Annotated in this window: 46 protein-coding genes (1 of these 46 only partly in view); 17 read left to right on the top strand and 29 right to left on the bottom strand. The window is 64.5% G+C overall.

Annotated elements, in window-relative coordinates:
- The 12 genes from flgL to flgB form a co-directional block, all read right to left on the bottom strand.
- Positions 1-830: the 5' portion of a flagellar hook-associated protein FlgL gene (gene flgL, locus AWB67_RS13785; protein ID WP_087656805.1), read on the bottom strand. Its footprint begins 403 nt before the window's first position; the window shows 830 of its 1,233 coding nt (coding positions 1-830); it begins with the start codon at positions 828-830; its stop codon lies off the left edge, out of view.
- Between the two features lie 11 nt (positions 831-841).
- Positions 842-2,779 carry a flagellar hook-associated protein FlgK gene (gene flgK / locus AWB67_RS13790; protein ID WP_087656806.1) on the bottom strand — a complete coding sequence of 646 codons (1,938 nt, stop codon included), beginning with the start codon at positions 2,777-2,779 and terminating at the stop codon, positions 842-844.
- A gap of 317 nt (positions 2,780-3,096) precedes the next feature.
- Positions 3,097-3,852, bottom strand: coding sequence for a flagellar brake protein (locus AWB67_RS13795; protein WP_087656807.1), 756 nt, complete (start codon positions 3,850-3,852; stop codon positions 3,097-3,099).
- A gap of 287 nt (positions 3,853-4,139) precedes the next feature.
- Complete coding sequence (gene flgJ / locus AWB67_RS13800) at positions 4,140-5,174, bottom strand: flagellar assembly peptidoglycan hydrolase FlgJ (protein ID WP_087656808.1); 1,035 nt, start codon at positions 5,172-5,174, stop codon at positions 4,140-4,142.
- A 12-nt stretch (positions 5,175-5,186) separates the two neighbouring features.
- Positions 5,187-6,314: a flagellar basal body P-ring protein FlgI gene (locus AWB67_RS13805; protein ID WP_087656809.1), complete on the bottom strand. Its 1,128-nt coding sequence runs from the start codon at positions 6,312-6,314 to the stop codon at positions 5,187-5,189.
- Positions 6,315-6,316: 2 nt separating this feature from the next.
- On the bottom strand, positions 6,317-7,024 hold the full coding sequence (locus AWB67_RS13810; protein ID WP_125477595.1) for a flagellar basal body L-ring protein FlgH: 708 nt from the start codon (positions 7,022-7,024) through the stop codon (positions 6,317-6,319).
- A 42-nt stretch (positions 7,025-7,066) separates the two neighbouring features.
- Positions 7,067-7,855: a flagellar basal-body rod protein FlgG gene (gene flgG / locus AWB67_RS13815; RefSeq protein ID WP_087656810.1), complete on the bottom strand. Its 789-nt coding sequence runs from the start codon at positions 7,853-7,855 to the stop codon at positions 7,067-7,069.
- Positions 7,856-7,886: 31 nt separating this feature from the next.
- A complete protein-coding gene (gene flgF / locus AWB67_RS13820; RefSeq protein ID WP_087656811.1) occupies positions 7,887-8,639 on the bottom strand; it encodes a flagellar basal-body rod protein FlgF in 753 nt (250 codons plus the stop codon).
- Positions 8,640-8,669: 30 nt separating this feature from the next.
- Complete coding sequence (gene flgE, locus AWB67_RS13825; RefSeq protein ID WP_087656812.1) at positions 8,670-9,911, bottom strand: flagellar hook protein FlgE; 1,242 nt, start codon at positions 9,909-9,911, stop codon at positions 8,670-8,672.
- Positions 9,912-9,941: 30 nt separating this feature from the next.
- The gene (locus AWB67_RS13830) at positions 9,942-10,664 is read right to left on the bottom strand and encodes a flagellar hook assembly protein FlgD (protein ID WP_087656813.1); all 723 of its coding nucleotides are present in this window, start codon (positions 10,662-10,664) and stop codon (positions 9,942-9,944) included.
- Between the two features lie 23 nt (positions 10,665-10,687).
- Positions 10,688-11,113, bottom strand: coding sequence for a flagellar basal body rod protein FlgC (gene flgC / locus AWB67_RS13835; protein WP_087656814.1), 426 nt, complete (start codon positions 11,111-11,113; stop codon positions 10,688-10,690).
- 14 nt (positions 11,114-11,127) lie between these two features.
- Entirely contained in the window at positions 11,128-11,634 is a 507-nt protein-coding gene (flgB, locus tag AWB67_RS13840) for a flagellar basal body rod protein FlgB (protein ID WP_087656815.1), read from the bottom strand.
- 269 nt (positions 11,635-11,903) lie between these two features.
- On the opposite strand from flgB, the gene flgA reads away from it, so the two are divergent.
- From flgA to AWB67_RS13855, 3 genes are all read left to right on the top strand, one after another.
- Positions 11,904-13,184 carry a flagellar basal body P-ring formation chaperone FlgA gene (gene flgA, locus AWB67_RS13845; RefSeq protein ID WP_087656816.1) on the top strand — a complete coding sequence of 427 codons (1,281 nt, stop codon included), beginning with the start codon at positions 11,904-11,906 and terminating at the stop codon, positions 13,182-13,184.
- A gap of 209 nt (positions 13,185-13,393) precedes the next feature.
- On the top strand, positions 13,394-13,729 hold the full coding sequence (gene flgM / locus AWB67_RS13850; protein ID WP_235025147.1) for a flagellar biosynthesis anti-sigma factor FlgM: 336 nt from the start codon (positions 13,394-13,396) through the stop codon (positions 13,727-13,729).
- Between the two features lie 151 nt (positions 13,730-13,880).
- A complete protein-coding gene (locus AWB67_RS13855; RefSeq protein WP_087656817.1) occupies positions 13,881-14,324 on the top strand; it encodes a flagellar protein FlgN in 444 nt (147 codons plus the stop codon).
- A gap of 59 nt (positions 14,325-14,383) precedes the next feature.
- On the opposite strand, the gene AWB67_RS13860 is transcribed toward AWB67_RS13855, so the two are convergent.
- The 12 genes from AWB67_RS13860 to gspD form a co-directional block, all read right to left on the bottom strand.
- Positions 14,384-15,163 (bottom strand): type II secretion system protein N, encoded by a 780-nt coding sequence (locus AWB67_RS13860; protein ID WP_087656818.1) that lies wholly within the window; start codon positions 15,161-15,163, stop codon positions 14,384-14,386.
- Position 15,164: 1 nt separating this feature from the next.
- Positions 15,165-15,668, bottom strand: a complete 504-nt coding sequence (locus AWB67_RS13865) for a type II secretion system protein M (RefSeq protein ID WP_087656819.1) — start codon at positions 15,666-15,668, stop codon at positions 15,165-15,167.
- A complete protein-coding gene (gspL, locus tag AWB67_RS13870; RefSeq protein WP_087656820.1) occupies positions 15,665-17,026 on the bottom strand; it encodes a type II secretion system protein GspL in 1,362 nt (453 codons plus the stop codon). Before gspL ends, AWB67_RS13865 begins: the two co-directional genes overlap by 4 nt.
- 39 nt (positions 17,027-17,065) lie before the next feature.
- Positions 17,066-18,190, bottom strand: coding sequence for a type II secretion system minor pseudopilin GspK (gene gspK, locus AWB67_RS13875; protein ID WP_087656821.1), 1,125 nt, complete (start codon positions 18,188-18,190; stop codon positions 17,066-17,068).
- Positions 18,187-18,873 (bottom strand): prepilin-type N-terminal cleavage/methylation domain-containing protein, encoded by a 687-nt coding sequence (locus tag AWB67_RS13880; protein WP_087656822.1) that lies wholly within the window; start codon positions 18,871-18,873, stop codon positions 18,187-18,189. Before AWB67_RS13880 ends, gspK begins: the two co-directional genes overlap by 4 nt.
- Positions 18,851-19,249, bottom strand: coding sequence for a type II secretion system minor pseudopilin GspI (gene gspI / locus AWB67_RS13885; protein ID WP_087656823.1), 399 nt, complete (start codon positions 19,247-19,249; stop codon positions 18,851-18,853). The genes AWB67_RS13880 and gspI overlap by 23 nt, the downstream gene beginning before the upstream one ends.
- On the bottom strand, positions 19,249-19,740 hold the full coding sequence (locus AWB67_RS13890; protein WP_374729820.1) for a GspH/FimT family pseudopilin: 492 nt from the start codon (positions 19,738-19,740) through the stop codon (positions 19,249-19,251). Before AWB67_RS13890 ends, gspI begins: the two co-directional genes overlap by 1 nt.
- Positions 19,741-19,773: 33 nt before the next feature.
- Positions 19,774-20,238: a type II secretion system major pseudopilin GspG gene (gene gspG, locus AWB67_RS13895; RefSeq protein WP_087656825.1), complete on the bottom strand. Its 465-nt coding sequence runs from the start codon at positions 20,236-20,238 to the stop codon at positions 19,774-19,776.
- A 163-nt stretch (positions 20,239-20,401) separates the two neighbouring features.
- Positions 20,402-20,815, bottom strand: coding sequence for a general secretion pathway protein GspC (locus AWB67_RS13900; RefSeq protein WP_087656826.1), 414 nt, complete (start codon positions 20,813-20,815; stop codon positions 20,402-20,404).
- A complete protein-coding gene (gene gspF / locus AWB67_RS13905) occupies positions 20,815-22,032 on the bottom strand; it encodes a type II secretion system inner membrane protein GspF (RefSeq protein ID WP_087656827.1) in 1,218 nt (405 codons plus the stop codon). Before gspF ends, AWB67_RS13900 begins: the two co-directional genes overlap by 1 nt.
- A gap of 4 nt (positions 22,033-22,036) precedes the next feature.
- Positions 22,037-23,542: a type II secretion system ATPase GspE gene (gene gspE, locus AWB67_RS13910; protein ID WP_087656828.1), complete on the bottom strand. Its 1,506-nt coding sequence runs from the start codon at positions 23,540-23,542 to the stop codon at positions 22,037-22,039.
- On the bottom strand, positions 23,539-25,917 hold the full coding sequence (gene gspD / locus AWB67_RS13915; protein ID WP_087656829.1) for a type II secretion system secretin GspD: 2,379 nt from the start codon (positions 25,915-25,917) through the stop codon (positions 23,539-23,541). Before gspD ends, gspE begins: the two co-directional genes overlap by 4 nt.
- A 635-nt stretch (positions 25,918-26,552) precedes the next feature.
- Here gspD and AWB67_RS13920 point away from each other — a divergent pair.
- Positions 26,553-26,999 (top strand): lytic transglycosylase domain-containing protein, encoded by a 447-nt coding sequence (locus AWB67_RS13920; RefSeq protein WP_087656854.1) that lies wholly within the window; start codon positions 26,553-26,555, stop codon positions 26,997-26,999.
- A 187-nt stretch (positions 27,000-27,186) separates the two neighbouring features.
- Positions 27,187-28,413: a GTP-binding protein gene (locus AWB67_RS13925; RefSeq protein WP_087656830.1), complete on the top strand. Its 1,227-nt coding sequence runs from the start codon at positions 27,187-27,189 to the stop codon at positions 28,411-28,413.
- A 172-nt stretch (positions 28,414-28,585) separates the two neighbouring features.
- On the opposite strand, the gene AWB67_RS13930 is transcribed toward AWB67_RS13925, so the two are convergent.
- A complete protein-coding gene (locus AWB67_RS13930) occupies positions 28,586-28,864 on the bottom strand; it encodes an HU family DNA-binding protein (protein WP_008352404.1) in 279 nt (92 codons plus the stop codon).
- 273 nt (positions 28,865-29,137) lie between these two features.
- Between AWB67_RS13930 and AWB67_RS13935 the strand changes: the two genes are divergently transcribed.
- The 9 genes from AWB67_RS13935 to AWB67_RS13975 all read left to right on the top strand — a co-directional run bounded on the left by AWB67_RS13935 (position 29,138) and on the right by AWB67_RS13975 (position 40,089).
- Positions 29,138-30,157 (top strand): VTT domain-containing protein, encoded by a 1,020-nt coding sequence (locus tag AWB67_RS13935; protein ID WP_087656831.1) that lies wholly within the window; start codon positions 29,138-29,140, stop codon positions 30,155-30,157.
- The gene (mnmC, locus tag AWB67_RS13940) at positions 30,154-31,917 is read left to right on the top strand and encodes a bifunctional tRNA (5-methylaminomethyl-2-thiouridine)(34)-methyltransferase MnmC2/FAD-dependent 5-carboxymethylaminomethyl-2-thiouridine(34) oxidoreductase MnmC1 (protein WP_087656832.1); all 1,764 of its coding nucleotides are present in this window, start codon (positions 30,154-30,156) and stop codon (positions 31,915-31,917) included. Before AWB67_RS13935 ends, mnmC begins: the two co-directional genes overlap by 4 nt.
- A gap of 994 nt (positions 31,918-32,911) precedes the next feature.
- Entirely contained in the window at positions 32,912-34,114 is a 1,203-nt protein-coding gene (locus tag AWB67_RS13945) for a cation:proton antiporter (RefSeq protein WP_087656833.1), read from the top strand.
- A 75-nt stretch (positions 34,115-34,189) separates the two neighbouring features.
- Entirely contained in the window at positions 34,190-35,305 is a 1,116-nt protein-coding gene (locus AWB67_RS13950; RefSeq protein ID WP_087656834.1) for a YbdK family carboxylate-amine ligase, read from the top strand.
- A gap of 647 nt (positions 35,306-35,952) precedes the next feature.
- Positions 35,953-36,597, top strand: coding sequence for a MarR family winged helix-turn-helix transcriptional regulator (locus tag AWB67_RS13955; protein WP_087656855.1), 645 nt, complete (start codon positions 35,953-35,955; stop codon positions 36,595-36,597).
- Positions 36,598-36,741: 144 nt separating this feature from the next.
- Positions 36,742-37,470, top strand: a complete 729-nt coding sequence (locus AWB67_RS13960) for a glutamine amidotransferase (protein ID WP_087656835.1) — start codon at positions 36,742-36,744, stop codon at positions 37,468-37,470.
- 4 nt (positions 37,471-37,474) lie between these two features.
- Entirely contained in the window at positions 37,475-38,191 is a 717-nt protein-coding gene (locus AWB67_RS13965; RefSeq protein WP_087656836.1) for an MOSC domain-containing protein, read from the top strand.
- Positions 38,192-38,280: 89 nt separating this feature from the next.
- On the top strand, positions 38,281-39,393 hold the full coding sequence (locus AWB67_RS13970) for an NADH:flavin oxidoreductase/NADH oxidase (protein ID WP_087656837.1): 1,113 nt from the start codon (positions 38,281-38,283) through the stop codon (positions 39,391-39,393).
- A gap of 246 nt (positions 39,394-39,639) precedes the next feature.
- Positions 39,640-40,089 carry an SET domain-containing protein gene (locus AWB67_RS13975; RefSeq protein ID WP_087656838.1) on the top strand — a complete coding sequence of 150 codons (450 nt, stop codon included), beginning with the start codon at positions 39,640-39,642 and terminating at the stop codon, positions 40,087-40,089.
- 51 nt (positions 40,090-40,140) lie between these two features.
- Here the strand turns inward: AWB67_RS13975 and AWB67_RS13980 are convergent, their stop codons facing one another.
- Both AWB67_RS13980 and AWB67_RS13985 read right to left on the bottom strand, forming a co-directional pair.
- Positions 40,141-41,589: a sensor histidine kinase gene (locus AWB67_RS13980; RefSeq protein WP_235025148.1), complete on the bottom strand. Its 1,449-nt coding sequence runs from the start codon at positions 41,587-41,589 to the stop codon at positions 40,141-40,143.
- A gap of 94 nt (positions 41,590-41,683) precedes the next feature.
- A complete protein-coding gene (locus AWB67_RS13985; RefSeq protein ID WP_087656840.1) occupies positions 41,684-42,370 on the bottom strand; it encodes a response regulator transcription factor in 687 nt (228 codons plus the stop codon).
- A gap of 171 nt (positions 42,371-42,541) precedes the next feature.
- Here AWB67_RS13985 and AWB67_RS13990 point away from each other — a divergent pair, with 171 nt between their 5' ends.
- Together AWB67_RS13990 and AWB67_RS13995 are read left to right on the top strand one after the other, a co-directional pair.
- Positions 42,542-42,778, top strand: coding sequence for a DUF3717 domain-containing protein (locus tag AWB67_RS13990; RefSeq protein WP_087656841.1), 237 nt, complete (start codon positions 42,542-42,544; stop codon positions 42,776-42,778).
- A gap of 202 nt (positions 42,779-42,980) precedes the next feature.
- Complete coding sequence (locus AWB67_RS13995) at positions 42,981-43,469, top strand: Lrp/AsnC family transcriptional regulator (protein ID WP_200822228.1); 489 nt, start codon at positions 42,981-42,983, stop codon at positions 43,467-43,469.
- Here the strand turns inward: AWB67_RS13995 and AWB67_RS14000 are convergent.
- Together AWB67_RS14000 and AWB67_RS14005 are read right to left on the bottom strand one after the other, a co-directional pair.
- Positions 43,466-43,984: a class IV adenylate cyclase gene (locus AWB67_RS14000; protein ID WP_087656843.1), complete on the bottom strand. Its 519-nt coding sequence runs from the start codon at positions 43,982-43,984 to the stop codon at positions 43,466-43,468. The genes AWB67_RS13995 and AWB67_RS14000 overlap by 4 nt on opposite strands.
- A 95-nt stretch (positions 43,985-44,079) precedes the next feature.
- A complete protein-coding gene (locus AWB67_RS14005; RefSeq protein ID WP_087656844.1) occupies positions 44,080-44,982 on the bottom strand; it encodes a LysR family transcriptional regulator in 903 nt (300 codons plus the stop codon).
- Positions 44,983-45,088: 106 nt separating this feature from the next.
- Here AWB67_RS14005 and AWB67_RS14010 point away from each other — a divergent pair.
- Positions 45,089-45,306 (top strand): aldehyde dehydrogenase family protein (locus AWB67_RS14010; protein ID WP_125477596.1); only part of this gene is annotated, 218 nt, incomplete at its 3' end.

The following is a 45,306-nucleotide window of genomic DNA, read 5'->3' on the forward strand; positions in this document are numbered from 1 at the left end:
CCATCGGCGGGAGAGCCGTCGATGGTCACCTTCTGCCCGCCGAGCGTGATATCCGTCTTCCCCGTGTACGCAACTGGCGTCGGCGGCGAACCATCGGCCGTCGGCGTGACCGTATAGCTCTTCGACCCATCCGACGCCACCGCGAACTTGATCGTGTAATTGCTCGAATTACCCGCGTTGGTCGGATCGGAAACACTCACGGGGCTGATCGTGCCCGAACCCGTGTTCGATAAACTCGCCGCCGATACCGCATCCGCCTGCGCCGCCGACACGCTCTGGAAAATCGACGACCCCGCGTCGTTGACGCTGACCGTGCGGTTCTCGCTCAGCTGCACCTGACGCTGCCCAAGATCGCCGCCATAAGTCGCCCCGACGCCCGACGCGTTGTTGCTGAACGGCACCACGCTGCTCTTGTAGCCGGCGAAAATGTAGTTGCCATCGGCATCGGTGGTATTCGCGAGGCCCATCAGCTGATCGCGATAACCCTGCAACTGATTCGCGAGCGACGTGCGGTCGGAGTCGTTGAGCGATCCGTCGCCGATCCGCACCGCCTGCGTCTTGATGCTCTGCAGGACACTGCTCACGCTGGTGAGCGTCGAGTCCTCGAGCTGCAGCGACGACTGCGCCGACGTCTGGTTCGTCGCGTACTGCGTGAACGCAGAGCTCTTCATGCTGAGCTGCACCGCCTGCGAAGCGCCGAGCGGATCGTCGGATGCGGTGAGAATCCGCTTGCCGGATGAAATCTGCTGATACATCGACGCGAGCGAGCTTTGCTGATCGCTCATCGTCTGGACGTTCATGTTGAAATACTGGGAGCTGGAAATGCGCATCGCCGTATGCCTCAGTTGAAGATGCCAAGCAGCGTCTGGAACAACGACGACGCCGTCTGGATCACCTTGCTGTTCGCCTGATAAAGCTGCTGGTACTGCATCAGGTTCGCCGCTTCTTCGTTCAGGTTGACGCCCGACACCGACTGCTGCGCCGCCGTCACCTGGTTGAGCAGCGCCGTCTGCGACGTGCTCGAGCTCTTCATCTGGTTCGTATCGTTGCCGATCTGGTTCACGTAGGTCGCGTAAGCGCCCGTGAGCGTATCGGTGCCGCCGTTCATGCTCTTGGTCGTGACGAGGTTCGACATCGCGAGCGCGTTGCTGCCGTCGCTCGTGCCGCCCTTGTTCGGTGCCAGGTTGAACGCGTCCTTGTCCGACGGCGCGCCGGTGATAGTCGCCGTGACGCCGTTCGACGTGACCGTGAGGCCCTTCGACGAATCGTAGGGAATCATCTGTCCGGCCGTGATGACGGACGAATCGGCGAGCGTCACATCGACGTTCGACGTGAAGCCGCCTTTGGTCGAGTCATAGCTGAGGCTGATGGCGCTCGCGGTGTAGCCCGCAACGACCGTCGCCGACGAAATCGATGCCGTGCCGCCGTTGCTCGTCGCCGCCGACGTCACGACAGGCGATGCCGCCGCGATCGCCGCGGGGCTGGAGTTCGAGAGCCTGAAGCCGTCGAGCGAGGAGCGGGTCGGCTGGATCGTGAACGAATCGCCGGCCTTCATCGTGCCCGACACGCTGATGTCGAGCCCGTTCAACGTGCCGCTCGTCGCGGGCGCGCTGAAGCTGTCGAGCGCGGCGCCCGACTTGCGGTCCGACAGCGTGTACTTCGAGCCGTCGAAGGAAAGCGTGTAGTCGCCGGTGGTCGGCTTCGTCGGATCGGTGAACGAGACGCCGAGCGTCGCGTTGCCCGTGTTGCGCGCGTTCGCGTAGATCGTCGGGCTGCCCGTCGAGAACAGCGCGCCGCCGGCGTTGCCGTTCAAATCAAGGCCGAGCGCATTCTGCTGGTTCAACTGCGTGGCGAACGTCGTCGCGATCGCGCCGAGTTGCGCCTGCGCCGGGTCGAGCGTCTGGCTGCGGAAATCCAGCAAACCGCCGACGGTGCCGCCCGACAGCGCCGATTCATTGATATAGCTGATCTGCGAGGGCGTCTGCGTCGAGCCGTCGCTGCTCTTGAACGCGATCGCGAGTTCGCTCGGATCGGACGCCGACGTCACCGCCTGCAATCCATACTGCTTCGCGCCGACGACGAGCGGCTGCCCGTTGCCGATGAACACGTTGTAGTTGCCGTCGGACTGCACGACCTGCACGCCGACCATCGAACTCAGGTTCTGCACCGCGAGGTCACGCTGATCGAGCAGCTGGTTCGGCGGCTGGCCTTGGGCGCTCGCGGCGTTGATCTGCTTGTTGAGGTCCGCGATCTGCTGCGAGTAGCTGTTGATCTGCGTGACGGCGGCCGTCAGTTGCATGTTGACGCTCTGGCGTAACTGGTCGTACTGGCTGCCGGCGGCGTTGATCTGGTCGGCGAGCGTTTGCGCGCTGCTCACAAGCGTCTGGCGCGCGGACGTGCTGCTCGCGGCATTCGCCACCGACTGCATGCCGGTAAAGAATCCGCTGATGCCGGCGGCGATCCCCTTCGTCGGATCACCGACGAGATTGTTCAACTGGGAGATCAGCGAGTAATACGTATTGGCCGAGCTGCTCGCCGACTGCGTGTTGTTCAGTTGCGTCGAGAGGTACTGGCTGTACGAACGCGTGACGGAGACACTCTGCACGCCGTTGCCGAGGTAGCCAGAGTTCGTGTACTGGCCGGACGCTTCCTGATACGAGACTTTTTCGAGCGAATAGCCCGGCGTCGCGGCGTTGCTGATGTTCTGTCCCGTGACCGTCAGTCCCCACTGGGCTGCGTTGAGACCGCTGACGCCGATATTGAATATGTTGTTGGACATGCATGAATCCTGGTGAGACGGCGTCACTTGGCCGCCGCTAGACGAGAACTGTTCTTTATAACGGCCGTTTGTGCGCAAAGTTGAGCGTGCGCGGTGCTGCGGCCGGGTTCGGGCGATCTTGCTTTCGCGCTGTGTCCTATGCGAACGCAAGACGCGATACAGCCATTATCGGCAGCGCGGCACGTAAGCAATCGGGGGAGAAGCGGGGGGATTGGGGGGTAATTCGAGGAATGCCGGCGCGTGTGTCGCGCATGGCAAAAACACAAAAGCCGATCGACACGCGCCGATCGGCTCATCAAACTAAAAACGCCGTCACGTCACTTCGCGAGTGATCGCCGTTTCATTTCGAGCTGCGTGATCAGGCGCTGAAGCGTGTTCTCAGCAGACCCCGGCAAGGAAACAAACTTGAAGCCCAGCGTGAAGCGCCGGTCACCCTTCGCCGTCGTCTGTTCGCGATGCGAGACGAGCCTGAGATCGAGCGTCAGCTTGCCCGGCACGCTGAAATGCAATTCGACGTCGGTCAGCGTGATGCCCATTTCCAGATCCTCGGCGCGCTCGTCCATCGTGCGCAACGCGACGCCGCCCAGCGACAGGTCATGCACCTCGAAGCGAAAACGATCGCCGCTCGGCAGCATTCCGCTGCAGATATACGGATCGAGCACGGGCGCCTCGACGCGGAAATACTCGCGCCGCTGCATGTAGTAGAGCACCTTCGGAAAATCGACTTCGAACGCCGGACGGCCTTCAAAAGTCGTTTCGCGCGGGGTGCCCGTCGTGAACTCCACGCGCACGCCATCGGGTGCCGCGTGAAAGATCAGCGTCGGCGCGGCGAGCACCACGCGGTTCTGTTCGGCGACGCCGCCCCAATCGAAGATGAAACTGTGCGCCGTTACGTCGACGTCGAGCAGCCGCGTAACGATTTGTCCGCCGGCATACTCGGCCGTGAGGAAATCCCCACGATTGGCGAGGTTGCGCAGTGATACGCCGACTTCGAGCGGCGTGCGCCGGCCGAAATCGACGGGTTCGGCGTGTTTTTCGTCAGCGACGTGATCATGCGTCTGGTTGCTATTCATGGTGCTGTGCCGTGTTCATTTTGCTCGCGCGCCGCCACGGTTGCAGGCATCGCGCGTCGAACCGGATCAGGTCGATCCGGCACTTCGGTGTTCCTGTTTAGCGGCAAATCCCAAAAAAAATTTAGGGCTTGCCGTAAAAATTTCCAGCTTTATCCGCCACGTATTCGTTGCTTCTGACGTAAAACGCTAGCTTTGTCCGACCGCGGCGCGCGAGCATCTCCCGCGCGCTCGGTGCAAGGTTCCATCTTCATGCACCAATAAAAGCAATGTGCGCGCCCATCGTTTCATCAAACGATCTGACGCATGATGGAAATCAGCTTCTTCGCGTACTGCGGATCGGTGGCGTAGCCGGCTTTCTGCATGCCGTGCGCGAAGCCCGCAGCGTCGCGCGAGGCCTCGACGACCGGCGCGTAACGCGGATTGTTCTTCAGCACGCTCGCGTAGTCGGTCAGCGCATGTTCATACGAATCATAGGCCCTGAAGCGCTCGACGACCTTTTGCGGCTGGCCATTCACGTATTCCGTCGTCACCGCGCTGACCGTCTTGCCGATCCAGTCCTTCGTCGCCTTGATGCCGAAGATGTTGTGGCTCGTCGAGCCGTCCGCGTTCTTGATCTCGCGCTTGCCCCAGCCCGATTCGAGCGCCGCCTGGCCGATGATGAAGCGCGCCGGAATGCCCGTCGCCGCGCTCGCGGCCTGCGCCGGCACGGCGAGGCGATCGACGAATGCGTTCACCTTGTCGGTGCCGTTGCCGCGTGCGGGCGGTTCGAGCGAGCTGTTCGCAGTGTAGCCCGTGCCCGACTGAAGCGAATTCGCCTTCGAAGCCGCCGCGCTCGCGTAAGCCTTCGCCATCGCGTTCATCGCGGCCATGTTGCCGGCGTTCGCGGTGCCGTCGTCGCCGCCCGAAGAGGCGGAGAGCGTGCTCAGCGCGTTGGCGCCCGCAGCACCAGAAGCGCCCGACGCACCTGCATTGCGCATGAGCTGCTTCAGCATCATGTCCGCGACGCCGATCCCCTTCGACGACATCTGCTGCGACATCTGCTGGTCGAGCATCGACGTGAAAGACTTGCTTTCGTTCGAATCGAACGGGCTGTCGGACGGCGTGGCGTCGCGCATGCTCTTCAACATCATCTGCGTGAAGACGGCGTCGAACTGCTTGGCCGCCGCCTTCAGTCCGTCCTGCGGCGATGCGTTCGCCTGGGCGCGCATCGCGTCGAAGCCTTGCACGTCGAGGGCAAAGCGATTCGACAAGTTGCCGATCCCGCCGTTCGTGTCGGTGGATGCCAGGGCACTGCTGGCGATACCGCTCGCGTTCGAGTTCATGGGCTGTCGTCCTTAAATGATTTCGAGGTCGGCGCGCAGGGCGCCCGCCGCTTTCATCGATTGCAGAATCGAGATCAGGTCGGCCGGGGTCGCGCCGAGCGCGTTGAGCGCCTTCACGACATCCGCGAGATTCGCGCCCGCCGCGAGCATCTTGAGCGCGCCGCTGTCCTGCTTCAACTGAATCGACGATTCCTTCGCCGCGACCGTCTGCCCGTTCGAGAACGCGCCAGGCTGGCTGACCGCCGTCTTCGTGTTGATGACGACCGACAAATTGCCGTGCGCGACCGCGCAGTTCTGCAGCGTGACCATCTGGTTCATCACGATCGAACCGGTGCGCGCGTTGAGGATCACCTTGGCGGCGGCCTGCGACGGACGCACGTCGATGTTCTGCAACTGCGCCATGAACGCGACCTGTTGCGACGGATCGGCGGGCGCGCGCAACTGGATCGTGCGGCCGTCGAGCGCGAGCGCCGTGCCCATGCCGAACTGGCTGTTCACCGCTCCGACGATCTTCTGCGCCGTGTCGAAGTCCATGTCGCGCAGTTCCATCTGCATCGTGCCGCCCGCTTGCGTGACGGCGTTCGGCAAGGCGCGCTCGACGAGTGCGCCGCCCGAAATGCGTCCGACCGCGAGCTGATTCACCTGCACCTTGCTGCCGTTCGCGCTCGCGCCCGCACCGCCGACGACGAGGTTGCCCTGCGCCATCGCGTAGACCTGCCCGTCGGCGCCTTTCAACGGCGCCATCAGGAGCGTGCCGCCGCGCAAGCTCTTCGCGTTGCCGAGCGACGAAACCGTCACGTCGATCGCTTCGCCCGGCCGTGCGAACGGCGGCAGCGTGGCCGTCACCATCACGGCGGCGACGTTCTTCAACTGCATGTTCTGCGTGCTCGCCGAATTCAGCGTGATGCCGAGGTTGCCGAGCATGTTGGTCAGGCTCTGCGTCGTGAACGGCGTTTGCATCGTCTGGTCGCCCGTGCCGTCGAGGCCGACGACGAGGCCATAGCCGATCAGCGGGTTGTCGCGCACGCCCTGGAACACGACGAGGTCCTTCAGGCGCTCGGCGTGGGCCTTTTCGGGCAGCACGGCGGCGGCGGCGAGCGCGGCGAGCGCGACGGCGAGGAGTTTGGTGAGAATGTTCATGGTCAGAACGGCGCCAGGTTGAGGAAGAAGCGCTGCAGCCAGCCCATGTTCTGCGCTTCGTCGATATAGCCCTTCGCGGAGTACTCGATCTTCGCGTCCGCGACTTGCGTCGAAAAGACCGTGTTGCTGCCGGAGATGGTCGTCGGGTTCACGACGCCGGAGAAGCGCACGAATTCGTTGCCTTGGTTGATGAGCATCTGTTTTTCACCGCTCACCGCCAGGTTGCCGTTCGGCAGCACGCCGATCACGGTGACGGTCAGCGTGCCGCTGAACGTGTTGGCCGCGCTCGCGCCGCCCGCGGCGGTGAATTTGTTCGCGCCCGTGGCCGACAAAGTCGTGTTGTTGAATAGGCCGCCGAAGATACCCGGCGAGACCGGCACCGCGAACGAGCCGTTGCCCGCGCGATTCGTATTCGCCGCCGACGATTTCGTCGCGTTCACGTTTTCCGAGATCACGATGGTCAGGATGTCGCCGACATTGCGCGGACGCTGGTCTTCGAAGAGCGGCCGGCCAGCATAGCCCGCGTTGTAGATCGCGCCCGGCGACTGCGTGTTGAGCGGCGGCGCGGGCGGACGGGCGGTCATCGGCTGCTGGACGATCGGCTCCTTCGGCACGAGGCCGCACGCGGCGAGCGACGCGGCGAGCGCGAGGGCCGTGGCGAGACGCGAGAGGCGTACAGCTTCGCGGGCAATGGTCTTGATTGGCGACATCTTGGTGATCCGTCTGGTCTTGCGAGGCTCGGGTGAGGAGCCTTAAACCTGCATGTTCGAAAGCGTCTGCAACATCTGGTCGGACGTGGTCACGGCCTTGCTGTTGATTTCGTACGCGCGCTGCGTCTGGATCATGTTGACCAGTTCCTGCACGACGTTCACGTTCGACGCTTCCACATAACCTTGTTGCAGCGAACCGGCGCCGTTCAGGCCCGGTTGCGTGACGTTCGGCGCGCCCGACGAACCCGTTTCCGAGAACAGGTTTTCGCCGCGTGCCTCGAGGCCGGCCGGGTTGATGAAGGTCGCGAGCTGCATCGCGCCGACCGTCGTCGCCGCCGTGCTGCCCGGCTGCATGATCGACACCGTGCCGTCCGAGCCGATCGTGATCGACGTCGCGTTTTGCGGAATCGTGATCGCCGGGTTCACCTGATATCCGCTCGCCGTTACGAGCTGGCCCTGCGCGTTGGTCTGGAACGAGCCGTCACGCGTGTAAGCCGTCGTGCCGTCGGGCATCGTGACCTGGAAGAAGCCCTGGCCATTGATGGCGACGTCTTTCGAATTGCCGGTCTGCTGCAGGTTGCCCTGCGTGTAGAGGCGTTCGGTCGCGACTTGCTGCACACCGGTGCCGAGCTGGCTGCCGGAGGCGAGTTCGGTCTGCTGCGTCGAGTTCGCGCCCGGCTGGCGGACGGTCTGGTACAGCAGGTCCTCGAACACCGCGCGCGAGCCCTTGAAGCCGTTCGTGCTGACGTTGGCGAGGTTGTTCGAGATGGTGTCCATCTGCGACTGCTGGGCATTCATGCCGGTCGCGGCGATGTAGAGAGAGCGATTCATGTTTCGTTTCCTGGTGGGCTAATCAAGCTGCTTAGCTGAAGTTGAGCAGCTTGTTCGCCGCCTGTTCGTTCTGGTCCGCGGATTCCATCAGCTTCGTCTGCATCTGGAACTGTCGCGCGTTGCTGATCATCGAGACCATCGCTGCGACCGGATTCACGTTGCTGCCTTCGAGCGATGCCGGCGCCACGACGACGCTCGGATCGGCGTCGGCGGGGTCGCCGCTCGCGGTGCGAAAGAGACCGTCGTCACTGCGCGTGAGCGTCGCCGGATCCGGGTTCACGAGCTTCAGCTGATCGACGGTAGCGATCGCCGTCGGCGGATCGCCGGGGATCAGCGCGGAGACCGTGCCGTCCTTGCCGATCGTCACTTCCGCGCCCGGCGGCACGGAAAGCGGGCCGCCGTTGCCGAGCACCGGCAGGTTGTTCGCCGTGACGAGCTGCCCGTTCTGGTCGACGTGCAGGTTGCCGGCGCGCGTGTACGCTTCGCTGCCGTCGGCGGCCTGCACGGAGAGCCAGCCCGGACCCTGGATCGCGACGTCGAGCGGGTTGCCGGTCTGCTGGACCGGACCCGCGGTGTAATCGGCAGTCGGCGTCGACGACAGCACGAAGGTGCGCGTGGTGCCGTCGGCCGATTCGTTCTCGAACGACATCGGCACCGAGCGGAACGCGGCGAGCTGCGCGCGAAAACCCGTCGTCGATGCGTTCGCGAGGTTGTTGGCCACGACGCTCTGCTGCTCCAGCGCCTGTGAGGCGCCGGTCATCGCGGTGTAGATCAGACGGTCCATGAATGGCTCTCTCTAGTGTCGCCGTGCGTGTTACAGGTTCATCAGCGTCTGGTCGACGGTCTGCTGCGTCTTGATCGTCTGCGCGTTCGCCTGATAGTTGCGCTGCGCGGTGATCAGGTTCACGAGCTCGCTCGTCAGGTCGACGTTGGAGTTTTCCACCGCGCCGCCTTGCAGCGTGCCGTGGTTGGTCGAGCCCGGCACCGACACCTGCGGCGCGCCGGAAGCCGACGTCTGCGCGAACACGTTGCCGCCGAGGTTCTGCAGGCCGTTCTGGTTGTTGAAGTTCGCGATCGCGATCTGGCCGAGCGCCTGCGTCTTGCCGTTCGAGTAGTTACCCGTCAGCATGCCGTCCGTGCCGACCGAGAAGCCCGTCAGTTCGCCCGACGTGTAGCCGTCCTGGACCACGTTCGTCAGGCCGCTCTTTGCGCCGTACTGCGTCGTGCCGGTGAAGTCCATCGACATCGTCTGGTTCGTCGCGCCGCCGTCGGCGCCGTTCGGAATCGAGAACGAGAACTTGCTGCCCGAGGTCAGGTTGCCCGACGAATCGAACGTGACCGTGCCGATCAGGCCGTTGGTCGCCGTGGAGGGCGCCGTCGCCGGAACCGGCTGGACCGGGTCGCCGTAGCCGGCATACGCGTTCCACGAACCGGTCGAATTCTTCGCGAAATACACCGACACCTTTTGCGTGCCGCCGAGCGAGTCGTACACATCGACCGAAGTCGACGTGTTGTAGCTCGTCGAATCGCTGACGCTGAACGCGTTGGCCGGAACCGTGTCCTGCGAATTCAGGTTGAACGCGGTCGTGACATTCTTCGTCGCCGAGGGCGCGATATTCGAGGTCGGCACGGTTAGCGGCACGGTGCTCGCGCTGTTGACGACGCCCTTCGAATCCGCCGCGTAGCCCATCAGTTGCAGGCCCGAGCTGTTGACGATCTTGCCGGTGTTGTCGAGGTGGAACACGCCGTTACGCGAGTACACGGTCGAACCGTTGCTCGACAACTGATAGAAGCCGTTGCCGTTGATCGCGACGTCGAGCGCCTGGTTGGTCGTCGTGATCGTGCCTTGCGAGAACTGCTGCTGAACTTCGGAAAGGCGCGAGCCGATGCCGATCTGGTTGCTTACCGCCGTCGCCATCGAGCTGGCGTACATGTCGGCGAATTGCGCCGAGCCTTGCTTGAAGCCAACCGTGTTCGCGTTCGCGATGTTGTTGCCGATGACGTCGAGATCGCTCGATGCGCCCGACAATCCGCTCAAAGCCTGTTGGTAACCCATGACGGTCTCCGGAAATTCGTTGAGTTGGTGTTAAAGGATCGACGCGACGCCGGTCAGCGCGACCGTCTTGCCGTTCGCGAGCTTGAGGCCCGGCGTGCCGTCCGTCTGCTGCACGACGCTTTGCACTTGCGATGCCGCGAGCGTAGGCGCCGTGGCGGCCTGGCCGTTGATCGTGCCCGTCGCGCTGATCGTGTACGTGCCGTCGGCGAGCGTGTTGCCCTTCGAATCGACTGGCGTCCAGCCGTTGACCGGCACGACACCCGCCGATTGCGCGCCCAGCTTGATCGTGTTCACGATTTCGCCGGCCTTGTTCTTGACGTTGATGTTCAGGTCGCTCACGTCGTTCGCGAGCTGCACGCCGAAGCTCGACGACGCGCCCTTCGACACCGTCACGTCGCTGCCCGTCGCGAGCACCGTCGAGCCGATCAAAAGCGCTGCCTGCGTCGACTGGCCGGCGGACAGTTGCGTCGCGAGCGAGCTGAGCGACGTGTTCAACTGGCCGATGCCCGTCACGGTGTTGATCTGCGCGAGCTGCGAGGTCATCTGCGAGCTGTCGGCGGGGTTGGTCGGGTCCTGGTTCTTCATCTGCGTCACGAGCAGCGTGAGGAACGTGTTCTGAAGGTCCGACGCGGACTGCGCGCCGGTTTTCGACGAGGTCGTCGAAGTCGACGACGACGAAGTGCCGTTCATGGTGTCGAGCAGCGTTTGCGACACGGTGGTGCCGTTGCTGCCGATCGTGGTGTTGGTGGTCACGGTGGTTGTCCTCAGGGTCCGTTTCAGGTGCCGATCGTCAGGGTTTTCAGCATCAGTTGCTTGGCGGTATTGAGCGTCTCGACGTTTGCCTGATACGAGCGCGACGCGGAAATCATGTTGACCATTTCCTGCACCGGATCAACGTTCGGCAACGTCACATAGCCGTCCGGGTTCGCTGCAGGGTTGCTCGGGTCGTAGCTGGTCTTCATCGGCGTCGGGTCGTCGATCACGCCGGTGACCTGCACGCCGCCGACCTGCTGGCCGGACGCCGTGCGCGCGCCGCCGAGCGGATCGACCGCGAACACGACCTGCTTCGCCTTGTACGGCTGGCCGTCGGGGCCGGTCGTGCTGTCGGCGTTCGCGAGGTTCGACGCGGTCACGTTCAGGCGCTGCGCCTGGGCGGACATCGCCGAGCCCGCGACGTTGAAGATGTTCATGAGGGATGGCATGGCTTGTCTCTCGCTTAGGTGTTCGTCGTGATCGCGGACAGCATCGACTTGATCTGGCCCGAGATGACCGTCATGCCGGCTTCGAAGTGCAGCGCGTTGTCGGCGAACTGGACGCGCTCGCGGTCGAGGTCGACCGTGTTGCCGTCAAGCGACGGCTGGGCCGGCACGCGGTACGCGAGGCGGCCGTAGTCGTCCACCGGGCCGCCCGTCGTCTGGAGCGTCGCCGTGCCGGCCATGTGGCCACGCGCGGTCGTCGCCATCGACATGCCGCTCGACACGCTGACCGGCTGCGCCATCGCGAGCGGCGCTGCGTTGGAGACGCCGCTGCCGGCGGGGGTCGAGGTATTGGCGCCGGTTTTCTTCAGCGCGCCGGCGAGCGAACTCGCGAAATCGACGTCGCGGGCCTTGTAGCCCGGCGTATCGGCGTTCGCGATATTCGACGACAGCAGTTCCTGGCGGTATGCGCGCACGTCCAGCGCTTCACGGCCGAACGCGAGTGCCTGATCGAGTTTGTCCAGCATTCCCGGTAGCTCCTTTGGCGTTACGTCTTGCTGCCACGCGGCTCACAAGACCTTTTTGCATGACACGCATCTTAGGAGCGCAGCGCAAGAAGCAATCTGACGAATAGCCGGGGAAGCGGGCCTCTATTCGGGGCTTGAGCGCGGCGGGGGATATCTAGAATTCTTTTCGTGGCTCTTTATGGTTTTCGTGGCGTGTTTTCGCGTCGCGGAGCGGGCCGCGACGTTTTTTGATGAAATCTGGTCTGGCCGCTGGGCCGAGGAGAATTGCAATGAGCAGGTCCGCACCGCACCGCGCGACAAACCGTGCGCGGGTCGCGCCCCTCCTCCGGTCGATGTTTTCAGCGGCGGGTGGCGTCGCGCTGGCGTTCGGCGTCGCGGGGCAAGCCTTCGCGCAGGAAGACGGCACGATCGCGATTCCCGGCAACGCCGAGACGAATCCGGCAGCCGTCGCGGCGATGGCGCAGCGGGTGGCGATGTCGGCGCCTTCGCCGACGGCGATGAACGCCCCGCGTCCGCGTGGTTACGCCGCCGCGACCAGCGCCGCCGATGCCGCGATGCAAAGCGCCGCGCGCGCCCTCGACTCTCACGCCGACGCCGCCGACGATTCGATGTCGGACGCCAGCGGGATGATCGTGATTCCGGGACCGGGCGAGGCGAAACCTGCCGCGCCCACTGTTAACAATATGTCTGCGGCGCGCGTTGTTTCGCCGCCCCCGAGCGCGTCGAGCCTACCGAGCCTTCCGCGCATGCAGACGGCGAACGCATCGCGCGATGTGATGCCGGTGGTCGTCGTGCCGGAAAGCGCGGCGCCTGCGACTCGCGGCACAGCGGCCAGGCCGGTCGCGGCGGCGTCCGCGGCGCCGGTTGCGGCGCGTGCCGGTGCGGCGAGCGTCGCTCAAGCAGTGACGCCCGGCGCGCCCGCAGCCGGAACGCAGGACACCGACGCCATCCGCGCCGCCGCCCTCGCCTTCCTGCAACAGCAGACGGCGGGCCTTCCCGGCAAGCCGGAAATCACCGTCACGCCGGTTTTCCCGCGCGGCCTTGCGCCCTGCGTGTCGCTCGATCCTTTCATGCCGACCGGCGCCCGCCTCTGGGGACGCACGACCGTCGGCGTGCGCTGTACCGGCGAGCGCCCGTGGACGCTTTATTTGCAGGTCCGCATCTCGATCAACGCGACGTATTACCTCGCCTCACGCGCGATTGCGCCGGGCGAAGTGCTGACGAGCGCCGACCTCCTCGCCCGCGAAGGCGACCTCACCGCGATGCCGCAAGCCGTCATCACCGATCCGACGCAGGCCGTCGGCGCGGTGGCGCTCTCGCGCGTCCCGGCGGGGCTGCCGCTGCGCACGGACATGCTGAGGAGCGCGGCGTCGGTATCGATCGGGCAGAACGTGCACGTCGTCGCCGACGGCACGGGCTTCTCCATCTCCGCCGATGGCGCCGCGATGAACAACGCGGCACCCGGCCAGCAGGTGCGTGTGAAAACGTCGACGGGACAGATCATTACCGGCGTCGTGAAGGATAGCCAGACGGTGGAAATCCGCCTCTGAGCGGCGTGCAATAGCGCCTTGAGCCCGAAATGTGGGCCACCGCGCAAATGTTTCAATTTGTTGCAATTGGTTGCAATTCGCTGAAAGCCCCGCTGGATAAGGCTGAGCGGGAAGCGACCCCGGACCGGTCCGGTTCTGAAGGCGGAGCAGGGTTAAGTTTTTACATCGCCCCGCCGATAAAAGGATCAACTAGTTCGGGAAGACACATCGTGAAAATCGATTCGAATAGCAACACCACTCTGGCAGCCCTTCACGAAGGGTCGCAACGCGCATCGCAAGCCGGTGCCAACGGTACGACGGGCGCCGCGAGCGTCACGCAGCAGTCGGGCACGACGGGCGCGCAGCAATCGACGGTAAGCCTCTCGCCGCTGTCGACGGATCTGCGTGCATCGAACGCGTCGGACATCGATCAGGCGAAGGTCGCGTCGATCAAGGCCGCGCTGAATGACGGCAGCCTGAAGTTCGACTCGGGCAAGATCGCCGACGGCATGCTGGGCACCGCGCGCGACCTGCTGCAAACGAGAACCCCGCCGACCGGCGGTTGAGCAGAGCGTTTTGCGTGATATCGACGGGGCTTTCCCAGGCCCTGGCGGACGCGCGAAACCTCTCGCATCGTCGAAACGACGGTGCCGCCGGGCGGCTTTTTTAGACCCTGACCGTGAATTCGCGGTCGAGCGATTTACTTAGCGAGTCGCCATGAAAGACGCCCTGCTTGCCACTGTTATCGAAGAACTCGCCGCCGTCGAGGCGTTCGAGTCCCTGCTCGCGTTCGAGGAAAAAGCGCTGATCGCGGCATCGCCGCTGGATTCGCTGCCCACGATCATCGAGCAGAAAACCGCATCGACCGAGAAGATCGCCGAGCTGGAGAAGGCGCGTGATGCGCAGCTTGCTTCGCTTGGTTTTGCCGCCGGGTTTGTTGGGATGGAAGCGTCGGTGGTCGGCGACGAAAGGCTCGCCGAGCAGTGGAAATTGCTGCGGGCCGCCGCGACGCGCGCGAAACAGGCGAACAACAACAACGGCGTGCTGATCCGCACGCGGATGGATTACAACCGGCGTGCGCTGGCCGAACTCAAGGTCGCGCCGGCGAAGTCGGGGTTTTATGGGCCCGACGGGCGTGTGCCTGGGGTGATGGGGCTGTAAGGGGTTTTAGCTGGAGCTTGGGGTTGATGTGCAAACCGTTCCCAAGCGCCCGCGACACCTTATCGCTGCATCACCAGCGCCACCGTATCCGGATCAGTATGCCGCCCGAGCAGGTTGAGCAGCCCCGCAAGATTCTCGCGGGCTTCCGGCGCGGCTTTCGCCGTACCTTCGAACGACGTCGATTCCTGCGACGCCGTCCCGTGCCCGTCGAGCAGCAGCGGCCCCTTGACCGTCGAAAGATCGATCGTCGCCGACGCACCCTGCGCCTGCATCGCCACCCGGTACGACCCGAGCGGCTTCACGCGCGACACCCGCGAGCCGATATCGTCCAGTGTCACGACCAGTTGCCCGTACGTATTACGCCCGAGCACGCGCCAGTCGGTCCACGCGAGCCGCACGTTTCCGTCGATATCGAGCGTGTTGAACGGCGCGCCGAGCCCCGCGAGGAGCGTCGCCGGCACCGCGATCGCACCCGCCGACATCGTCGAGCCGCGCAGCGAGGCGTCGACCAAGACGGCATCGGGCATCGCTTCCGTCTGACGCATTGTCATGCGCACACGGCCGGTCAGGAGCGGCAAGAAAGCCGTCGTCCACTCGACGCGGCCCGGCAGAAGCGTCGCGCCGCTGCCGTCCGAGCTGGCGGCGAGCATCAGCGTGGCCGATCCACGCCACAGCGACCCGGCCGGATCGACGAGATTCACGTGACCGGCGGTTACGCGCGTGAACTGCGGCACGATCCACGCGGCAGGCAGCATCACCATCACCGTGATGAAAACGGACAAACCCGCCACGATCAGCGGCGGCAACGCGGCGCGCGTTCGGCGCATCCAGTAGCTCATCTCACTTCGCCCCCGCCGGCTGCAGCGACGCCGTCAGATCCACCTGCCCATCGGGCTTGAGCGCCTGAATGTGCGCCTCGGACACCTGCACCTTCAACTGCTTGCGCACGTCGTCGAGCCACATCGTCCACATTGGGAACGACGCGTTCTTCAACTGCACCTGCACCGCCGCGCCGATCACCTGCACCTGCACGGGCGGCATGTTGTTGTCAGCGAGCGACTTCGTTATCGCTTCCTTCAGCGCCGCGCCCGTCGGCGCCACGCCTTCAGCCGTCCCCGCGAGAGAGCGCGCCTCGTTCGCCTGCGCGGTCATCTGCGCGAGCTGGCGTTGCATCGCCGGCAGATTGTCGCGCAAGCGCGCCCGCCCCTCGTAAGCCGGCGCCCACAGCACCAGATACACGATCGCGATCCCCAGCGCGAGGCCGCCCCACATCAACAGCGTCTTTTCGCGCTGCGTCCGGCCGTCCCAGAATTCGCTCCAGATATCGCCGATTTGCTTTTTCACTGGCCGCTCCTGATCGTCCACTTGCCGGTGTTGCTGTCGATTCCGCCCGTGAAGCCGTTCGCGGCGAGGCGCTTCGGCAAGTCGGCATCGACCTTGGTTTCCGGCTTGAAAGTCACTTCCAGCTTCCGATCCCGATAGTCGAGCCCCGCGATGCCGTTCACCGGCACCGGCCCGAGCGAGCGCGCGAGGCCGTCGGCGAGAGACAGGAAGTCCGACGGCGACAGTTCGCCCGCCGCCACCCGCAGGCGTTCGAGCTGGCGCGACATCTGGTCGGGCGCATCGAGCACAACGGTCGTTTTTGGGAACGCGTTGAGGAGCGTCTCGGTCATCTGCGCCTGGATCGCGTCGCGCTGGCGGGCGAGCTGCAGCCACTGCGCATTCACGCCGATGATCGACACGACGACCGCCGCCGCCACGAACGCGATCGGCACGCGCAGGCGCCGCATCGTCGCGCGGTCGAGGCGCCAGGGCTGCGCGGCGAATTCGAACTGGCACAGGTCGAAGCCGCTCGCGAGCGCGTTCTGCGCGAGTTTCTCGAACGTGAGCGGCTGCGCGCCCTTGAAGACGCTCGCGGCGGCGGCGAGGCGCGGCTCGTCGCCGGGGACATCGGCGAGTGCATAGAGCGCGCCGGGGCGGTTGCCCGCAAGCGCGGTCAACGTCGGCATGACGGCGTCAGCGGGGAGCGCCAGACCTTCGCCGAGCGCCGAGCGCTCGCCACGCGCGATCGCGATCTCGACGAGCGGCGCAGACGGTGCCACCGCCACGGGTGCCACCGGCGCCACGACTTCGCCGATCAGCGCCGGCGCAGTTGACACGACGCGCCCGAGCACGGCCGCGGTGAACGGCGTCGGCGCGAGCGGCTCGTCATCGGCGATGGCCGCGGCGACTTCGGCCGCTTCCGCCTCGCTGACAGCGGCGGCCATCGGCAGACATCGCATCGCCGGGACGGCCTTCACGTTGCGATGCCCCGCCGCCGCGAACGCGCTCAGCACGAAGCGGAACCAGCCGCGATCGATCACCGCGAGCACGCGCCGGCCGCCTGCGAGCGTCGCGGGATCGACGGCGATGTGGCACGTCTGCGGGTCCTGGATCAGTTGATCCTCGACGACGTTCGGCAGCGCCTGCCGCAGCTTCTGCCCCTTCAACGGCGGAACGGCCGCGGCGAGCAACAGCAAATCGCGCGCGGCGACGATCAGCACCGTCGCGTTCGCGCGCGGCAGGATACCGAGCGCGGCGCGGCCGGTGCGCTGCGTCGTGCCGCGCTTGTCGACGAGCAGAAACGGCATCTCGGGCAGTTGCCACTCTTCCGAGCGCACCGCCGGATCGCGCGGCGGGAGTAGGACGATCAGTGTGCTCAAAGGCCGCTCTCTCTCATCATGGGTCGGTCAGTCATGCTCTCAGGGCTGGTCGCGAACATAGACGATACGCGTCGTATGCGTCCCCAGATCGCGATAAATCAGCGTCGTGCGGTCCACCTGCGCGCGTTCGTGCTCGACGCGCCCGTGGATGAAGAAATACTTCGTGGTGACGTCGAGCAGGTTCGGATCGATCGACGTCGTCTTGACGCCCGCGCCCGTCAGCGCGAGCTGGACGTTGCCGACGTCGTGGAAAAACACCGTCTCGCGGCGCGCAACGAACGCCTGCGCCTGCGACAGATTCATGCCCGGCACCACCGCCGCCACGACTTCGGGGGTCGCCGTGTTCATGTTGACGGAGGTGGTCGTCGGCAGCACGGTCACAAACGGGCGCAGGCGCTCGATGGCTTCCGGCGTGAAACCCGGCACGTCGAGCAGCGAATCGACGCTGATCACCTGCAACGGCGCGACCGGCGAATTGCTGTCGGCGTCCTTCAGGCCCGGATCGTCGGTGAAATTGCCGCCGCCTGTGCCGCCGCCCTGCGCGATCGCGGCCATCGTGGATTGCGCCGTGTTCGTCGTGTTCGTCGTGTTGTTCGTCGACGATTGCGTCTGAAACCGCGTCGCCGATTGCGCGAGGCCCGCGCGGATCTGCAGCGCCGTCGTTTTCGCGAGCGAGCCGTTCAGCCCGAGCAGCGCGAGCAGCCGCTGGAACGACGCGATCTGCTCGACGTTGATCGTGAGTACGCCGGGCGTCGGCGTCGAAACCAGATTGCGCAGGTTGAATTTAGCCTGCGCGTCCTCGATCGATCCCGACAGAAACGTCTGCGCGCCCTGCTGCGAACGCACTTCGCCGATCTGGCCGAGGAAGTCCGAGAGCCGCGTTTTCGCGATCGGCACGCCCCACACGCCGCCGAGATACGTGACGGTCGGCGACGTATCGGCTTCCGAACGCAGGATCAGCCGAGTCCAGTCGAGCGCGCTGCGCGAGATCCAGTTCGCCTGCGCGAGCAGCCGCTGGTTCTCGATGCGCCGAATCTGCACTTCCTGCCGCCACAGCATCCCCGACACGAGGATCGCCGACAGCGCGACCACCAGCAACGCGCTGATGATCGCGACGCCGCGTTCCTTTTCCTTCGCGAATCTCCTGGGTGGGCGCATCGTCATTCTCCGACCAGGAACACGCGCGTGATCGGCAACTGCAGATTTTTCGCGCCGACCGCGACCTGAAGTCCCGTCACGGCGCGCACCAGCGGCGCGTCGCCGAGTTGCGGCACTTTCAGGTTGTTGTCATTTTCCGTGATCTTCGATGCAACTTCGCGCATCTGCGACGTCCACCCATCCGGCTGGATATAGACGCGCGTCGCGAACGACGCCACGCCGCCCATCAACGGCACCGCGCTCCAGCCGTCCGAGGCGTCGCCCGCCGAGAGCGCTCGACGCACTTCGCCGACGTTCGAGAGCGGCGGCGACGCGAAGCGCACGATCCGCCCGTCGGTCATCCGGTAGCGCACCACTTGCAGACGCGGCGCCGTGCCCGGCTGAAACATCCCGCGCACGATCTGCAAACCATTCCCGCCGATCGAAATCGCCGGCTGGCCCGCCTGATCGTCGGTTGCGGCCTGACGCGCGTCGATACGCATCTGGTCGAAAAGCTGCGCGAGGACGCGCTCGTCCTCCATCGCGTTCGTGATCGTCGTGCGGCCGCGGATCACCTGATCGAGCCCGCGCCACGACAGCACCGCAATCACCGCGAGAATCGCGATCGCGATCAGCATCTCGATCAGCGTGAAGCCGTTGCGGCGGCGGCGGAACACGCCGCGCCGCTCAGAGCGAACGATTCGTTTCATTCGCCACCACCGTGACCATCTGCGCGAGATTGCCGGGACGCCCCGGCGTCGCGACCAGTATCTCGACCTTGCGGAAAATCGGATTCGGCGTGCGCGTCACGCGCTGCGTGCAGAGCAGCTTCAGATTGCCCTGCGAGCAATCGAAATTGCGCGAGCCGATTTCGGGCCACGTATGCGACAGCCGCAACTGCGCGAGTGCGTTGTCGGCGCTCCAGCCCGCGAGCAGCCGCCGATGCAGATCCGCCTCGCCGCTCGCGAGCGCGCCGACCGCCCGCAGCGAAGCCGCGAGCGCCACCGCGATGATCGCGAGCGCGACCAGCACTTCGATCATCGTGAAGCCGTCGGCGCGGGCGGAGGTTTTGCGGAGCGCTTGCATCAGCGCACCTGATAACGGCCGTTGCCGGTGCCGTAGACGGTGGCGCGGCCGGCGGGCGAGACGAGCGTGACTTCCATCGGCGCATCGATCGCTTCGGTGCCGAAGATCAGTCGCCCGACGGATTTGTCCGTGCCGGAGAACTGGATCGTCACGCCCGTCACGCCGCCTTCCCAGCGGCGCGCGCGAAAGAGATCGTCGCGCAGGGGGCGCCAGCCGTCGTCGGTGCGCACGTCGAAGCGAAAGCCGCCGTCGAGCGGCTGCCACGCGATCGGCCGCGCGCGTACCTGCGCTTCGTCGCCGGCGGATTCGAAAAGGAGCGCGAGGCGCTGCGCTTCCTCGTTGAGATCGGTGCGCGGATTGCGCGTGAGCTGCAGCGAAGCGAGCGACACCAGAATCCCCGCGATCACCAGCACGATCAGCATTTCCAGGAGCGTGAAGCCAGCCTCAGCCCGCGTCCCGGCGTGCCGGGGCGCTCTGGCTGTCACGCGGATGGTCGTCGCTCTCTCACTCACGCTCGTCCTGGCTTACTGCCACGAACCGACGTCGGCGTCGTTGCCTTCGCCGCCCGCCTTGCTGTCGGCGCCGTAGCTGAACACGTCGATTTCGCCGTGCACGCCCGGATTGAGATACTGATACTGGCCGCCCCACGGATCGTTCGGCAGGCGTTCCAGATAGCCACCGTCCTTCCAGTTGTTCGGCACCGGCTCGCTCGTCGGCTTTTCGATCAGCGCGCGCAGGCCCTGCTCTTGCGTCGGATACCGGCCGTTATCGAGGCGATACAGCTTAATCGCCTGCATGATCGTGCCGATGTCCTGCCGGGCCGCGACTCGCCGTGCCTCGTCCGGACGGCTCATGATCTTCGGCACGATCAGCGCGGCGAGAATGCCGAGAATCGCGATCACCACCATGATTTCGATCAACGTGAACCCGCGTTGGCGGCGTGCCTGCGCCGTCGAAAGTTCCATGCGGCGTTTCGTCCACATTTGCATGACTACTACCTCGTTTCGATGAAGATGTTGTTCGTTCGATGGGCGCCCGATGCGCCTCTGAAAAACCCGCACCATTTTGAGACGCGCGGGCAGGAAAGCATTCTATAGGTCCGGGTGGCAGGGGCTTTCACTTCGCTTCCGCCTTCCCTTGACCTGCGTCCGGTCAACGCACATAAATCGTCGGGCCGGGCGCGTTTTGCGGAAGAAAAACCTCGGATTTCGAGCCTTTTCGGTCAATGATGATCGAGCGCGCGCGAACTTCCGAAATCTTCACGCCGTCCGCGAGCGGCCCGCCGAGCGAAATCGCGCGCGCCGGCTCGCCGCCGTAACTGACGATCGCCGCTGCCCCGCGTTGCAGCGCCAAAATGCCGAAGAGATGCACGTCCTGATTGGACTGCTGCTGGAGCTGGCCGCCGAAAATCGTCGCCGCCTGTTCGACCGACGGTTTGCGTCCCGCCTCCGCTGCGGGCAGCGGCGCGGTTTGCCGCGAGGTCAACGTGACGATCCAGTACGTCAGCGTCACGCAGAAAAGCGCGAGCGCGGCGAGCGTCAGAAGGCGGGTTTGCAGGGCGTTCATTACTGCACCATGTTGTTCAGTTCGATGATCGGCAGCATCACCGCGAGCACGATCACCAGCACGACGCCGCCCATCGCCAGGATCAGGAGCGGTTCGAGCAGGCTCGTCAGGAACATCGTGCGCCGTTCGAGTTCGCGCGCTTCGCCTTCGGAGGCGCGGTCGAGCATCGTCGTGACGTCGCCGGTCGCTTCGCCCGAGCGGATCAAATGCACGAGCACCGGCGGAAACGTCTTCGTGTTGCCGAGCGCGCGCGACAGCGACGTGCCCTCGCGCACGCGGACGATCGCATCGTCGACGTTTTCGCGCATCGCCGTGTTACTGAGCGTTTCGCCGGCCGCCTGCAGCGCGCGCAGGATCGGCACGCCGGCGGCGGTCAGGATCGCGAGCGTGCTGGCGAAGCGCACCGTGTTATACCCGCGCACGAGCTTGCCGACGAGCGGCGCGGTGAGCAGCCACCGGTCGAACGCCATGCGCGGGCCGGGTCGCGAGAGAATGCTTTTCACGATCCACGCGAACAGCAGCACGCCGATCAGCACCGCCCACCAGTAGCTGCGCACGAACCCGGAGAGCGCCATCATCATGACGGTCAGCACCGGCAGCGCCTGTTTCGTGCTCGCGAACACGTTCACGACCTGCGGCACCACGTAGCTCAACAGGAACGTGACGATGCCGAACGCGATCAGCGTGACGATCGCCGGATAGGTGAACGCGAGAATGATCTTTTGCTTCAACGCGTTGCGCTGCTCGATGTAATCGGCGAGACGCGAGAGCACGAGACCGAGCTTGCCGGTATGTTCGCCCGCCGCGACCAGCGCACGGTAGATTTCCGGAAAATCCTTCGGATGCTGCGCGAGCGCATTCGCGAACGAATGGCCGCCGAGCACTTCCGCGCGGATCGCCGCCATCAGCTCGCGAATGTAGTCGCGCTCCGATTGCTCGGTCAGCACCGCGAGCGTTTCGCCGAGCGGCAGGCCCGCGATCAGCAGGCTCGCGAGCTGGCGCGTCAGAATCGCCTGTTCGCGCTGCGAGAGGCGCCGTCCGAGCGAAAGCCGTTGCTGGCGCTCGCCGCGCGTGCGGCTGCCCGCCGGCTCGACGACGAGCGGCGTCAGCCCTTGCGTGCGCAACTGGCCGCGAGCGGCGCGGGCGCTGTCGGCATCGAGGACGCCTTTTTGCGTCTTGCCCGCCTGGTCGATCGCTTCGAAACGGAACGCCGGCATCGCGTCAGTCTCCGCCCGTCACGCGCAGCACTTCCTCGAGCGACGTCACGCCCATCTCGAGCCAGCGGTTCGCGTCCTCGCGCAGCGTGCGCATACCGTGCGCGCGGCCGGCGGCGAGAATCTCGGCGTCGGCGGCGTTGCGGTGGATCAGCGGCCGGATCGGCTCGTCGATCAGCAGCAGTTCGTACACGCCGCGACGCCCCGCGTAGCCCGACTGCCCGCAGCGGTCACAGCCGACCGGATGCCAGTGCGCAACACCTTCCTCGATGCGCTCTTCCTTGCACACCGGGCAAAGCTGCCGCACGAGCCGCTGCGCCAGCACGCCGAGCAGCGACGAAGCCAGCAGATACGGCTCGACACCCATGTCGGTGAGACGCGTGACGGCGGATGCGGCGTCGTTCGTGTGCAGCGTCGCGAGCACGAGGTGGCCCGTCAGCGACGCCTGCACGGCGATCTGCGCCGTTTCGAGGTCGCGGATTTCGCCGATCATGATGATGTCCGGGTCCTGCCGAAGAATCGAACGCAACGCGCGGGCGAACGTCATGCCGATCCGCTCGTTCACCTGCGTCTGGCCGATGCCCGAGAGGTCGTATTCGATCGGGTCCTCCACCGTCATGATGTTGGTGGTGGTCGTCTCGAGGCGCGACATCGCGGCGTAAAGCGTGGTCGTCTTGCCGGAGCCGGTCGGGCCGGTCACGAGCACGATGCCGTGCGGACGGCCGATCAGCTTGTCGAAATGGACGAGCGTGTCGCGCGCCATGCCGAGCTTTTCGAGATTCAGCCGCTGCGCGTCCTTTTCCAGCAGACGCAGCACCGCGCGTTCGCCGTGACCGGTCGGCAGCGTAGAGACGCGCACGTCGACCGCCCGGCCGCCGACGCGCAGCGTGATCCGCCCGTCCTGCGGCAGCCGTTTTTCCGCGATATCGAGCTGCGCCATGATCTTGATCCGCGAGATCAGCGCGCCGTGCAGCGCTTTTTTGGGACGGACGACGTCGCGCAGCGTGCCATCGACGCGAAACCGCACGACCGACGCGTTCTCGAACGGCTCTATATGAATGTCCGACGCCTGCTCGCGCGCCGCCTGCGTCAGAAGCGCGTTGATCATGCGGATGATCGGCGCGTCGTCCTCGGATTCGAGCAGGTCCTCGACTTCGGGGATGTCCTGCATCAGTCGCGACAGATCGACCTCGCCCTCCACCTCGCCGACCACTTGCGCCGCGCTCCCGTCGTTGCGCGCGTACGCCGAGTTGATCGCGGCGGCCAGTTCGTCGGCGGGCACCCGCACCACCGTCAGCGCGCCGAAATTGCGCGCGACTTCGGCGAGCGCGGCGTCGCTGGTTTTGTCGCTGATCCAGACTTCGATGCTCTCGGCGTGCTGATGCGCGACGAGAATCTGCCCGGTACGCGCGAAGCCGTACGGCACGAGGCGCGCCGCGAGCGGCGATGGCAGGCCGCTGCCCGTGACGTGCGGCGTGCCGGCGGCGTCGGCCTGTGCGTGGGCCGTGCTCACGGCCGCGCTCCGGCGTCGCCGTTGAGCGGCATGCCGGGCACCGAGTTGTTCGGCACCGCGTAGTTGGTGACGCCGTTCGTCGCCGGGGCCATCGGTTGCGACCCCTGCGGCACCTGCTGCGCGCCCTGCGGACCTTGCGGCGCGGACTGCGCGTTCGGGTCCTGCGGTAGCGTCGAGCTGCCGTTTTGCGAACGCGTCGTCTCGTTCCAGTTGAAGAGGTTCTGCGCGGGCACGCCGCCCTGGCTCGGGCCGATCGGCTGCGGCGGCAGCATCGGCACGTCCTTGTCGCGGATCAGGCGGTTGTCCGTCGTCGAACCGTATTGCTGCTGGCGCAGGTAGTCGTAGCGCTGGTTCGCGATCTGCGTGGACGTGGCCTGGTCGCGCACGATCACCGGGCGCAGGAACACCATCAGGTTGGTTTTCGTGCGCGTCTTGTTTTCGGTGCGGAACAGGCTGCCGATCCACGGAATGTCGCCGAGCAGTGGAATCTTGCTGTTGCCCGCGTTGTACTGGTCCTGCATCAACCCGCCGATCACGACGATCTCGCCGTCGTCGGCCATGATGGTCGACTGGATCGAGCGCGTGTTGATCGTCACACCGCCGGGATTGTTGGTCGTGGTGGCATCGACGCTCGAATCTTCCTGATAGAGCTGCAGCTTCAGGATGCCGCCTTCGGTGATCTGCGGCTTCACGTGCAGCGTCACGCCGACGTCGCGCCGGTCGAACGTGTTGAACGCCGTGACGGACGTAGCCGTGTTGGCGGTCGGGGTGGCGTAGGAGCCGGTCACGACTGGCACGTTCTGGCCGACGACGATCTTCGCTTCCTCGTTGTCGAGCGTGATGAGGTTAGGCGTCGAAAGAATGTTGGCATCGGACGACGTCGACAGCGCCTGGAGCAAGCCGCCGAGCCCGAAGAAATTGCCGAACTTGTGGAGCAGGCCGACGTTCAGGCCCTGCGCGAGGAGTCCGGTCTGTCCCGAAAGCGCCGACGGATTCTGCGCGACGGCGTTGCCGGAAAGCGTCAAATCGACGATGTTCGTATTGCCGCTGCCAAAGCTCGAACTGCCGTAAACCGCGTTGTTGCCGCCGTTCGACATCAGGAGGCCCTGCCACTGGATGCCGAGATTCGCCCCCGTCGTCGCCGACAATTCGACGATCAGCGCCTCGATGTACACCTGCGCGCGGCGGGCGTCGAGCTGGTCGATCACCGTGCGCAGATTGCGGTAGACGGGATCGGGCGCGGTGATGATCAGCGAATTCGTCGCGGCATCGGCCTGGATCATGCCGCCCTGCTGGTCGCCGCTGGTGGAATCGCTGTCCTTGTTCGAGAAGCCTGTGTCCTTGGTCGTGCCGCCGCCCGACATCGGGTTGCTGCCCGAGGCGGAGCTGCCGGACATGCCGCTCGGCAGCGGCGGCATGCCGGCCGTGCCCGTCGAGGACGAGCCCTGGTTGTACGAATTGGAGTTGTTCAGGCTGTTCGACGCCGCGTTGCTCGTCGAATCGCTGCCGCCACCGCCTTTGCCCAGCATGCCGCGCAGTGTTTTCGCGAGGCGCGTGGCGTCTGCGTTGCGCAGCGCCACGACGTGCATGTTGCCCGGCTGCGTGGTCGGCGTGTCGAGTTTGAGCGTCAGTTGCTTCGCCGCCTTCAGCCGCGCGTCGCTCGATGCGCGCAGCATCAGCGAATTGGTTCGCGCGTCGGGCGTGACGGTCACTTTGAGCGTCGGATCGTTGCTGCCGATCGTGCCGGGGTCCAGCAGCTTGTTCAGCTGCTCGGAGACGTCGAGCGCGTTCGCGTTCTTCAGTTGCACGACGTCGAAGGAGCGGCCGGCCGCGGTATCGATTCCCGCGATGATGCTGGCGATTCGCCGCACGTTGTCAGCGTAATCGGTGACGACGAGCGTGTTGTTGCCCGGGTAAGCCGCGATCGTATTGTTCGGCGAGATCAGCGGGCGCAGCACCGGCAGCAGATTATTCGCCGACTCGTTGTGCAGCGCGAACACCTGCGTGATCACCTGATCGCCGCGCGCCGCCGGCGCGTTGCCGACGTAGGTCGGCACGCCCTGCAGCTTCGCGTCGGCTTCCGGCACCACTTTCAGCACGCCGTGATCCTGCACGAGCGCGAAGCCCTGCATGCGTAGCGCGGATTGCAGGATTTTGAGCGCCTGCTCTTCCGGGACGGTATTTTCCGACGTCAGGTTCAACTGCCCCTTCACGCGCGGATCGACGATGATCGTCTTGCCGGTCGCCGCGCCGATCGCGCGCGCGACCTGATCGATATCGGCGTTGACGAAATTGAGCGTCACCTGCGCCTCGGCGATTTGCGCGGTTACAAGTCCTGCCATCAGCAGTGCCGTCGCTGCGCGACGCAGTGCCATACGTTTTCTTCTCATGGAGTGTGATTTCAAGGCCAGGGCGCGTGGCGCCCGAGGCCGGCTGCATCGTGCCGTTCAAACCGCGGAAAGCGCCGGCCGGCAACGCATTCGCGCCGGTCGTGCAGGAATGCCTATATCTCAAAAACGAGAACATTAGCAGCTTTTAATGTCCGGATTGTCACAATAGGTCTGCCTTTGGACGATCCGGATAAACATCTTGCGGGCTCAAGCTTTCAACAATCCTGCCGTCAGACAGCAACGAGTTGCACGTTGATCAGAGTAAGCCGCCGGAGGCACTCACTCTGGTCGAGACAGGCTGTTCACGGATTGATGCGCTTTTGTGCCAAAAAACGGGATTTTAACCGGTCCGGACGGCTTATTATTCATACCTTTAATCGTTCTTCGATAGACGGGCTATGCTTCGGCTCGTCTAGCCGCCTGGCGCCAGAGTCCTTGCGTATGTCTGATGGCCAACTTTTGGACCAAATAGTCTGCCGTTATGATACGGGCGGTTCCCGGTTGCGGGCGGTTGGCGTCGAGGCGGGGTTTTCCCGGTGACGCACACGTGGCGAGGCCGTTCGCGGCTTCGCGTGCAGTAGATGGATCGCGCCCGGCTGGGGCGCATGGATGGAATGAAGATGAAGAAAATCCTGCGATGTATTGCGTTTGGCCTGGGCGCCTGGGTGGCGGCTGCGCCCGCGCACGCCGACTGTTTCGACGAAGCGGCGAAGTACCAGAAGGTCAATCCGCTGATCCTGCGCGCCATTGCGTGGCAGGAATCGCACAACAAGCCGGATGCGATGAACAAGAACGCCAACGGTTCCATCGATTACGGCCTGATGCAGATCAACTCCATCCATCTCAATACATTGCAGCAGTACGGTATTTCGAGCGGCGAGCTGATGCAGCCGTGCAAGAGCGTCTATGTCGCCGCGTGGCATTTGCGCCAGAAGATGAACAAGTATGGCAATACGTGGCAGGCGGTCGGTGCCTACCATTCCGAGACGCCCGCGTTGCGCGACAAATATTCCCGACAGATCATCGATATCCTGAGCCGCTGGAAGCTGCTGCAGGCTTCGCGCTGAGCGGAGTCGAGCTGAGCGCTTCTGTCGCAGGGCGCCAGTTCCGGTTTCGCCCTTTTGCGCGATGGCGCGGCCCCGTTTTGATGCACAATTCCCTCTTCCCGCACCGGCGCGCGGCCGTTTAGTTCGTTTGCACCGCGCTCGTCCGTGACGCGCCTGCCCGCCTGCCAATCCTCACGCCCCCATCGCAATGAACCAGCCGCCCATTCCAGTCACCGTGCTCTCCGGATTCTTCGGCGCGGGCAAGACCTCGCTCCTGGATCACCTGCTCGCCAACGGCGAAGGCCGGCGGATCGCCGCTATCGTCAGTGATCAGGCTGATGCCGGCCACGCTCACATGTCGGCGGGATGCGAGCGCGTCTTGCTGCGCGACGACCTCCCCGCGACCATCGAGCGACTCGCGTCCGAAGCGCGTTTCGACGCGATCGTGATCGAATCGACGGGCGCGTCGGACCCGATGCGCGTCGCCGAGGAAATCGCGCTCGCAGAGAGCGAAGGTTCGGCCGATTTTGCCGACATCGCGCGCCTCGACACGATGGTGACGGTGGTCGACGCATCGAGCTTCCTGCGCGACTACGGCCGCAACGACTCGCTCACCGAGCGCGACATGACCGACGACGAGGACGACGATCGCACGATCGTCGAAGCGCTGGTCGAGCAGATCGAATTTTGCGATGTGATCGTCGTGAACAAGACGGATCTCGTGACGCCTGAGGCGCTCACGCGGCTCAAGCACATCCTGCACGGCCTTAACCCGCGCGCGGCGTTACTCGACGCGCGTTTCGGCGACGTGCCGGCGGCCGAAGTCGTGAATTCGGAGCGCTTCGATTTTGACGAAACGGCGAGCGCGGCCGGCTGGCTGATGACGCTCCACGGGCAGCGCGAAGCGGACGAAGCAGCGGAAGCGGCCGGCATCGCGCATCTGGTTTATCGGGCGCGCCGGCCGTTTCACCCGCAGCGTCTGTGGAATCTGCTGCACGAGGAATGGCCGCACGTGCTGCGCAGCAAGGGCTTTTTCTGGCTCGCGACGCGCAACGACGTGGGCGGGACGCTGGCGCAGGCGGGCGGCGCGTGTCGTCATGGTCCGGCGGGCGTGTGGTGGGCGGCGCAGGACCGCAGCGAATGGCCGACGGGCGATGCGGAACTGGAGGCGGAAATTGTCGCGGACTGGCACGGCGATCCGGACGACAACACTGTCGGCGACCGGCGTCAGGAACTGGTGCTGATCGGCGCCGATCTCGATGCGTACGCGTGGCAAGACAAGTTCGATGCCTGTCTTCTCACCGATGAAGAATGGGCGCAGGGTCCCGAGGCATGGAAGCGTTTCAGCGATCCGTTCCCGTCATGGGACATGGAGGAACACGACCATGACCACGATCATGGCGACGACTGCGATTGCGGGCATCACACGCACTGAAGGCGCTGCATCGCATGGGACGCGACAGGCGAAAAAAAACCCGCCTGCAGCGGCGGGTGATTTTCCAGTTCGTCCGACTCGCGCGACTGGCTGGGAAACTTGCAAAATGCGTTGCTACGAAGTGTTCCCGACCGGGCGACCCAAAAAGGCAGCCCAACGATCGGCATAGCACTCAACGCTTGTTCACTGCGTCCTTGAAAGCCTTGCCTGCCGTGAACTTGACGGTCTTGGCTGCCGGAATCTTGATGGATTCGCCGGTCTTCGGATTGCGGCCGGTGCGCGCTGCGCGCTTGCCCGAGCCGAAGCTGCCGAAGCCGATCAACTGCACCGCGTCACCCTTCGATACAGCCTTCTTGATCACTTCGAGCAGCGTGTCGAGCGTTTCGCCGGTTTGAGCCTTGCTGGCGCCGGTCTGAGCGGCTACGGCGTCGATCAGTTCCTGTTTGTTCATTAAGGTTCCTTTATCAGTTTAGGTTGACACGAACAGCGCGAACGCGCCGATTATACGTGCGCAGGCCTTGCAGTCGAGTGGTGGCGGCATTCCGGCGCCCCCGGCCGCTGATCTGGCATCACTCCACATCATGGCCGTCCTGCCGTCTCTCTATGCGGCGCTTGGTATCATAACGCAGCGCAAACCCAATCAGGATAAGGGTTTCAAAGATTTACCCTTAATTTTTGAACCCGTTTTTCCATTATTGCGGCTTGCCGACCCAGGGACCAACCGATGCTACGCGAGCTGATCGTCGAATACGGGCTGTCGTTGGTTTTTGCCAACGTGCTTCTCGAGTCCCTCGGATTACCCCTCCCAGCCTTGCCCACATTGGTTCTCACGGGTGCGATCACCACCGCCGCAACGCTCGTTCCGGGCCCTGCTGGGTGGCTTCCCCAATTGCCTTTACTCGCCATCGTGGGGGTCGCGATGGTCGCGGCGCTCATCGGCGACGTGCTCTGGTTCTGGCTTGGCAAGCGCTATGGCAACCGCGTCCTGCGGTTCCTGTGCCAGCTCTCGATGTCGCGCGATACCTGCGTATCGCGCAGCCTCGGCTTCTTCGACCGCTTCGGTGTGCGCGTGCTGGCGGTATCGAAGTTCATCCCCGGCTTGTCGACGCTCGCGATTCCCGTCGCCGGCGCGACGGGCGTCGGCTTCGGCACCTTTCTAATGTATGACGCGATCGGCTGCCTGCTGTGGGCCGGGCTGGGTGTCGCGCTCGGGACGATGTTCGCGGCCGCCGTCGATACCGTTCTCGCGTGGCTCGACTGGCTCGGACGCGGCGCGCTGGTGGTCGTCGGCATGGCGCTCGTGCTGTATGTCGCCGTGCGATGGTGGCGCCGGATGGCGCTGCTCAAGCGGCTGCGCATGACGCGCATCGATATCGCGCAATTGCGTGCGTTGCTGGATGGCGAGCCACCGCCCGTGATCGTCGACGTGCGGCGCGAGATGGGCCGCAAGATCGATCCGTACGTGATTCCCGGCGCGCTCGCACTGCGCGATGGCGACGCCGCGCCGCAACTCGCCGCCCTGCCCCGCAACCGCAAGCTCGTGATGTATTGCGACTGCCCGAATGAGATCTCGGCGGCGCTCGCCTCCGAGGAACTCAAGTCGCACGGATTCGCCGATGTCGCGCCGCTCGCGGGCGGGTTGTCCGCTTGGCGCGCGGCGGGTTATGCGCTCGAGCCGTTGCTGCTCGACGCAGCGGCGCACGATGCGATGCGGCGCGTTGTCAGTTCAGCCCCTTCGGAATGACCGATCCGTTACTCAATGCGCATGACCTGCCCGCGCGCTGGGCGCGGCGGCGTCGCTTCGTCATCGTCGATACGCTTTTCGGCGATGGCCGCGCGTTTCTTGCCGCCTGGGCCGCTTGGCGCGCTGATCCCGAGCGTTGCGAGCGGCTGCATTTCGTTTCGATCGGAACTCTGGATACGCTTGATCGCGTGCCGGTTGAACTCGCGTCGATCTGGCCTATGCGCGTTACCGGCATGCATCGGCTGGAACTGGAAGCAGGACGCGTCGTGTTGACGCTCGCTATCGGCGATCCCGGTGAGATGCTGCAAAAGCTATGGCTACGCGCCGATGCGTTCAATCTACGCGTCCATGCAAGCGACGATCCGCGTCCGCTCTGCAAAGCGCTCGCGCGAATCGCAGGCGACAACGCAACCGTCGCCGCCGACGCGCATCCGCTCTTGCAGCGCGCACTCGAAGCGGCCGGTTTCGCCTGCGATGAACCCGCGCCACCGCTCATCAAAGCCCGCTTCGCGCCGCGCTGGCGCGTGCGTCGTCACGAACCACCGCTCGCCGCCGCCACGCCCGAGAGGCACGCAATCGTGATCGGCGCGGGACTCGCGGGTTGCGCGGTGACCTCGCGCCTCGCCGCGCGCGGCTGGCGCGTCACGCTGATCGACCGCAACGACGGCGTCGCGCGCGACGCGTCCGGCAACCCCGCCGGCGTGTTCCACCCGATCGTCTGGCGCGACGACAGCCCTGCTGCTCGCCTAACGCGGGCGGGTTTCCTGTACGCGCTGCGTCACTGGACGGCGCTCGAAGATGCCGGCCACGAGCTGCTGCGAACCCGCGACGGCCTGCTGCAAATCGCCGACTCCCCCGAAGATGCCCTCGCCATCGCCGATGCCATCGCGCGATTTGGCTTGCCGGCGTCTTACGCGGTTGCGGCGACGCGCGCGGATGCATCGCGGATCGCGGGTGTCGATGTGGCGCGTGGTGGATGGTTTTTCGCGCGCGGCGGCGCGATTTCGCCGGCGGCGGTTTGCGCAGCACAGTGCGCGGTCGCGGGCAACGCATTGACGCGTATTTTCTCGACGCAAATCGACCGCATCCAACACGACGGCCACGACTGGCACGCTTTCGACGCGACCGGAACGCTCATAGCCCACGCGCCCGTCGTCGTACTTGCTAACGCACACGACGCGATGCGGCTCGCACACCTCCACGGGCAGCCGACGCGCGGTGTGCGCGGCCAGCTCACCGTGCTCGATCCATCGCCGCTCGGCGCGCTGCGCGTGCCCGTCATCGGCGACGGCTACGCGGTGCCGCTCGCGCCGCAACGCACGCTGACCGGCGCCACCTACGACATCGACAGCACCGATCGCAAGGTCCGCTCAGCAGGCCATCGCGAGAACCTGGAGCGGCTCGCGCGGATGCTGCCGTCGTCGAATGTCGAATTGAATCAACACGTTGACGGACGCGTCGCGTTTCGTTGCGTGACAAGCGACCGCATGCCGATGATCGGCCAGCTCGCCGACGAAACCGCCGCCCGCGCCGATGCCGGGCGTCTCTCGGGCGCGTGGCCGCTCGACTTGCCGCGCGCGGCGGGCCTTTACGGCGCGTTCGCGTTCGGGTCGCGCGGACTGGTCTGGTCGGCGCTCGGCGCAGAACTGGTCGCATCGGAAATCGAGGGCGAGCCGTGGCCGATCGAGCGCGAACTCGCCGAAGCGCTGGATCCGGCGCGCTTTCTCCTTCGCGCCCTTCGTCACGGCGAATTCAAATAAGCGCTTTATGTTATCCACTGAGACCTGTGGATAACGCCGCGAAGAACAAGCGAAAGACTTGTGCACTCGCTGTGCACGTAAACGGGACAACTTCGCGCCGAGCCGCGCCGGCCAAAAGTTGTTCCGACTTGCGGTTAACCGCCGCACACGACCACGGTGCGCTTCTCCCTTCCGCAAGCTGTTGAATCGGCTTCGAAAACGAGAGTTATCCACAGAAACTGTCGTTGCTTGTTAACTGCTACTACGTATACATACGGTAAACATGTAAACACCTAAACCGAGGGCTATCGAAAGAAGCTAAACCGCTAGCCACCGAATCGGACGGTCGTTTTTCCTGTATCGCCCGCGATACCGGTCTGTTTTACCGCGTTAGCCCGGGACTCGCGGGTCGCGCACTGTCTTGTCCATCGACCTATGGCACAATCGGCGTTCTTCTCGCGTCACGCCGTTCATACGGCGTTCGCCTTCAAAGGAACGATGGTCGTCCGGTCAGAATCTGATCACCAACGCCGAGACCATCGTTCGCTGTGTCCGGTCCTGCATTCCGAGCCGGGTTCGTACGCCACGCCGTCACGAGACTGGCGGCGCGCACGGCCCAGCGGCCTGGGCCGGCGCTTCGTCTAATCAATGCACGGCCTGCTCGTGACGCCGTGTTCGGTCCGAATTTCGTTTCGCCTGGGTGAACCAACGCTCGATGTTCGGACGAGTCGCTCTGTCCGCGAGCGTTTCGCTGTACACGCGCAAGTCACGTAGCTGCTCATGTGCTCCATCTGCTGGAAGCTGCGAAGAAGTGCTTTGCACAGACCAGAGAGGCGCTGAAGCGCCGGCTACAACTACGTTGCATGCGATCAGGGCAAGGCGCTCAAATGCCAACCAGGACTACGTTGTATGGGACCGGAGCAAGGCGCTAAAGCGCCAACCAGGACTACGTTGTATGGGACCGGAGTAAGGCGCTAAAGCGCCAACTCCGGTCGACAAAGGAGAACTCAACACGATGAATTCGGCATTTTCGTTTCTACCCACCTGGCCGCTGGTACCCGACGCCATTTTCTGGGCCGGCATCGCGCTCGTTGCCGCAGGCCTGTGCGGCGAGCTGCTGTGGCGCGCCTGGCGGCTGCCGCGCATCACCGGCTACGCGGTGATCGGCCTGATCGCCGGCAACGCGGGTTTCGGCGTGATCGACGTCAGCGACGCCGGTCTCTCCCGGCCGCTGCTCGACGTCGCGCTCGGGCTGCTGCTCTTCGAGCTCGGCAGCCGGCTCGACCTGCGCTGGATCCGGCGCAATCCGTACCTGATCCTCTCCAGCATCGCGGAATCGACGCTCACGTTCGGTTTCGTGCTGATCGCGCTTATGCTCTGCAATGTGCCGACGATGCAATCGGTCGTGATCGCAGCGATCGCGATGGCGACCTCGCCCGCGATGGTCATCCAGTTGAAGACCGAGCTCCGCGCCGAAGGCCAGGTAACGCAGCGGCTCCTCACGCTCACCGCGCTGAACAGCATGTACGCGGTCGTCGTGGAAAAGCTCGCGGCGGGCGTGCTGCATCAGGAAATCTACGGCAACACGTTTGCGACCATCGTCCAGCCGCTTTATCTGCTGATCGGTTCGCTCGTGCTGGCGTTCCTGCTCGCGCGTGCGTGCAACCTGCTGTACCGGCGCCTGAACGCGAACGATGAGCATTCGTTCGTCGCGCTGTTCGGACTCGTGCTGCTGGCGATCGCAGTCGCGCATCTCTTCAAGCTCTCGACGATTCTCGCGCTGCTCGCCGCCGGCATCATCGTGAAGAATGCCGACGAACGCCCGCAACTCTGGCCGACGCACTTCGGCTCGGCCGGGTGGCTCCTCACCGTGATCCTGTTCGCGCTGACGCTGACCGCGTTCGAATGGAGCGACATCGTTCTGGGCGGCGTCGCGGCGCTCGCGCTGATCGCGGCGCGCTTTTTCGGCAAGCTGATCGGCGTGCTGATCTTCGCGAAGCCGAGCGGCCTCGACTGGAAGCAGGGCGCGGCGCTCGGCGTCGCGCTCACGCCGATGTCGGCGCTCGCATATCTCCTCGTCGACGACATGTACGTGCTGTATCCCGACTACGACCCGACGCTGCGCGCCATCGTGATGTGTTCGATCGTCGTGTTGCAGATCGTGGCACCGTTCGTGGTGTATCGAAGCCTGTCCGCGGTCGGGGAACGGCGCGAATAGCACGAATGACGCGGCCGTTAAGGAATGGAAAGCATCATGCAGTCAACGAAAAGTATCGATTAATCAAGAGGCGTCATGTCACTCGAACCCTTCATCAACTCTGAACCGTTCACGTTCGGCGTCGAGCTGGAAATCCAGGTCGTCAACACGCACGACTACGACCTGACCAAGGCGGCATCCGACCTGATGCGTCTCATCAAGGACGAAAAAATCCCGGGCAACATCACGCCGGAGATCACGGAAAGCATGATCGAGCTGTCGACGGGCATCTGCACGACGCACGAGCAGGCCGTCACCGATTTGCGCGCGATCCGCGACACGCTGGTCGCCGCGGCCGATCAGCTCAACGTCGGTCTGTGCGGCGGCGGCACGCACGCGTTCCAGCAATGGAGCGACCGCCAGATCTACGACACGCCGCGCTTCCAGTACATCTCGGAACTCTACGGCTATCTCGCGAAGCAGTTCACGGTGTTCGGCCAGCACGTGCACATCGGCTGCCCGGATCCGAACAGCGCGCTGTTCCTGTTGCATTCGATGTCGCGTTTCATCCCGCATTTCATCGCGCTGTCGGCATCGTCGCCGTATATCCAGGGCGTCGATACGGGCTTTCACTCGGCTCGGCTCAATTCCGTGTTCGCGTTTCCGTTGTCGGGCCGCGCGCCGTTCGCGCTCACCTGGGACAGCTTCGAGGAATATTTCGGGAAGATGGTGAGCACGGGCGTCGTCAACAGCATGAAGGACTTTTACTGGGACATCCGGCCGAAGCCGGGTTTCGGCACGATCGAAGTCCGCGTGATGGACACGCCGCTCTCGGTGGACCGCGCGGCGGCGATCGCGTGCTACATCCAGACGCTGTCGCGCTACCTGCTGCTCGACAAACCGCTCACACTCAAGGAAGACGATTACCTCGTCTACACGTTCAATCGCTTCGAGGCATGCCGGTTCGGGCTGGAAGGCGTCTGCATCAATCCGCAGACGGGCGAGCGGCGCACCATCGCCGAAGATATCCTCGAGACGCTCGATATCCTCGCGCCGCACGCGGAGGCGCTCGGATCGACGGAGGCGCTGAAGCAGGTCGGCGACATCGCGCGCGGCAACAACAATGACGCGACGTGGCTTCGTCATGTCTTCGACAAGGAAAAATCGCTGCACGAAGCGGTGCGGCAGCAATGCCTGCAGTGGCGTCAGTAGGCGCTCACGGCGTATCAAACAGACAACCCGCTTTCGAGCGGGTTTTTTTACGAAATTTTTTGTTCGGCAGTCGACAGTGCGTCCGATGCGGCGGGCTTAAGGTTTACCGATAGAAAGTCGTATACATACGTAATAGTAGTTAACAAGCAGCGTCCGATTCTGTGGACAACTGCAAAAAGGCACGTAAAGTCAAGGTTCTAGCGTCGAGATAAGTGGCCTCGATTTGCGTGCATCGTGCGCCGGAACCCGGGAAAACGCGAAAGGGCGTGGTCGTCGAGCGAGAGTTATCAAGAATCGGCGCACATCGAATCGATGACTTTTCCCACGGGTTATCCACAGTGTCGCGTGAATAACTAAGGTGTACGTTTGTTCCGTGTCGCTTAGAATGTCGTCTTTGCCGATTCTTAAGATGATCGGCAAATTTAAGAAAGCGTCAGCAGCAACATAAGACGCAAGAGAGTTGCAATGTCCCATCGGGCGATACTTCGTTGGATTGGTACGCCTGAATTTTGAGACGGCAGGCGCCGTCGGCCGGCAACGGTTGGCGGAGAAGCTTGCGGCGAGCGCCGGGCGGCATGTTCGGGCGGCGGATCGCGTGCGGGATGCCCGCCGTCAAAACACATAAGCGGAACAAGAAGCGAAAGACTATGAGCGAAGGCGTATATGGAGAGCAGGCGACGGGGCGGGTGACCCACGGCCTGCTGCGGCTGAGCACGGCGATGCGCAGCCAGGCTTGGGAATGGGCGGAAGGTGCGGGGCTCACGCCGACCCAGGGTGAAATCCTCGTGCTGCTGATGCAGCGCAAGGGGCCGATGCGGCTAGGCGAGATCGCGCGCGAAACCGCGCTGACCGCCGCCACCACCAGCGATGCGGTCAGCACGCTGGAAGGAAAGGGTCTCGTCGAAAAGCGTCGCGCGCTCGACGACGGCCGCGCGCTCGCGGTTCGTCTGACGACTCGCGGCCGCGCGGCGGCCAAGCGCGCGCTGCAATGGCCGGACTTCCTCGCGAAGGCGGTCGGCACGCTGCGCGAGGACGAACAGGCGGCGTTCTACCGCACGCTGCTGAAGACGATCCGGCAACTGGAGACGCAGGAGCAGATTCCGGCGCACCGCATGTGCCTCTCCTGCGCGCATTTCCAGGCGAGCAAGAATCCGAAGAAGACGCCGCATCACTGCGCGCTTCTGCAGATTTCGATGGCCGATACCGATCTGCGACTCGATTGTTCGGTATACGAAGAAGCGGACGTCGCCACGCAGAAGAAAAGCTGGAAAATTTTCGCCCAGGTGGCTTAAACATCGCCTGAAAAGTGGCATGAAGCGCCATCCGGCAGGGATGTGAGCTTTTCTGCGAGTCGGTTAGACTGTGCCGGTCGCGCCCCCATTCAGGGAGCGCGGCCGGTTACCCATTCGCAGCCCCAAAGCCACGGAATCCTGCTGATGAAACATGAAGTCCTGGCGATCCGCCACGTGTATTTCGAAGATCTGGGCAATCTCGAACTGGCGCTCGGCGACCGCGGCCATTTCGTGCGTTATCTCGACGTCGGCCGTGGACGCATCGATGCCCCGAATCCGCTCGATCCGTCGCTGATGGTCGTGCTCGGCGGCCCGATCGGCGCCTACGACGAAGCCAGCTATCCGCATCTCGTGCCGCTACTGTCGATGCTGGAAAAGCGCATCGCGGCGGGGATGCCGACCATCGGCATCTGTCTTGGCGCGCAGTTGATCGCCCGGGCGCTCGGTGCGCGCGTCTATCCCGCTGCGGAAAGAGAGCTCGGCTGGGCGCCGCTCACGCTGACCGACGCCGGACGCGCGTCGGCGCTGCGGCATCTCGACGCCGACGGCCACTCCACGCCCGTATTCCACTGGCACGGCGACACCTTCGATCTCCCCGACGGCGCCACGCATCTCGCCTCGACGCCTGCTTGCCAGAATCAGGCGTTCACGTGGAACGAGCACGTGCTGGCGCTGCAATGCCACCCTGAAGTGCTCGCGGACCGCTTCGAGAGCTGGCTCGTCGCATATCCCGGCGACATCGCGCAAAGCGGCACGACCGCGACGCGGCTGCGTGCGGACACTGTGCGCTTCGGCCCGGGACTGGAGCGCGCCGCGCGCGCGATGTTCGGCGAATGGCTAGACCAGTTCGATTTCACCCAGCCACGCGAATAATGCAATGAAGACGATTCTCGACGCCGTGCTGATCGGCCGGGTCGCGCCGCTCGGTGCGCAGGGCAAGAAGAGCGCGATTCACAAGACGCCGGTGCACGAACGCGTGCGCGTCGGCGAAACGGGTCTCGAAGGCGACGAACAGCACGAGCGCAAACATCACGGCGGCCCGGAAAAGGCATTGCATCACTATTCGTTCGATCACTACGCCGTCTGGCGCGATGAGTGGAGAGGTGACGCTGCCGGTATCGAACGCTTTCAGATGCCGGGTGCGTTCGGCGAAAACCTTTCGACACGCGGCATCGACGAAAGCGATGTCTGTGTCGGCGACGTGTTTCGCATCGGCACCGCGATCGTGCAGGTGTCGCAGCCGCGCCAGCCTTGCTGGAAGCTCAACCTGCGCTTTGCCCGTGAAGACATGTCGCGACGCGTCCAGGACACGCGCCGTACCGGCTGGTACTACCGCGTGCTGGAGCCGGGCGAGATAGGCGCGGGCGATGCCGTCGAACGGCTGGCGCGGCCGCATCCGCAATGGAGCGTCGCGCGGCTGTTGCGCGTGCTGTACGTCGATCGCGATGACCGCGTATCGCTCGAACAGATGGCCGCGCTCGATGCGCTGACGCCTTCATGGCGCAAGACGGCGCAAAAGCGACTGGAAAGCGGCAACGTCGAATCGTGGGCGAGCCGTCTGGATACGCCGTCGAGCCAGCGCGCCGACGACTGACGCGACGCGCTTGCGGACCAAGGCCGCCGCTGCAGGACCAAAAGCGAAGTGCTATTCTCGATCGCAATTTTCCTCACCGGACACCCGTCATGAGCGCGTTGTTTTCTCCCGCCACGTTGCGCGGCGTCACGTTGCGCAATCGCATCGTCGTGTCGCCGATGTGCCAGTATTCCGCCGAGCGCGGCGAAGCCACCGCGTGGCACATGATCCATCTCGGGACGCTTGCGCTGTCGGGCGCGGCGATGCTGTTCATCGAAGCGACCGCTGTCGAACCGGACGGCCGCATCACGCCCGGTGACCTCGGCCTTTGGGACGATGCCACCGAAGCCGCGCTCAAACCCATCCTCGCCGCGATCCGCCAGCATTCGCACATCGCCGTGACGATGCAGCTCGCGCACGCGGGCCGCAAGGCGTCGAGTCATGTGCCGTGGGACGGCGGCCAGCAGATCGCCGTGTCGGACGGCGGGTGGATGACGTCCGCGCCGTCGGCGATCCCGCATAAGGAAGGCGAAACGCCGCCGCTCGCGCTCGATACCGCTGGACTGATCCGCGTGCGCGAGGCGTTCGTCGCAACGGCAAAACGCGCGGACCGGCTTGGCGTCGACGCGCTCGAACTGCACGCCGCGCACGGGTACCTGCTGCACCAGTTCCTGTCGCCGATCGCCAATCAGCGCACCGATGAATACGGCGGCTCGCTCGAAAACCGCATGCGCTTTCCGCTCGAAGTCTACGATGCGGTCCGCGCCGCGTTTCCCGCCGACAAACCGGTCGGCGTGCGCGTGTCGGCGTCCGACTGGGTCGAGGGCGGCTGGGGCATCGAGGACACCATCACCTTCGCCAACGAGCTGAAGAAGCGCGGCGTTGACTGGGTCGATGTGTCGTCGGGCGGCGTGTCGCCGAAGCAAAAGATCCCGCTCGAACCCGGCTATCAGGTGCCATTCGCGAAGGCGGTGAAGGAAGCGACCGGGCTCAACACGATCGCCGTCGGGCTGATCACCGATCCGATGCACGCCGAGGAGATCATCGAAAGCGGCGAGGCGGATTTCATCGCGCTCGCGCGGGCGCTGCTCTATAACCCGCGCTGGCCGTGGCACGCGGCAGCGCAACTCGGCGCGACAGTCGAAGCGCCGCCGCAATACTGGCGCTCGCAGCCGCGCGACCAGAAGGCGCTCTTCGGCGATATCTCGTTCGGCCAGCGCTAAAGCCAGCGCACCGTCAAAGCAGGCGCGTCCGGTTGAACTGGTGCGCGCCTACCGTGTACGATGCCGATTGTCCGGACGCTCGACGCATCCGGCACGATGAACGCGGCGCCTTTGAGGCCGTCGCGTTTTTTTCATTCCCGTTTCCGTCCGTACGCCTCCCGCGCCTCACCGTGAGACGCGCGCGCGATGCGGCGGCGCGGGCGTCAATCAACCCTCCACAGCGATCGTTATTTAAGGATTCATTCGATGAGTTCACGCAGGGTCACCGTTCGCCGCTCGGGCGTGCATGGCAAGGGCGTGTTTGCCGCGAGGCGGATTGCGGCGGGCGAGCAGGTGATGGAATACAAGGGCGAGCGCATTTCGTGGAAAGAGGCGCTGCGCCGTCATCCGCACAATCCGGAGGAGCCGAACCACACGTTCTACTTCGCACTCGACGACGGCCGCGTGATCGACGGCAAGATCGACGGCAACAGCGCGAAATACATCAACCACTCGTGCGCGCCGAATTGCGAGGCCGAGGAAGCGGAAGGCCGCGTATTCATTCATGCGCTTCGCGACATCGAACCGGATGAGGAGCTGTACTACGACTACGGTCTCGTCATCGACGGTCGCATCACGAAGAAGCTCAAGAAGGAATACGAGTGCCGCTGCGGGTCGAGGAAATGCAGGGGAACGATGCTCGCGCTGAAGAAGTAGGCATCGCGAGCCATGAAAAAGAGCGCCACGGCAGCGATGCCGTGGCGTTTTTTATGGCGCGGGCTTCGCGGCCGGCGTGCGCGGCTTTAGCGGCATGTGCACGACGAAGCGCGCGCCGCCCTCCGGCGCGTCTTCGTAATGCACGCTGCCGCCGTGCAGCACCATGATGTCGTGGACGATCGCGAGGCCGAGACCCGCGCCGCCTTCCACCGTCTGTCCGTCGCCGCGGAAAAAGCGCTTGAAGAGATCGGGCTGCTGGTCGTGTGGCACGCCCGGACCGTTGTCCTCGACGGCGATTTCGCCGAAGCGCTTGCCGGCGGTATCGATGAATTCGGTCACGCTCAGCGTTACGCGCGCGCCGTCCTGGCGAAACGGCGGGATGTACTTCAGCGCATTGTCAATCAGGTTCGCAATCACTTCGCGCACGAGCACCACGTTGCCGCGCACCAGGAGCGGATCGTCGTTCTCGGGATCGTCGAGGCGCTGGAAACCCAGATCGACGCCGACCGTCAACGCGCGCGGCACCCACTCCGCGCCGGTTTCGAACGCGAGCGCGGCGAAGTCGAAATCGGAGAAGCGCGCGGCCTGTTCGCCCGGCTCCGCGCGCGCAAGCGACAGCAACTGGTTCGACAGCCGCACCGCGCGATCCGCCGACGCCCGCAGTTCCTTCACCGCCGCGAGCGTCTTCGCGGGATCGCGCGCGATCATCGCCTGCTCGGCGTGCAGCTTCACGGCGGTGAGCGGCGTGCGCAACTGATGCGCGGCATCGGCGATGAACTTGCGCTGCGCATCGAGCGCGGTCTTCAGTCGATCGAGCAGGGCGTTCATCGCGCTCGTAAGCGGACGAATCTCGACCGGCACGAGCGTTTCGTCGACCGGTTCGAGCGAAGTGTGCGTCTGCTGGTTGAGCGTATCGGCGAGATCGGTCAGCGGATTGAGCTGCTGGTTCACCACGCGCCACACGATCACCCAGCCGGCGAGCAGCAGCAAAAGCAGCGGCATCATGATCGCGACGAGAAACTCCACGGCGATCCGATAGCGCGACCCGACGCGCTGCGCCACCTCGACGACGATCGGATTGCCGGTCGGCTGATCGACGCGCACCTGCGCCGCGCGCACGCTCGTGCCCTGGTAATGCGTTTCGAACACGTACGCGTAGTGGATGCGGCGCACGCTGGTGCCGGTCAACGGCAGATCGGGCTCGCCGGCGATTTCGTTCTCGCCGTCGCTGATGCGATAGATCAGTTGCTCGACGGGATCGGAGAACATCGCCTGCGCGAGCGGCGGTACGGTGACGGGTGCATCGACGCCGGCCAACTGGATTTGTCGCGAGATGGCGGTGGCGAGATCGGCGAGCGACCGGTCGACGACGTGCTGCGTGTACTGCCACGCGAGCCAGTACGCCATCAGGCCGCTCATCAGCGCGAGCAGGGACAGCGGCGCCGCAAGGCGCCGCAGCAGGGACCGCCTGAGACTGGGCGGAGCGGAGGAACTGGTCACCTTGGACTGCGCGAGGTGAAGCCAGTCTTCGCGAGCGAAACGTTCGTCGCTCGCGCGCCGGGTGGGGAATCGCAAAGTGTCTACGGACAGCCGCTCACGCGGCCTGCCGGATTTCCTGCAGCAGATAGCCGAAGCCGCGCACCGTCACGATTTCCACCCGCGTGCCTTCGAGCTTTTTGCGCACACGGTGCACATACACTTCGATCGCGGTATCGCCGAGGTCGCCACCGAAATGCGTAAGGTGATCCTGAAGCTGCGCCTTGCTGACCACGCGGCCATGACGCAGCAGCAGCATTTCGAGCACAGCGAATTCGCGCGGCGACAACTCGAGCGGCTTTTCGTCGTTGAAGATGCGGCGATCGACGCCCGAGAGCCGCAATCCACCCAGCGACACTTCCGGACGCGGCACGTCGCCATGCGGGCCGCTGCGGCGCATTACGGCGCGGATGCGCGCTTCGAGCTCCTGCGATTCGAACGGCTTGAGCATGTAGTCGTCGGCGCCGCTGTTGAGGCCCTGCACGCGGTCGTGCAGTTCGTCGCGTGCGGTCAGGATGATGACCGGCGTGTGGCGGTTGCTCTGGCGAAAGCGCGCGAGCAACGTCATGCCGTCGATGCCGGGCAGGCCGAGATCAAGGATCACGAGTTCATGGCGATTCTGCGCGAGCGCCTGCTCGGCGAAGATGCCGTCGTGGACCATGTCGACGGTGAAGCCGGATTGTTCGAGACTGCTTTGGATGCCGCGCGCGATGGGGCGGTCGTCTTCGATCAGAAGGATTCGCATGGAAGTCGCTCAAGTACAATGGGTTGAGCTCGAACCGGCGCGGGCCGGGTGAATCGCAACGGCGCGGCGGCGCGAGTTCGGGCCAGTTCAAAACTGTTACGTCTAAGGCGGCACGCCGCGGCTATTGCTTCTGCCGCAAGCCCTCGCGAACCGACAATTTCTGTTCCGGACATGCCTGAGATCCCGATTCAGGAACTCGAAGCAGCGATCAATTTCTGGCGCAACCGCTCGCCGTCGCGCGGGGATGAATCGAGTCTTTGCGAGGAGGTGAGCGCGCTGTCCAGGCCCTATGCGTTATTGATTGTACAGCGCACCACATCGATGTCGTCAGAGCGATTGGACCCTAAAGCCCGCGCCGCGTGGGAAGCTTACGCGCGCATTAAACAAGGGCTCGCGGGTGAAAGCTAGCCGGCGCGTTTAGCTTGCGAAAGGTTTCGAAAATGCTTTCGAATGGCGCTTTATTCCGCGTTTCGGGCGTTTCCGTCCCTTTCACCGTGTCATTGTTGGTAATACGCGCGTTACCTTTCTTCTGTCTGTAAGGTAGCGAACGCGCTCATCGGAAGGATTGCATTAAAATCGCACGATCGGCGATTAAATGCAGGAAATCATCATGATTGAACTCGATCACTTCGATCTCGCGCTTCTCGAGGTTCTTCAGCGCTTCGGACGTGCAACGCACCAGCAACTCGGCGAGGAAGTCCCGCTTTCACCGTCGCAGATCGGACGACGGTTGCAACGGCTCGAATCGACGGGTGCGATCGAAGGTTATCGCGTCATGCTGCGACCGGAGAAGCTCGGCTTGGGCGTCACCGCGTTCACAAGCCTCAAGCTGAAGCACCACGGCGACTCGGTCATTGAGCAGTTTCAGCAGCAAATCGACCTGCTGCCCGAAGTGCTCGAATGCCACGCAACAGTCGGAGACGCGGATTACCTGCTGCGCATCGTCGCGCCGGATCTGAACGCGCTGTCCACCTTCGTGATGAAAAAGCTGATGCGGGTGCCCGGCGTCGACAGCGTGCGCTCGAACATCGTCCTCACGACATTCAAGCGCAATGGTCCGCTGCCATTGGGCCACCTCTCCGCTGCTCCTGACGCCTAAGCCGCTTCGGCCAGCATATCGACGTAGGCGACCGGCACCAGGTCGCTTTGCGAGACGCCTAGCCGCGTGAACATCTCATGCGCTTCCTTTTCGCCGCCGGCTTCGTCGTCGTCCTGCGCGAGGAGCACTTCCAGTTCGATGAAATCGCCCAGGCCGTCGACGCGGTCGAGGTGAATCCGCGTGCGTCCCACGAGATACACGTGCCGCTCCTTCGTGACGATGCCGCGCGTCGTCAGCGCCTGCGCGAGCAGCGCGTGCATCGCTTCGGGATTCGTCACCGGGCTGCGCGAGTAATAGGAGACTTTCGGGCCGTCGCGGTCGTCGCGCTGGTAGAAGATCAGCTCGGACGGCGTGCCGTCGTCGAACTGACGCAGCTTCAGGCGGCCGGTCGGCACGTCGTAGAAGAAATCTTGCTGGCGAAAGATCAGCGGCGCGTCGGTCGCAAGCGAGGCGGCGCGCTCGCGAAGCGTGTCGAAGTGATGCGCGCGAGCCTTGATTTCGATGTTGCGGGCCATATGGAAAGACTCCTGGAAGCCGGTTGGAAGAGCCTGAATGCGTACACCCAGACTAACAAAATTTCGATGACGGGCGCTTGAATCGCGCGCCTGTCTTAAACCGACCATTGATCTTCGATCAGGCGCAGCGACGCCGCGATCACCGGCTCGTCGCGACGCTCCGCGAGTGCGATGAACGATAACTGCGTCTGCACCGTCATCCCGTCGACGATCGTCAGCGCGTGCGCATGCGCCTCTGCAAGCGCGATCGAATCGCGCGCCAGGGACAACCCGACGCCCGATTTCACGAGATCGAGCATCGACGGCTCCTGATCCACTTCGGCGACGATCACCGGCGTCGCGCCCGCCGCCGCAAAGATGCGCGAGAGCAGGCGGTTGTGCGCCGATTCCGGCGGCGTCCAGATCCACGGCAGCTTCGCGAGCGCCGCCCAATCGCGCTTGCCTTTATTCACGCGGCTGTTCCAGCCCGCCGGCGCCAGCACGCGGTATACGAACGGCGTCAGCGCGAGGACGTGAAAGCGCTCGCCGTCGCGCGGATCGTCGGCGGCGGGATCGCCGATGTAGAAGCCCACGTCCAGATCGCGCGTCTTCACGCGCTCAAGCACCGTGCCGGACATGCCATGCCGCAGCGCTGTCTCGATCTGCGGATACGTCTCGACGAGTTGCCGTAAAAAACCGCCGAGACGCAGGAAATCCGGATCGAGGATCGTGCCGATGCGCAGCCGTCCGCGCACTTCATGCCGCAGTGCAGCAGCCGCGCGCTTCACTTCGTTCGCGGCGGCGAGCGCCCGCTCGGCGTGTGGCAGCAACGCTTCGCCGTCGCGCGTGAGGAGCAATCCGTGCGACGTGCGCGAGAACAGCACGACGCCCAGCGTTTCCTGCAGGTTTTTGATCTGCAGGCTCACGGCGGGTTGCGTCAGATGCAGTTGTGCGGCGGCTCGCGTGAGATTTCCTTCACGAGCGACGGCGGCGAACGCGCGGAGCAGGGTGTAGTCCATCGGGTGATATTAGCGTGTCTTATATCACTGTTGAACATATCTCATTGGATCGGGTGAGCAGGCGGCGGTACTCTTCGGTCAGAAAACCATACCCACGGAGACAGGCATGAGCGAGTCACATCGGAGTGAAACGGGCGTTGCGGCGATTTCGCATTTCATCGGCGGGCACAAGGTCGAAGGCACGAGCGATCGCTTCGGCGATGTGTTCAATCCGGCGACGGGCGCGGTTGCGTCGCGCGTTCCTTTGGCCAGCGTTTCCGAGGTCGATGCGGCGGTTGCTGCGGCTAAAGCTGCATTCCCGGCATGGAGCGAAACCGCGCCGAT

This window comes from Caballeronia terrestris (assembly GCF_001544515.1).
In the GTDB taxonomy this organism is placed as follows: Bacteria; Pseudomonadota; Gammaproteobacteria; order Burkholderiales; family Burkholderiaceae; genus Caballeronia; species Caballeronia terrestris.

Excerpts from the sequence above, each read along its gene's own strand:
- flgE (WP_087656812.1), bottom strand. The coding sequence starts at position 9,911 with ATGGGTTACCAACAGGCTTTGAGCGGATTGTCGGGCGCATCGAGCGAT.
- AWB67_RS13925 (WP_087656830.1), top strand. The coding sequence starts at position 27,187 with ATGAACCAGCCGCCCATTCCAGTCACCGTGCTCTCCGGATTCTTCGGC.
- flgG (WP_087656810.1), bottom strand. The coding sequence starts at position 7,855 with ATGAATCGCTCTCTCTACATCGCCGCGACCGGCATGAATGCCCAGCAG.
- AWB67_RS13975 (WP_087656838.1), top strand. The coding sequence starts at position 39,640 with ATGAGTTCACGCAGGGTCACCGTTCGCCGCTCGGGCGTGCATGGCAAG.
- AWB67_RS13970 (WP_087656837.1), top strand. The coding sequence starts at position 38,281 with ATGAGCGCGTTGTTTTCTCCCGCCACGTTGCGCGGCGTCACGTTGCGC.
- AWB67_RS13960 (WP_087656835.1), top strand. The coding sequence starts at position 36,742 with ATGAAACATGAAGTCCTGGCGATCCGCCACGTGTATTTCGAAGATCTG.
- gspF (WP_087656827.1), bottom strand. The coding sequence starts at position 22,032 with ATGCCGGCGTTCCGTTTCGAAGCGATCGACCAGGCGGGCAAGACGCAA.
- AWB67_RS13955 (WP_087656855.1), top strand. The coding sequence starts at position 35,953 with ATGAGCGAAGGCGTATATGGAGAGCAGGCGACGGGGCGGGTGACCCAC.
- gspG (WP_087656825.1), bottom strand. The coding sequence starts at position 20,238 with ATGCAAATGTGGACGAAACGCCGCATGGAACTTTCGACGGCGCAGGCA.
- flgK (WP_087656806.1), bottom strand. The coding sequence starts at position 2,779 with ATGTCCAACAACATATTCAATATCGGCGTCAGCGGTCTCAACGCAGCC.
- AWB67_RS13920 (WP_087656854.1), top strand. The coding sequence starts at position 26,553 with ATGAAGAAAATCCTGCGATGTATTGCGTTTGGCCTGGGCGCCTGGGTG.
- AWB67_RS13810 (WP_125477595.1), bottom strand. The coding sequence starts at position 7,024 with ATGTCGCCAATCAAGACCATTGCCCGCGAAGCTGTACGCCTCTCGCGT.
- AWB67_RS14000 (WP_087656843.1), bottom strand. The coding sequence starts at position 43,984 with ATGGCCCGCAACATCGAAATCAAGGCTCGCGCGCATCACTTCGACACG.
- AWB67_RS13880 (WP_087656822.1), bottom strand. The coding sequence starts at position 18,873 with ATGAAACGAATCGTTCGCTCTGAGCGGCGCGGCGTGTTCCGCCGCCGC.
- AWB67_RS14005 (WP_087656844.1), bottom strand. The coding sequence starts at position 44,982 with ATGGACTACACCCTGCTCCGCGCGTTCGCCGCCGTCGCTCGTGAAGGA.
- AWB67_RS13990 (WP_087656841.1), top strand. The coding sequence starts at position 42,542 with ATGCCTGAGATCCCGATTCAGGAACTCGAAGCAGCGATCAATTTCTGG.
- AWB67_RS13855 (WP_087656817.1), top strand. The coding sequence starts at position 13,881 with ATGAAAGACGCCCTGCTTGCCACTGTTATCGAAGAACTCGCCGCCGTC.
- gspK (WP_087656821.1), bottom strand. The coding sequence starts at position 18,190 with ATGACGATGCGCCCACCCAGGAGATTCGCGAAGGAAAAGGAACGCGGC.
- flgC (WP_087656814.1), bottom strand. The coding sequence starts at position 11,113 with ATGCCATCCCTCATGAACATCTTCAACGTCGCGGGCTCGGCGATGTCC.
- flgA (WP_087656816.1), top strand. The coding sequence starts at position 11,904 with ATGAGCAGGTCCGCACCGCACCGCGCGACAAACCGTGCGCGGGTCGCG.
- AWB67_RS13930 (WP_008352404.1), bottom strand. The coding sequence starts at position 28,864 with ATGAACAAACAGGAACTGATCGACGCCGTAGCCGCTCAGACCGGCGCC.
- AWB67_RS13985 (WP_087656840.1), bottom strand. The coding sequence starts at position 42,370 with ATGCGAATCCTTCTGATCGAAGACGACCGCCCCATCGCGCGCGGCATC.
- gspI (WP_087656823.1), bottom strand. The coding sequence starts at position 19,249 with ATGCAAGCGCTCCGCAAAACCTCCGCCCGCGCCGACGGCTTCACGATG.
- AWB67_RS13860 (WP_087656818.1), bottom strand. The coding sequence starts at position 15,163 with ATGAGCTACTGGATGCGCCGAACGCGCGCCGCGTTGCCGCCGCTGATC.
- AWB67_RS13950 (WP_087656834.1), top strand. The coding sequence starts at position 34,190 with ATGTCACTCGAACCCTTCATCAACTCTGAACCGTTCACGTTCGGCGTC.
- AWB67_RS13945 (WP_087656833.1), top strand. The coding sequence starts at position 32,912 with ATGAATTCGGCATTTTCGTTTCTACCCACCTGGCCGCTGGTACCCGAC.
- AWB67_RS13965 (WP_087656836.1), top strand. The coding sequence starts at position 37,475 with ATGAAGACGATTCTCGACGCCGTGCTGATCGGCCGGGTCGCGCCGCTC.
- gspD (WP_087656829.1), bottom strand. The coding sequence starts at position 25,917 with ATGGCACTGCGTCGCGCAGCGACGGCACTGCTGATGGCAGGACTTGTA.
- AWB67_RS13795 (WP_087656807.1), bottom strand. The coding sequence starts at position 3,852 with ATGAATAGCAACCAGACGCATGATCACGTCGCTGACGAAAAACACGCC.
- AWB67_RS13995 (WP_200822228.1), top strand. The coding sequence starts at position 42,981 with ATGATTGAACTCGATCACTTCGATCTCGCGCTTCTCGAGGTTCTTCAG.
- flgJ (WP_087656808.1), bottom strand. The coding sequence starts at position 5,174 with ATGAACTCGAACGCGAGCGGTATCGCCAGCAGTGCCCTGGCATCCACC.
- AWB67_RS13935 (WP_087656831.1), top strand. The coding sequence starts at position 29,138 with ATGCTACGCGAGCTGATCGTCGAATACGGGCTGTCGTTGGTTTTTGCC.
- flgB (WP_087656815.1), bottom strand. The coding sequence starts at position 11,634 with ATGCTGGACAAACTCGATCAGGCACTCGCGTTCGGCCGTGAAGCGCTG.
- AWB67_RS13900 (WP_087656826.1), bottom strand. The coding sequence starts at position 20,815 with ATGAACGCCCTGCAAACCCGCCTTCTGACGCTCGCCGCGCTCGCGCTT.
- AWB67_RS13805 (WP_087656809.1), bottom strand. The coding sequence starts at position 6,314 with ATGAACATTCTCACCAAACTCCTCGCCGTCGCGCTCGCCGCGCTCGCC.
- mnmC (WP_087656832.1), top strand. The coding sequence starts at position 30,154 with ATGACCGATCCGTTACTCAATGCGCATGACCTGCCCGCGCGCTGGGCG.
- flgF (WP_087656811.1), bottom strand. The coding sequence starts at position 8,639 with ATGGACCGTCTGATCTACACCGCGATGACCGGCGCCTCACAGGCGCTG.